This is a genomic window from Pseudomonas sp. 29 (genome assembly GCF_002754355.1).
Lineage (GTDB): Bacteria > Pseudomonadota > Gammaproteobacteria > Pseudomonadales > Pseudomonadaceae > Aquipseudomonas > Aquipseudomonas neuropathica.
This window is the reverse complement of the sequence record NZ_PEEY01000001.1, coordinates 2,315,344-2,373,014: the sequence shown is the minus strand read 5'-3', so window position 1 is coordinate 2,373,014 and position 57,671 is coordinate 2,315,344. Positions and strand designations below refer to the sequence as shown.

At 60.0% G+C, this 57,671-nt stretch carries 50 protein-coding genes and 1 pseudogene (2 of these 51 only partly in view); 27 read left to right on the top strand and 24 right to left on the bottom strand.

What is annotated here, in order from left to right; genetic code table 11:
• From choV to CLU80_RS11080, 3 genes are all read right to left on the bottom strand, one after another.
• Positions 1–11, bottom strand: partial view of a choline ABC transporter ATP-binding protein gene (gene choV, locus CLU80_RS11090; protein ID WP_034153601.1) — the beginning only. It extends 1,168 nt beyond the left edge of the window; only the first 11 of its 1,179 coding nucleotides appear in the window; it begins with the start codon at positions 9–11; the stop codon falls past the left edge of the window.
• Entirely contained in the window at positions 8–853 is an 846-nt protein-coding gene (gene choW / locus CLU80_RS11085) for a choline ABC transporter permease subunit (protein WP_093429887.1), read from the bottom strand. The genes choV and choW overlap by 4 nt, the downstream gene beginning before the upstream one ends.
• A gap of 66 nt (positions 854–919) precedes the next feature.
• A complete protein-coding gene (locus CLU80_RS11080; RefSeq protein ID WP_007918300.1) occupies positions 920–1,864 on the bottom strand; it encodes a choline ABC transporter substrate-binding protein in 945 nt (314 codons plus the stop codon).
• Positions 1,865–2,300: 436 nt separating this feature from the next.
• Between CLU80_RS11080 and CLU80_RS11075 the strand changes: the two genes are divergently transcribed.
• Positions 2,301–3,677: an L-serine ammonia-lyase gene (locus tag CLU80_RS11075; protein ID WP_034153599.1), complete on the top strand. Its 1,377-nt coding sequence runs from the start codon at positions 2,301–2,303 to the stop codon at positions 3,675–3,677.
• A gap of 542 nt (positions 3,678–4,219) precedes the next feature.
• The gene (gene gbdR, locus CLU80_RS11070) at positions 4,220–5,323 is read left to right on the top strand and encodes a choline metabolism transcriptional regulator GbdR (RefSeq protein WP_007949927.1); all 1,104 of its coding nucleotides are present in this window, start codon (positions 4,220–4,222) and stop codon (positions 5,321–5,323) included.
• Positions 5,324–5,411: 88 nt separating this feature from the next.
• Here gbdR and CLU80_RS11065 read toward each other — a convergent pair whose 3' ends face one another.
• The 6 genes from CLU80_RS11065 to CLU80_RS11040 all read right to left on the bottom strand — a co-directional run bounded on the left by CLU80_RS11065 (position 5,412) and on the right by CLU80_RS11040 (position 11,122).
• Positions 5,412–5,675 (bottom strand): hypothetical protein, encoded by a 264-nt coding sequence (locus tag CLU80_RS11065; RefSeq protein ID WP_093429889.1) that lies wholly within the window; start codon positions 5,673–5,675, stop codon positions 5,412–5,414.
• 387 nt (positions 5,676–6,062) lie between these two features.
• Positions 6,063–7,226, bottom strand: coding sequence for a gamma-butyrobetaine dioxygenase (locus tag CLU80_RS11060; RefSeq protein WP_099757384.1), 1,164 nt, complete (start codon positions 7,224–7,226; stop codon positions 6,063–6,065).
• A gap of 23 nt (positions 7,227–7,249) precedes the next feature.
• Positions 7,250–7,726: a thioesterase family protein gene (locus CLU80_RS11055; RefSeq protein WP_099757383.1), complete on the bottom strand. Its 477-nt coding sequence runs from the start codon at positions 7,724–7,726 to the stop codon at positions 7,250–7,252.
• A gap of 337 nt (positions 7,727–8,063) precedes the next feature.
• Positions 8,064–9,029 (bottom strand): L-carnitine dehydrogenase, encoded by a 966-nt coding sequence (locus CLU80_RS11050; protein WP_099757382.1) that lies wholly within the window; start codon positions 9,027–9,029, stop codon positions 8,064–8,066.
• Positions 9,030–9,170: 141 nt separating this feature from the next.
• Entirely contained in the window at positions 9,171–10,058 is an 888-nt protein-coding gene (gene cdhC / locus CLU80_RS11045; RefSeq protein ID WP_099757381.1) for a 3-dehydrocarnitine:acetyl-CoA trimethylamine transferase CdhC, read from the bottom strand.
• Between the two features lie 119 nt (positions 10,059–10,177).
• A complete protein-coding gene (locus CLU80_RS11040; RefSeq protein ID WP_093429894.1) occupies positions 10,178–11,122 on the bottom strand; it encodes a choline ABC transporter substrate-binding protein in 945 nt (314 codons plus the stop codon).
• A gap of 207 nt (positions 11,123–11,329) precedes the next feature.
• On the opposite strand from CLU80_RS11040, the gene CLU80_RS11035 reads away from it, so the two are divergent.
• Complete coding sequence (locus CLU80_RS11035) at positions 11,330–12,274, top strand: GlxA family transcriptional regulator (protein ID WP_099757380.1); 945 nt, start codon at positions 11,330–11,332, stop codon at positions 12,272–12,274.
• A 121-nt stretch (positions 12,275–12,395) separates the two neighbouring features.
• Here the strand turns inward: CLU80_RS11035 and CLU80_RS11025 are convergent, their stop codons facing one another.
• From CLU80_RS11025 to CLU80_RS11015, 3 genes are all read right to left on the bottom strand, one after another.
• Positions 12,396–12,812, bottom strand: a complete 417-nt coding sequence (locus CLU80_RS11025; RefSeq protein ID WP_099757379.1) for a DUF3010 family protein — start codon at positions 12,810–12,812, stop codon at positions 12,396–12,398.
• 29 nt (positions 12,813–12,841) lie between these two features.
• Positions 12,842–13,165 (bottom strand): helix-turn-helix domain-containing protein, encoded by a 324-nt coding sequence (locus tag CLU80_RS11020; protein ID WP_099757378.1) that lies wholly within the window; start codon positions 13,163–13,165, stop codon positions 12,842–12,844.
• A 102-nt stretch (positions 13,166–13,267) separates the two neighbouring features.
• Positions 13,268–13,669, bottom strand: coding sequence for a lysozyme inhibitor LprI family protein (locus tag CLU80_RS11015; RefSeq protein ID WP_077574880.1), 402 nt, complete (start codon positions 13,667–13,669; stop codon positions 13,268–13,270).
• Positions 13,670–13,903: 234 nt separating this feature from the next.
• On the opposite strand from CLU80_RS11015, the gene CLU80_RS11010 reads away from it, so the two are divergent.
• The 9 genes from CLU80_RS11010 to CLU80_RS10970 all read left to right on the top strand — a co-directional run bounded on the left by CLU80_RS11010 (position 13,904) and on the right by CLU80_RS10970 (position 29,579).
• Positions 13,904–14,881: a dipeptidase gene (locus tag CLU80_RS11010; protein WP_093429898.1), complete on the top strand. Its 978-nt coding sequence runs from the start codon at positions 13,904–13,906 to the stop codon at positions 14,879–14,881.
• Between the two features lie 106 nt (positions 14,882–14,987).
• Positions 14,988–15,518, top strand: a complete 531-nt coding sequence (locus tag CLU80_RS11005; protein WP_005792152.1) for a DUF5943 domain-containing protein — start codon at positions 14,988–14,990, stop codon at positions 15,516–15,518.
• 15 nt (positions 15,519–15,533) lie between these two features.
• Positions 15,534–17,594, top strand: a complete 2,061-nt coding sequence (gene dgcA / locus CLU80_RS11000; RefSeq protein ID WP_099757377.1) for a dimethylglycine demethylation protein DgcA — start codon at positions 15,534–15,536, stop codon at positions 17,592–17,594.
• Between the two features lie 164 nt (positions 17,595–17,758).
• Entirely contained in the window at positions 17,759–19,708 is a 1,950-nt protein-coding gene (gene dgcB / locus CLU80_RS10995; protein WP_099757376.1) for a dimethylglycine demethylation protein DgcB, read from the top strand.
• Complete coding sequence (etfA, locus tag CLU80_RS10990) at positions 19,708–20,928, top strand: electron transfer flavoprotein subunit alpha (protein ID WP_099757375.1); 1,221 nt, start codon at positions 19,708–19,710, stop codon at positions 20,926–20,928. The genes dgcB and etfA overlap by 1 nt, the downstream gene beginning before the upstream one ends.
• 9 nt (positions 20,929–20,937) lie before the next feature.
• A complete protein-coding gene (etfB, locus tag CLU80_RS10985; RefSeq protein WP_093429902.1) occupies positions 20,938–21,708 on the top strand; it encodes an electron transfer flavoprotein subunit beta in 771 nt (256 codons plus the stop codon).
• Between the two features lie 1,144 nt (positions 21,709–22,852).
• Positions 22,853–26,305, top strand: coding sequence for an alpha/beta fold hydrolase (locus CLU80_RS10980; protein ID WP_099757374.1), 3,453 nt, complete (start codon positions 22,853–22,855; stop codon positions 26,303–26,305).
• 136 nt (positions 26,306–26,441) lie between these two features.
• Positions 26,442–28,310 (top strand): c-type cytochrome, encoded by a 1,869-nt coding sequence (locus CLU80_RS10975; RefSeq protein WP_099757373.1) that lies wholly within the window; start codon positions 26,442–26,444, stop codon positions 28,308–28,310.
• Positions 28,311–28,334: 24 nt separating this feature from the next.
• A complete protein-coding gene (locus tag CLU80_RS10970; RefSeq protein WP_099757372.1) occupies positions 28,335–29,579 on the top strand; it encodes a metallophosphoesterase family protein in 1,245 nt (414 codons plus the stop codon).
• A gap of 95 nt (positions 29,580–29,674) precedes the next feature.
• Here the strand turns inward: CLU80_RS10970 and gbca are convergent, their stop codons facing one another.
• Positions 29,675–30,970, bottom strand: a complete 1,296-nt coding sequence (gbca, locus tag CLU80_RS10965) for a glycine betaine monooxygenase oxygenase subunit (RefSeq protein WP_099757371.1) — start codon at positions 30,968–30,970, stop codon at positions 29,675–29,677.
• Positions 30,971–31,267: 297 nt separating this feature from the next.
• Between gbca and gbcB the strand changes: the two genes are divergently transcribed.
• A complete protein-coding gene (gbcB, locus tag CLU80_RS10955; RefSeq protein WP_093429907.1) occupies positions 31,268–32,368 on the top strand; it encodes a glycine betaine monooxygenase reductase subunit in 1,101 nt (366 codons plus the stop codon).
• A gap of 180 nt (positions 32,369–32,548) precedes the next feature.
• Here gbcB and CLU80_RS10950 read toward each other — a convergent pair whose 3' ends face one another.
• Positions 32,549–33,373, bottom strand: coding sequence for an SDR family oxidoreductase (locus tag CLU80_RS10950; RefSeq protein ID WP_099757370.1), 825 nt, complete (start codon positions 33,371–33,373; stop codon positions 32,549–32,551).
• A 203-nt stretch (positions 33,374–33,576) separates the two neighbouring features.
• Entirely contained in the window at positions 33,577–34,617 is a 1,041-nt protein-coding gene (locus CLU80_RS10945; protein ID WP_093429910.1) for a threonine aldolase family protein, read from the bottom strand.
• Between the two features lie 126 nt (positions 34,618–34,743).
• Between CLU80_RS10945 and CLU80_RS10940 the strand changes: the two genes are divergently transcribed.
• From CLU80_RS10940 to fdhA, 8 genes are all read left to right on the top strand, one after another.
• A complete protein-coding gene (locus CLU80_RS10940) occupies positions 34,744–35,454 on the top strand; it encodes a TraX family protein (protein ID WP_099757369.1) in 711 nt (236 codons plus the stop codon).
• 284 nt (positions 35,455–35,738) lie between these two features.
• Positions 35,739–36,992, top strand: a complete 1,254-nt coding sequence (locus CLU80_RS10930; protein WP_008086924.1) for a serine hydroxymethyltransferase — start codon at positions 35,739–35,741, stop codon at positions 36,990–36,992.
• A gap of 20 nt (positions 36,993–37,012) precedes the next feature.
• Positions 37,013–38,263 carry a sarcosine oxidase subunit beta gene (locus CLU80_RS10925; protein ID WP_034155011.1) on the top strand — a complete coding sequence of 417 codons (1,251 nt, stop codon included), beginning with the start codon at positions 37,013–37,015 and terminating at the stop codon, positions 38,261–38,263.
• Positions 38,264–38,277: 14 nt separating this feature from the next.
• Positions 38,278–38,607 (top strand): sarcosine oxidase subunit delta, encoded by a 330-nt coding sequence (locus CLU80_RS10920; RefSeq protein ID WP_007913119.1) that lies wholly within the window; start codon positions 38,278–38,280, stop codon positions 38,605–38,607.
• Complete coding sequence (locus CLU80_RS10915) at positions 38,604–41,621, top strand: sarcosine oxidase subunit alpha (protein ID WP_099757368.1); 3,018 nt, start codon at positions 38,604–38,606, stop codon at positions 41,619–41,621. Before CLU80_RS10920 ends, CLU80_RS10915 begins: the two co-directional genes overlap by 4 nt.
• A 181-nt stretch (positions 41,622–41,802) precedes the next feature.
• Complete coding sequence (locus CLU80_RS10910) at positions 41,803–42,435, top strand: sarcosine oxidase subunit gamma (protein ID WP_008086919.1); 633 nt, start codon at positions 41,803–41,805, stop codon at positions 42,433–42,435.
• 214 nt (positions 42,436–42,649) lie between these two features.
• Complete coding sequence (gene purU / locus CLU80_RS10905; RefSeq protein ID WP_064589552.1) at positions 42,650–43,507, top strand: formyltetrahydrofolate deformylase; 858 nt, start codon at positions 42,650–42,652, stop codon at positions 43,505–43,507.
• 173 nt (positions 43,508–43,680) lie between these two features.
• Positions 43,681–44,880: a formaldehyde dehydrogenase, glutathione-independent gene (fdhA, locus tag CLU80_RS10900; RefSeq protein ID WP_093429915.1), complete on the top strand. Its 1,200-nt coding sequence runs from the start codon at positions 43,681–43,683 to the stop codon at positions 44,878–44,880.
• Positions 44,881–44,937: 57 nt separating this feature from the next.
• Here fdhA and CLU80_RS10895 read toward each other — a convergent pair whose 3' ends face one another.
• Together CLU80_RS10895 and CLU80_RS10890 are read right to left on the bottom strand one after the other, a co-directional pair.
• Entirely contained in the window at positions 44,938–45,168 is a 231-nt protein-coding gene (locus CLU80_RS10895; RefSeq protein ID WP_099757367.1) for a cold-shock protein, read from the bottom strand.
• 69 nt (positions 45,169–45,237) lie between these two features.
• The gene (locus tag CLU80_RS10890; protein WP_099757366.1) at positions 45,238–45,423 is read right to left on the bottom strand and encodes a hypothetical protein; all 186 of its coding nucleotides are present in this window, start codon (positions 45,421–45,423) and stop codon (positions 45,238–45,240) included.
• A 241-nt stretch (positions 45,424–45,664) separates the two neighbouring features.
• On the opposite strand from CLU80_RS10890, the pseudogene CLU80_RS30645 reads away from it, so the two are divergent.
• Positions 45,665–45,737: pseudogene (locus CLU80_RS30645) on the top strand (hypothetical protein); the annotation flags it as partial.
• 242 nt (positions 45,738–45,979) lie between these two features.
• Here CLU80_RS30645 and CLU80_RS10885 read toward each other — a convergent pair.
• Entirely contained in the window at positions 45,980–46,654 is a 675-nt protein-coding gene (locus tag CLU80_RS10885; RefSeq protein WP_099757365.1) for an anti-sigma factor, read from the bottom strand.
• Positions 46,651–47,286, bottom strand: coding sequence for an RNA polymerase sigma factor (locus CLU80_RS10880; protein ID WP_093429918.1), 636 nt, complete (start codon positions 47,284–47,286; stop codon positions 46,651–46,653). The genes CLU80_RS10885 and CLU80_RS10880 overlap by 4 nt, the downstream gene beginning before the upstream one ends.
• 150 nt (positions 47,287–47,436) lie before the next feature.
• On the opposite strand from CLU80_RS10880, the gene CLU80_RS10875 reads away from it, so the two are divergent.
• Positions 47,437–47,994: a DUF2780 domain-containing protein gene (locus tag CLU80_RS10875; RefSeq protein ID WP_099757364.1), complete on the top strand. Its 558-nt coding sequence runs from the start codon at positions 47,437–47,439 to the stop codon at positions 47,992–47,994.
• Position 47,995: 1 nt separating this feature from the next.
• Here CLU80_RS10875 and yihG read toward each other — a convergent pair whose 3' ends face one another.
• Entirely contained in the window at positions 47,996–48,883 is an 888-nt protein-coding gene (gene yihG, locus CLU80_RS10870; protein WP_099757363.1) for a 1-acylglycerol-3-phosphate O-acyltransferase, YihG family, read from the bottom strand.
• Between the two features lie 257 nt (positions 48,884–49,140).
• On the opposite strand from yihG, the gene rloA2 reads away from it, so the two are divergent.
• The 4 genes from rloA2 (at position 49,141) to creD (ending at position 53,372) form a co-directional block, all read left to right on the top strand.
• Positions 49,141–49,644, top strand: a complete 504-nt coding sequence (rloA2, locus tag CLU80_RS10865) for a retropepsin-like aspartic peptidase RloA2 (RefSeq protein WP_007909997.1) — start codon at positions 49,141–49,143, stop codon at positions 49,642–49,644.
• A gap of 73 nt (positions 49,645–49,717) precedes the next feature.
• Positions 49,718–50,398: a two-component system response regulator CreB gene (gene creB / locus CLU80_RS10860; RefSeq protein WP_099757362.1), complete on the top strand. Its 681-nt coding sequence runs from the start codon at positions 49,718–49,720 to the stop codon at positions 50,396–50,398.
• The gene (creC, locus tag CLU80_RS10855) at positions 50,398–51,816 is read left to right on the top strand and encodes a two-component system sensor histidine kinase CreC (RefSeq protein WP_099757361.1); all 1,419 of its coding nucleotides are present in this window, start codon (positions 50,398–50,400) and stop codon (positions 51,814–51,816) included. The genes creB and creC overlap by 1 nt, the downstream gene beginning before the upstream one ends.
• A gap of 185 nt (positions 51,817–52,001) precedes the next feature.
• On the top strand, positions 52,002–53,372 hold the full coding sequence (gene creD, locus CLU80_RS10850) for a cell envelope integrity protein CreD (RefSeq protein ID WP_099757360.1): 1,371 nt from the start codon (positions 52,002–52,004) through the stop codon (positions 53,370–53,372).
• A gap of 208 nt (positions 53,373–53,580) precedes the next feature.
• Here creD and CLU80_RS10840 read toward each other — a convergent pair whose 3' ends face one another.
• From CLU80_RS10840 to CLU80_RS10825, 4 genes are all read right to left on the bottom strand, one after another.
• Positions 53,581–54,210: a glutathione S-transferase gene (locus tag CLU80_RS10840; RefSeq protein ID WP_099757359.1), complete on the bottom strand. Its 630-nt coding sequence runs from the start codon at positions 54,208–54,210 to the stop codon at positions 53,581–53,583.
• Positions 54,211–54,392: 182 nt separating this feature from the next.
• Positions 54,393–54,572 (bottom strand): hypothetical protein, encoded by a 180-nt coding sequence (locus tag CLU80_RS10835; RefSeq protein WP_093429926.1) that lies wholly within the window; start codon positions 54,570–54,572, stop codon positions 54,393–54,395.
• Positions 54,569–55,699, bottom strand: coding sequence for a PepSY-associated TM helix domain-containing protein (locus tag CLU80_RS10830; protein WP_095050334.1), 1,131 nt, complete (start codon positions 55,697–55,699; stop codon positions 54,569–54,571). Before CLU80_RS10830 ends, CLU80_RS10835 begins: the two co-directional genes overlap by 4 nt.
• 74 nt (positions 55,700–55,773) lie before the next feature.
• Positions 55,774–57,671, bottom strand: the 3' portion of a protein-coding gene (locus tag CLU80_RS10825) for a TonB-dependent siderophore receptor (protein WP_099757358.1). It continues 529 nt past the right edge of the window; only the last 1,898 of its 2,427 coding nucleotides appear in the window; its start codon lies off the right edge, out of view; it ends in the stop codon at positions 55,774–55,776.

Here is a 57,671-nt window from a genome sequence, read left to right as displayed (position 1 = left end):
ATTATGCTCATGCGTCACCCCCTGCTTTAGCGTCGGGTTGTTTGCAGATACGGTCGAGCATGATCGCCAGCAGTACGATCGCCAAGCCCGCTTCGAAGCCCAAGGCGATATCAGCAGTGTTCAGTGCGTTGACCACCGGTTTGCCGAGTCCATCGGCGCCTACCAGTGCAGCGATCACCACCATCGACAACGACAGCATGATGCACTGGGTGATGCCGGCCGCGATGCTCGGCATGGCGTGAGGCAGTTCGATCCGTGAGAGCAATTGGCGACGCGAGCAGCCGAAGGCCTTGCCGGCGTCCATCAGTTCTTGCGGGACATCGCGGATGCCCAGGTAGGTCAGGCGGATCGGCGCAGCGATGGCGAACACCACTGTGGAGATCAGGCCTGGCACCACACCCAGCCCGAAGAGGGTCAGGGTAGGAATGAGGTAAACGAAGGTCGGTACGGTCTGCATCAGATCGAGTACCGGACGCATGACCGTGTAGAACATCGGTTTGTGCGCGGCGACGATGCCCAACGGCACGCCGATGACCACGCAGACCAGGGTTGCGAACATGACCTGGGCGAGGGTTTCCATGGTCTCCTGCCAGTACCCCAGATTGAGGATCAGCAGGAAGGAGGCAATGACGAACGCAGTCAGGCCCCATTTACGCTGAATGAAGTGAGCGAGTAGTGCGATCAGGCCAATCAAGACCAGTGGGTTGAACCAGGTCAGCGCAAACGTCACGCCGTGGATCATCGTTTCCAGTGTCACGGCGATTGCGTCGAAGGTGTTGGCGCCGTGTTGCGTCAACCATTCAACGAAGCCCGCGATGTACTGGCCTAAAGGTATTTTCTGATCAATCAGCATGGTAGTGAACGTCCGCATGCAAGGAAATAAACAGCCCGGGCGGGCGAACCCACCCGGCATAAGCGATTACTGAAGCTTGGCTTTCACGGCCTCCAGGCCAGGTTTACCGTCAATGGTGGTCACGCCAGCGAGCCAGGTATCGAGCACTTGTGGATTCTTTTTCAGCCAGGCCTTCGCGGCCGCGTCAGGCTTCATCTTGTCGTCGAGGATGTTGCCCATCAGTTCGCTTTCCATGTCGACGGTGAACTCCAGGTTCTTCAGCAACTGACCGACGTTGCTGCATTCCTCGGCGTAACCCTTGCGGGTGTTGGTCGCTACGGTCGCAGCACCGAAATCGGGGCCGAAGAAATCATCGCCACCGGTCAGGTATTGAATCTTGAAGCGCTTGTTCATCGGGTGTGGCGCCCAGCCGAGGAAGACCACGGCGGTGTCGCGTTTTTGCGCGCGATCCACCTGCGAGAGCATACCCGCTTCCGACGATTCGACGACTTTGAAACCGGCGGTTTTCAGGCCGAAAGCGTCCTTGTCGATCATGCTCTGGATCAGACGGTTGCCGTCATTGCCAGGCTCGATGCCGTAGATCTTGCCGTCGAGTTCTTTCTTGAATTTGGCGATGTCGGCGAAGTCATGCAGACCTTTGTCATACAGGGCTTGCGGCACGGCGAGGGTGTACTTGGCGCCCTTGAGGTTGGTGCGCACGGTTTCCACGGTGCCGGCGTCGCGGTAAGCCTTGATGTCGTTTTCCATGGTCGGCATCCAGTTGCCGAGGAACACGTCCATGTTCTTGCCGTCGGCCAGCGACTTGTAGGTCACGGGCACGGAGATCATGGTGGTCTTGGTCTTGTAGCCGAGGGCGTTGAGGACAACGGAGGTGGTAGCGGTGGTAGCGGTGATGTCGGTCCAGCCGACATCGGAGAAGTTAACGGTACTGCACTGTGCCGGTTCTGCAGCTTGCGCCAGTAACGGCAGACTCAGCATGGCGGCCAACAACAACGACGGGGAACCTTTCATGGATGGACTCCTTGGTGTTTTTTTTGGCAGTGTTCCGACTGTGGACCACCGCACTTATAGGTTGCGGTTGGATGGCGTTCTGGAGACAGCTCTACCACGGCGCCTTGCAATCGAGTCATAACGATCATGTACCAGTGAAAATCTGACGCCTACAGGGGGGGTCGTATCCAGTACAGGGATGGTCGCATCCAGTGTCAGTGACGTCGCTTACAGCTTTTTTCAGCCCCGAATGGCCATCTGAACCGCATAAAAACGGCGAAAAACCGGGGCGAAAACGGCGCGGCGCTGGTGGACATGAGTGCGTCGGTGTCAGACGCCGTGCGCTCCGACAAAAGCCTGATGATGCGGGCATTCCGGCGGATCGCAGCTTGAGCGTAGCAGCTCCGTCAGCGGGCGCTTCACGCCCCGGACCGGCATCCTCAGGAGCTCTGCAGCAATGGCTATCAGCGTTTTCGACCTGTTCAAAATCGGCATCGGCCCTTCCAGTTCCCACACCGTCGGGCCCATGCGCGCCGCGGCGTTGTTCGTCGAGTCGCTACGGGACAAGCACCAGTTGGAACAGGTGCGTCGTATAGAAGTGCAATTGTTCGGATCGCTGTCGGCCACGGGCATTGGCCACGGCAGCGACAACGCGGTGATCATGGGTTTGATGGGCGAGTGGCCGGACGCAATCGACCCGTCGCAGATCGGCCCACGTATCCAGGCGCTGCGCGAAACGCACACCCTGCTATTGGATGGTCGCTTGTCGGTGCCGTTTGTCTGGGCACGGGACATGCGCCTGATCGACGAGAACCTGCCATTCCACCCCAATGCCATGACTATCGTTGCCGAGGGTGATCACGGCGAACTGCATCGCGACACCTACTATTCGGTGGGCGGCGGTTTTGTCGTGGATCAAGCGCAGGCGTCCAGCGGCGTGGTCGATCTGGATCGCACTGAGTTGCCCTACGACTTTTCCAGCGCGGTTGAGCTGTTGGAGTTGTGCAAGAAAAACAACCTGCGCGTTGCCGAATTGATGATGGCCAACGAAAAGGTCTGGCGCAGTGAAGAAGAGATCCGCGCCGGGCTGATGAAACTGTGGCGGGCGATGCAGGATTGCGTCGAGCAGGGCCTGAAACACGAAGGCATTCTGCCCGGCGGACTGAATGTGCGTCGGCGCGCGGCGAAGTTGCATCGCAGCCTGCAGGAACTGGGTAAGCCCAATGTGATCGGCTCGACGCTGAGCGCGATGGAGTGGGTCAACCTGTTCGCTCTGGCGGTTAATGAAGAAAACGCGGCGGGCGGGCGCATGGTCACGGCGCCGACCAATGGCGCGGCGGGGATCATTCCGGCGGTGTTGCACTACTTTATGAAGTTCAGTGAAGCGGTGACTGACGCCAACGTGGTCGATTACTTCCTCGGTGCAGCGGCGGTGGGGATTCTGTGCAAGAAGAATGCTTCGATCTCGGGCGCCGAAGTGGGTTGCCAGGGCGAAGTCGGTTCGGCGTGTGCGATGGCGGCGGCGGGGCTGGCGGAGATTCTTGGTGCCACGCCGGAGCAGTTGTGCAACGCGGCGGAGATTGGCCTGGAACATAACCTTGGGCTGACCTGCGATCCGGTCGGTGGCCTGGTGCAAGTGCCGTGCATCGAGCGTAATGCGATTGCCGCAGTTAAGGCGATCAACGCGGCGCAGATGGCATTGCGTGGCGATGGTCAGCACTTTATCTCGCTGGATCGGGTGATCCGCACCATGCGTGATACCGGCGCTGATATGCATGACAAATATAAAGAGACATCGCGTGGTGGATTGGCGGTCAGTGCGGTTGAGTGCTGAGACCGAGTCGCCTCCATCGCGAGCAGGCTCGCTCCCACAGTAGATCTCCAGTGAACACAAAATGTGTGAACGCCAGGGTCCAATGTGGGAGCGAGCCTGCTCGCGAAGGGGCCAGACCAGTCAAAATTGCTCATCAAGTGAACACAGACAATAAATCACGCCACCTTTTAGCGCGTCGCAAACAGATAAGAGTCTTTCCCAGCTGTTACATGCATTCAGCACCCCCTACCGTCCGTCACCCGTGCTTGCGGTGACACTCCCCACAAACTGCGCGCAGGCCAGTTCCCACAAGTGCTACCGATTTGCTCACACCCTTGGGGGCAGGGCGCTCAGCAACGCTGATGGCACTTCGAAACACCTTTCGTCGGACGGCTCGTATAGACACGTCGCGACGTCGTTTTCAGGAGTTATTGAACAGCCATTCAATTTTAGGCATGGCAATTGCTCTGTCATAACAAAGCCCGTCTCCCACGCGAGAACGCTGGCAATAACAAGAGCCTCCGCCTGAGGCCATCACCCGCTTTGTGTGAGGAGATACCGCGATGACGTCGTTCAACTCCGGGGCCCAACCCCAGAACCGTGCGCCTCAATCCATCGGCTTTCTGCTGCTGGACAATTTCACGCTGATTTCCCTGGCCTCTGCAGTAGAACCTCTACGCATGGCCAACCAATTGTCCGGTCGCGAGCTGTATCGCTGGAGTACCCTCACCGTCGATGGCGGCCAGGTGTGGGCCAGTGACGGTCTGCAAATCACGCCAGACGCCTCCATGCACAAAGCCCCGCCACTGGACACTGTGATTGTCTGCGGCGGCATCGGCATTCAACGCACCGTTACCCGTGAACACGTTTCCTGGCTGCAAAGCCAGGCGCGTCAGTCCAAGCGCCTCGGCGCGGTGTGCACCGGCAGTTGGGCTTTGGCCTGCGCCGGGTTGCTCGATGGTTTCGATTGCAGCGTGCACTGGGAATGTCTGGCGGCGATGCAGGAAGCTTTCCCGCGCGTGGCCATGAGCACCCGTTTGTTCACCCTCGACCGTAACCGTTTCACCAGCTCCGGCGGTACCGCGCCGCTGGACATGATGCTGCACCTGATCAGTCGCGATCACGGCCGTGAACTGTCCGCCGCGATCTCGGAGATGTTCGTCTACGAACGTATCCGCAACGAACAGGATCACCAGCGCGTGCCGCTCAAGCACATGCTCGGCACCAACCAGCCGAAGCTGCAGGAAATCGTCGCGCTGATGGAAGCCAATCTGGAAGAGCCTATCGACCTCGATGAACTGGCGGTGTACGTCGCCGTGTCGCGTCGACAGTTGGAGCGCCTGTTCCAGAAATACCTGCACTGCTCGCCGTCGCGTTACTACTTGAAGCTGCGCCTGATCCGCGCCCGGCAGTTGCTCAAGCAAACGCCGATGTCGATCATCGAAGTGGCGTCCGTGTGTGGTTTCGTCTCGACGCCGCACTTCTCCAAGTGCTATCGCGAATACTTCGGCATTCCGCCGCGTGACGAGCGTGTGGGTTCCAACACCACTCAACAAGTGGCGATGTTGCCACTGCCGCAGGCCATCGTGATGTCGCCGCTGTCGGGGCCGATGTCGGCGTTGAGTCAGGCTCGGAATGAGTCGACGTTTGCCAGCGTAAGGCTGTAGACCGAGTCATCGTTCTTCGCGAGCAGGCTCGCTCCCACAGTAGGAATGCATTCCAATGTGGGAGCGAGCCTGCTCGCGAATGGATTTATCAGGCGCTATGGCTTTGCTGATAGTCCGCCAATGCCGGCAACAACTGCTTGTCGATCGCCTGACGTACGCACGGCAGAATCGTCGCGCTGCTGGTGTACATCTCCTTGACCATCCTGCGCAGTTCATTTGCCCGAGCCTTATCCAAGCCACGCACCGCGCATTCGCAAGCCTGCTCGGCCGTTGAACCGCTCGGCACCTGGAAACCCAACGCCTTGAGCTGGCCCAGCAAATCTTCCTGATCGATCAAATCGGCATACATCATGACGCGCATCCTTCTTCGGTAACGGAGGTCGTGGCTCGATTCTGGTAGCCATGCGGGAGCACGGCAAGGGCGATTTGTCGCAGTGGCTGCGACGGCTATGAACAGGTCGTTTTCGGCTAACTCGCCGCTCAAGGGAGTGGGCACACTGAACTCAGCTTGCAACACGAAGGTTTGGTCACCCTCGCTTGGCAGCTCCTCAACAGTAGCTTGAGCCCCGATCCAGTCACGGCTGGTATCGGGGTTTTTTTTGTCTGTGATTCAGTTAGTGACGCGTTGTCTGGACTGACGCTTTCGCGAGCAAGCTCGCTCCCACAGGTGACCGCGTTCATTCAGGGGAATGCGATTAAATGTGGGAGCGAGCTTGCTCGCGAAGAACGATGACGCGGTCTACCGCTGCAACACCAGAATCCGCGACAACAACTCATCCCGGTCGACGTAGCAGCCCTGAAAATGCCGCGCCCCGGTCGCCGGATCGAAGGCATTACGCGCGTGCAACGTACGGCGATTATCGAAGCACCACAGTTCACCGGAATTAAGCCGCTGCATCAGCCGAAACCGTGGCTCACGGGTCATCGCAATAAACCGCCGATAAGCCCGATACAACCGTGGCATCTGCTCTACCGAGGTATCGAACGCTCCGCGCAGAAAGTTTGCCATGCGGATTTCCGCCACGCGTCCCAAGGCGTCCAAAGCGATGATCGGCGCCAGGCAGCGATAGTCGCTATGGCGATCCTTGTTGCGAAACTCCACCGGTATTTCACACAGTGCCTGAAACGATGCAGGGTCTTCACTGCGCAACGCATCGGCAATCGCAAAACCGTCGACAAAAATACTTTCGCCACCCTCGGCGTCATTCACCAGGCAATGCAGAAATTGCAGCCCCGGTTGCAGCTCGCGTGTCGGTAGATCGGTGTGCAACGGTAGGTTGAAAGCGGTGTACGCATTGCTGTCAGCATCGGCTTTGGATTGCACGTTAAACAGTACACCGAAGTTGCTCTCGCGAATGAAGGAAATGCGTTGCGCGATGAGCTTCAGTGAACCGGACTCGGTGGGCACGCCGCGTACTTGCGTCAGGCCGATGTCGCGTACGGCGAGCAGCCATTGCAGCAGGGCGGCGTTGTCGTTCATCAATGCCGCGTATTCGAACACTGGCAACTGCAGATCGCTGCGCCACAGATGAGACTTAGGTTTGCCGGCCAAGCGTTCGGCGCGGGATTCATCGTCATAGGCATGAGCGCGCAGCCAGCCGGGATCAAAACGGCTGAGGTGACCGTCCCGCCAGTCGATGCGCAGGCAGCCGCCGGTATCGATATCGGCGGCGGCAGGCCTGAGGTCTTCAACGGCATCGACAATCTCGAACACCTGCTCGCGGGTGACGTTGTAGACGCACTGCGGGCACGGGCAGTTATCCCGCAACCAGACGTGGTGAAACGGGCTGATACGACCGTCAGCCCATGCGATGGCAACGCGATCCGCCAGGGTCTGCACGCCACCGAGCGCGCTGATCAACGGATAAGTACGGAAATCGGCAACAGCGGCAGCGGTGTGCATGGCGGCTCCTTGTGATCGATGGATTACCTGGCGGGTGGCAGTGCGATAACGCGGCCGATGTAAGCGGGAGCGGGCAAGTCTTGCTGATCGGCGACGATGCTTTGCAGGCGGCTCAGGGTGTCCGCGCTGAACGGTGCCGAACGCGGGCCGGCGAGATCGACGTGCAACAGCATCTGTTCGTTGCCGGCCAGATCCTGTTCCTCACCGACCTTGTACAGGCTGTGATAGAGGTGCAGGCGTTTGCTGTCGTGGCCGATGATTTGCGTACGCACTTCGACTTCGCTGTCGAGCTTCACTTCGTGCAGATAGTTGAGGTGCAGTTCAAGGGTGAACAGCGAGTGGCCGTTGGCTTCGCGGTTGTTGCTGTCCATGCCGAGGCGATCCATCAGGGCGTCGGTGGCGTAGCTGAAAATCAGCAGGTAGAAGGCATCGCGCAGGTGGCCGTTGTAGTCGACCCAGTCGGGGATGATTCGGGTTTGGTACGTGGTGAGCTGGGGCATGGTTTGGGTTCCGGCAGTTAGGTGGTCTTCAAGATCAAAAGCTACCCCCTCACCCCAGCCCTCTCCCCCAAGGGGAGAGGGGGAAAGGGAGTAGATCGGGGGCCTTTCAAAACTTGAGTTCGGCTCGATAGATCAAGTCGGCGTAGCTCGGGAAAAACACCGCGGTCAGTCCCCTTTCCCAATGGAGGAGAGGAGAAAGGGGGCTGATCTTCAAGCTTTTCAAGTCTTGAATTCGGCTCGATGGTGCAAGTCGGCGTAACTTGCACACTCAACGCGGTCAGTCCCCTCTACCTCTGGGAGAGGGCTAGGGTGAGGGCAGCGGTCTGACGCGAACGCATTACTCGCTGAACGCCATCCCATGCTTTTCCTTTGTGGTCTTCACCGCCTCAAGCACCGCCAGCAAACAATCATCACGATAGCGCTCCAGTGCCGAAATGCTGTGACGACCAAGCTGATCACTGGTGCCATCAACCACATCATCAATCAACTTGTCAGTCAGTTCCGGCGCCGGCAGATAGGTCCACGGCAACTGCAACGCCGGGCCGAATTGCGACATGAAGTGGCGCATCCCCGCATCACCCCCGGCCAAGGTATAAGTCAGGAACGTACCCATGAACGACCAGCGCAGGCCGGCGCCAAAGCGGATCGCATCATCGATCTCGCCAGTGGTCGCGACACCATCGTTGACCAGGTGCAGCGCCTCACGCCACAGCGCTTCAAGCAAGCGGTCGGCGATGAAACCGGGCACTTCTTTGCGCACGTGCAGCGGACGCATGCCGAGGGATTCGTAGACTTTCATCGCCGCCTGAACGGCCTCGGGCGCGGTGTTCTTGCCACCCACGACTTCGACCAACGGCAGCAGATAAACCGGGTTGAACGGGTGGCCGACCACGCAACGCTCCGGGTGCGTCGAACTCTCGTAAAACTCGCTCGGCAACAGGCCCGAGGTACTCGAACCGATCAACGCATTGGGCTTGGCCGCGGCGCTGATTTTGCTGTGCAGATCGAGTTTCAGTTCCAGGCGTTCCGGGGCGCTTTCCTGAATGAAGTCGGCATCGCGTACGCACTCCTCGATGGTCGCGACAAAGCGCAGACGATCCTGCGAAGCGCCCGGCGCCAGACCGCTTTTCTCCAGTGCGCCCCAGGCGTTGGCCACGCGTTTACGCAGCGCCGCTTCAGCGCCGGGCGCCGGGTCCCAGGCGATCACATCCAGGCCATGGGCGAGGGCGCGGGATACCCAGCCGCTGCCGATGACACCGCCGCCCAGCGCGGCGAAGGTTTTGATTTCGGTGATAAAGCTCATGGTGATTTCCTGAATAGTTCGGCGATCAACTGTGGGAGCGAGCTTGCTCGCGAAGGGGGCGGTACATCCGCAGTATCTTCATCAGCAGAGCCATCGCATTCGCGAGCAAGCTCGCTCCCACAGGGTTTAGAGGTGAGTTCGTTAGCCGCGCTGGGTCAGGCCCATTTTTTTGCGGCCTTCGGCAGGGGTCAGCACGCGGGCGCCGAGGCGGCTGAGGATCTCGGTGGCGCGTTCGACCAGTTGGCCGTTGGTCGCCAGCACGCCTTTGTCCAGCCACAGGTTGTCTTCCAGTCCGACCCGCACGTTGCCGCCGAGCAGCACCGCTTGTGCAGCCATTGGCATCTGCATGCGGCCAATGCCAAACCCGGCCCACACCGCATCGGCGGGCAGGTTGTCGACCATGGCTTTCATCGTGGTGGTATCCGCCGGCGCGCCCCACGGGATGCCCAGGCACAGCTGGAATAACGGGTTATCGAGCAGACCTTCCTTGATCATCTGCTTGGCGAACCACAGGTGACCGGTGTCGAAAATCTCCAGCTCGGCCTTCACGCCCAGCTCGGTAATGTGCTTGGCGCCGGCACGCAGTTGCGCCGGTGTGGAGACGTAAATGGTGTCGCCATCGCCGAAGTTCAGCGTGCCGCAATCGAGGGTGCAGATTTCCGGTAACAGCGCTTCAACGTGAGCCAGACGAGTCAACGGGCCGACCAGATCGGTATTCGGGCCAAACTCCATCGGGTTCTCGCCAGCGCCGATTTCCAGGTCGCCGCCCATGCCGGCGGTGAGGTTGACGATGATGTCGACGTCGGCCTCGCGGATGCGCTCCATCACTTCGCGGTACAGAGCCACGTCACGGCTGAACTTGCCGGTCTGCGGATCGCGCACATGGCAGTGCACAACCGTGGCGCCGGCCTTGGCCGCTTCCACCGCAGCAGCAGCAATTTGTTTCGGGGTGACCGGCACGTGCGGGCTCTTGGCGGTCGTGTCGCCAGCACCGGTGAGTGCGCAGGTGATGATGACGTCGTGATTCATGGTGCGGTTTCCTTCAGGCGTGATGGGTCTGTCCGCAGTCCTTTTCGGGGCTGCGAGCTTCGTCCGGTTCCCTCTCCCCTTGGGAGAGGGCTAGGGTGAGGGGCTTTTAAATGATAGGGTTATTTGCTGGTCAGTTGCAGGTTTTCAGCCGCTGGTTTGCCATCGAACGTCGTCACACCTTCCAGCCAGCGCTGCTTGTCTTCGGGGTGATCCTTGAGCCATTGCTTGGCCGATTCGAAAGCGTCCTTGTGGTCGAGCAGCGGCTGCATCATCCGGCTCTCGTCCTCGGCGGTGAACGTCAGATTGGTTAGCAGGCGACCAACGTTCGGGCACTGCTCGGCGTATTTCGGCGCGGTGACGGTCCAAACCGTGGCCATACCTTCGTTAGGGCCGAGGGCGTCGTCGCTGCCGGTCAGATAAGTCATCTTGACGTTGACGTTCATCGGGTGCGGCGCCCAGCCAAAGAAGACCACGGCCTCTTTGCGGCGCACAGCACGGTCGACGGCGGCGAGCATGCCGGCCTCGCTCGACTCGACCAACTGGAACTTGCCGAGGCCGAACTGGTTCTTGGCGATCATCGCCTTGATCTGCGTGTTGGCGCCCGAGCCTGGCTCGATGCCGTAGATCTTGCCGCCCAGTTCTTTTTCAAACTTGGCGATGTCGGCGAAGGTTTTCAGGCCCTTGTCGGCCAGATAGGTCGGTACGGCGAGGGTCGCGCGAGCGTCTTTCAGGCTTGGTGCTTCAAGAACTTTGACCTGATTGGCATCGACGAACGGGGTGATGGTCTGGGTCATCAGCGGGTTCCAGTAACCGAGGAACAGGTCCAGGCGCTGATCGCGGATCCCAGCGAAGATGATTTGCTGGGACGCGCTGGTTTGTTTGGTGTTGTAGCCGAGGCCGTCGAGCAGGACCTGGGTCATGGCACTGGTGGCGATCACGTCGGTCCAGTTGACCACGCCCATGCGTACGTTCTGGCATGACGCAGGTTCGGCCGCCATGACGCTGGCGCTCAAGAAAGCGGTACCGCTGAGTGCAAGAACACAGCTGCTGATCAGTCGTTTCATGTCGGGTTCCTCGGCAGGTGGTTTATTGTGGTTTCCGGCGTCTGATGCGCCGGTGATGCCAAGTTACGCAGCTATACGCCCATGAAAGCGCACTGCGGCGACTGGCATTTGCACTGTAGCGACCTGTGCGCTTGAACGCTGACGACAATCGGCGTATCAACGAGCCACGCTCCCCTCCCTCTCGTTACCCGCGAATCGAGTGCGCCCATGTCCCAGGATTTCTACTTTCTGCTGATGCCGGGGTTCTCCGCCATCGGCTTTATTTCGGCGATCGAACCGCTGCGCGTGGCCAACCGCTTTCGTGGCGAGCTGTACCGCTGGCATGTGCTCAGCGCCGACGGCGGAGCGGTGCTGGCGAGCAATGGCATGTCGGTCAACGCCGATGCGGCGCTGGAGCCGCTGAAGAAAGGTGCGACGTTGTTGGTGGTGGCCGGGTTTGAACCGCTGAAGTTCGCCACGCCAACCCTTGAACACTGGTTGCGGCGGCTGGATAACGAAGGCGTGACCCTCGGTGCTATCGACACCGGCAGCTTTGTCCTCGCTGAAGCAGGTCTGCTCGACGGTCATCGCCTGACCCTGCACTGGGAAGCCATCGACGCGTTCAAGGAATCTTATCCAACGCTCAGCGTGACCCAGGAACTGTTCGAGATCGACCGCCGGCGCATCACCTCGGCGGGTGGCACGGCTTCCATCGATTTAATGCTCGATCTGATCGCCCAGGCTCATGGGCCGCAACTGGCGATTCAGGTCAGCGAGCAGTTTGTGCTGGGGCGCATCCGTCCGCGCAAAGATCACCAGCGCATGGAAGTCGCCACGCGTTATGGCATCAATAACAAGAAGCTGGTTCAGGTGATCGGCGAGATGGAGCAGCACAGCGAACCGCCGCTGACCACGCTGCAACTGGCGGAATCGATCAAGGTGACGCGGAGGCAACTGGAGCGTTTGTTTCGGCTGCATCTGAACGATACACCGAGCAACTTCTACCTGCGTCTGCGCCTGGAAAAAGCCCGGCAGCTACTGCGCCAGACCGACATGAGCGTGCTTGAAGTCAGCATCGCCTGCGGCTTCGAATCACCGTCGTACTTCACCCGCAGCTACCGCGCAAAATTCGCCCGCTGCCCCCGCGAGGACCGCCGTACCGCCCAGGCCTGAATGGATGTACCCAAAACCCCTGTAGGAGTGAGCCTGCTCGCGATAGCGGTAAGTCAGACAACACTGATGTCGACTGACACTTCGTCATCGCGAGCAGGCTCACTCCTACAGTTTGATCGCGTTACTTCTTCACCAACGCCGAACACGCAGCCTTATAAGCCTCATGCTGATACTTGTTCAGCGTCCCCGGCAGTTCGAAATTATGCTTCTTCGCCTGCGCATTGATCGTCTGCGGCGACAACAACGTCACTTCACAGCCATCCAGCAGCTGCAAAATCCCCTCAATCTTGAAAGTGGTCGGCCCGCCGGCAAACTCACCCTTCTTGCTGCGCTTCTTGATCGCAATCCGGTCAACCGAATTCTCCCGCACAAACGACGCCACCTGCGCCGCAAACATCTTCACGTTCGCCGCCTCGTCATCGTCTTCGAGGGCAATCTTCTTGGTGGCGAGGGGAACGTGGCTCAGGTTCGAACCGTCGAGAGCGGCCACGGCGATGATCGCTTCGCTGCCTTTGATTTCGATGCCGCAGATGTTCATGGGGAATTCCTTGAAGTGAAGAGGGCAGCTTACAGCTCTAGCTGATTGGCGGTGATGCCGAACGCCGACGCAATTTTCTCACGCGTAACCTTGCGAGGCTTGGCGACTGTTTCCTGCTGGGCAAACGCCGGTTGCGAAATACCCATGCGTTTGGCGACTTCTTCTTGAGTCAGGTTGAGGTGTTCGCGCCAGGCACGGATCGGTGTTGCCCCATCGACCATCCGACTGACGACCTCATGGGGAATCAGATCGGGCTGCATTTTCTGCGCGACGTACTGGGCGTAAGGGATGACGACGAAGGCTGGCTTGCCCTCGGCATCGTTGATGATTTGGATATCTGTGGATAACTTCATATACGAAGAAATATAAGTCTTTTATAAGATTTCAGAATCTTTTCTTATATTTCTCCCAAATACCAATCCGCAAGTTTGACGGCATGTTGCGAGAAGTCAGGATCACTCCTGCCCAATCGACTCCAAAAACTCCGACCGTTCATCACTCATCCGCGCCACGCAATCATTCTGCGCAATCGTGAACGCCTTACTCCCCGCCGTAGCCGGAAACGCTTCCACCGCACAATCCGCGTCCCGCGTCTTCAACCACTGCTGCTGAGCCGTCTTGATCTTGGCGGTAATGTCCGCCAATTGCGTCGGGTTCTTGCCATACGCGGTCTGCATGCGCTCGTTGAGGCTGGCGTAGTTGTCCTTGAGCAGGTCTTCGGCGGTGGTGCGGCTATAGGTCGAGCATTCCAGGGTCTGGACGTCGTTTTCGACGGCGTCGCACGGGTTGTTGTCGGACTCTTCAGCGGCGTGCACGCCGGTCGCAAGCAAAGCCAAAGCCAGGAAGATCGATTTCATTGTTGTCGCCGCTCTAATCCAGTGGTGTTTCCAAGATGGTCCAGATTCTGGCTCAAGCTGGCGGGCTTGAACAGGTAGCTGATCGGAGCGTCTGGCGACCCTTTGTCGCGGATTGACGCTTTCGGCAATTCCCCTGTCGTTTTTGCACCCGGTCGCCCCGGCACCGAGGCATATGCTGGCCCCAAAGCGCCGGCAGACGATTCGGCGCATGAATCGCCAATAAGGGGACGCCTGATGAGCCCAGCCGAATTACACGCCGACAGCATCGTTATCGACGGTCTGATCATTGCCAAATGGAACCGCGAGCTGTTCGAAGACATGCGCAAGGGCGGTTTGACGGCAGCCAACTGCACTGTGTCGGTGTGGGAAGGCTTTCAGGCGACCGTGAACAATATTGCCGCCAGCCAGAAGCTGATCCGCGAAAACGGCGACCTGGTGATGCCGGTGCGCACCACCGCCGACATCCGTCGCGCCAAGGAGCAAGGCAAGACCGGCATCCTCTTCGGCTTCCAGAATGCTCACGCGTTTGAAGACCAGATCGGCTATGTCGAAGTGTTCAAGCAGCTCGGCGTCGGCATCGTGCAGATGTGCTACAACACCCAGAACCTGGTCGGCACCGGTTGCTATGAGCGTGACGGCGGCCTGTCGGGTTTCGGTCGCGAGATCGTCGCCGAGATGAACCGCGTCGGCGTCATGTGCGACCTGTCCCACGTCGGCTCGAAGACTTCCGAAGAAGTCATCCTCGAATCGAAAAAACCGGTCTGCTATTCCCACTGCCTGCCGTCGGGTCTCAAAGAGCACCCGCGCAACAAGTCCGATGCAGAACTGAAGTTCATTGCCGACCACGGCGGTTTTGTCGGCGTGACCATGTTCGCGCCGTTCCTCGCCAAGGGCATCGACTCGACCATCGATGACTACGCCGAAGCGATCGAATACACCATGAACATCGTCGGCGAAGACGCCATCGGCATCGGCACCGACTTCACCCAGGGTCACGGCCAGGACTTCTTCGAATACCTGACCCACGACAAGGGCTACGCCCGCCGTCTGACCAGCTTCGGCAAGATCATCAACCCGCTGGGCATCCGCACCGTCGGCGAGTTCCCGAACCTGACCGAAACCCTGCTCAAGCGCGGCCATTCCGAGCGCGTCGTGCGCAAGATCATGGGCGAAAACTGGGTCAACGTCCTGAAAGACGTCTGGGGCGAGTAACGCTGACTCAAGACCGCCGCCGATCTGCCCCCTCTCCTGTGGGAGAGGGCTGGGGTGAGGGCAGCGGTCACCACTGAATCCACTATTTTTCTGGAGTTAAGTTTCCATGGCCAAGATCGCCCCGCAATTGCCAATCGAAGTCGACAGCGAAACCGGTGTCTGGACCTCCGACGCCCTGCCGATGCTCTACGTACCGCGTCACTTCTTCGTCAATAACCACATGGGCATCGAAGAAGTTTTGGGCGCCGACGCCTACGCCGAAATCCTCTATAAGGCCGGCTACAAATCCGCCTGGCACTGGTGCGAGAAAGAAGCTGAATGCCACGGCCTGGAAGGCGTCGCGGTGTTCGAGCACTACATGAAGCGCTTGTCGCAACGCGGCTGGGGTCTGTTCAAGATCCAAGACATCGACCTCGACAAAGGCACTGCCAGCGTCAAGCTCGAACACTCGGCATTCGTCTACGTGTACGGCAAGGTCGGGCGCAAAGTCGATTACATGTTCACCGGTTGGTTTGCCGGGGCCATGGATCAGATTCTTGAGGCTCGCGGCAGCAAGATTCGCACCGTCGCCGAGCAAGTCTACGGTGGCTCCGAAGAAGGCCACGACGACGGCCTGTTCACCGTCAAGCCGTTGTAAGTCGAGGAACCCGCCATGGCTTTCGAAGCAATGTTTCAGCCGATCCAGATCGGCAAACTGACCATCCGCAACCGCGTGCTCAGCACCGCGCACGCGGAGGTCTACGCAACGGACGGCGGCATGACCACCGACCGCTACGTCAAATACTACGAAGAGAAAGCCAAGGGCGGCATCGGCCTGGCGATTTGCGGCGGCTCCTCTGTGGTCGCCATCGACAGCCCGCAGGAATGGTGGAGCTCGGTGAATTTGTCCACCGACCGCATCATTCCGCATTTCCAGAACCTGGCCGACGCCATGCACAAGCATGGCGCCAAGATCATGATTCAGATTACCCACATGGGCCGGCGCTCGCGCTGGGACGGCTTCAACTGGCCGACGCTGATGTCGCCCTCGGGCATCCGTGAACCGGTGCACCGCGCCACCTGCAAAACCATCGAGCCGGAAGAAATCTGGCGGGTGATTGGTAACTATGCTCAGGCGGCGCGCCGGGCCAAGGCCGGTGGTCTCGACGGCGTCGAGCTGTCAGCGGTGCACCAGCACATGATCGACCAGTTCTGGAGCCCGCGCGTCAACAAGCGTACCGACGAATGGGGCGGCACCTTCGAAGGCCGGATGAAGTTCGGTCTGGAAGTGCTGAAGGCTGTGCGCGCCGAGGTCGGTGACGACTTCTGCGTGGGCATGCGTCTGTGCGGTGACGAGTTCCACCCGGACGGCTTGTCCCACGAGGACATGAAGCAGATCGCCAAGTATTACGACGACACCGGCATGCTCGATTTCATCGGCGTCGTCGGCTCGGGTTGTGACACCCACAACACCCTGGCCAACGTGATTCCGAACATGAGTTATCCACCGGAGCCGTTCCTGCATCTGGCCGCCGGAATCAAGGAAGTGGTCAAGGTGCCGGTGCTGCACGCACAGAACATCAAGGACCCGAACCAGGCCACACGGATTCTTGAGGGCGGTTACGTCGACATGGTCGGCATGACCCGTGCGCACATCGCTGATCCGCACCTGATCGCCAAGATCAAGATGGGCCAGATCGATCAGATCAAACAGTGCGTCGGCGCCAACTACTGCATCGACCGTCAGTATCAAGGCCTCGACGTGTTGTGCATCCAGAATGCCGCGACGTCCCGCGAATACATGGGCGTGCCGCACATCATCGAGAAATCCACCGGGCCGAAACGCAAAGTGGTGATCGTCGGTGCCGGCCCTGCCGGGATGGAAGCGGCACGTGTTGCTGCCGAGCGAGGCCACGACGTGACCCTGTTCGAGAAGAAGGAATTCATCGGCGGGCAGATCACTACCGCATCGAAAGCGCCGCAGCGTGACCAGATCGCCGGTATTACCCGCTGGTTCCAGCTGGAACTGGCGCGGCTGAAAGTCGATCTGCGTCTGGGCACGGCGGCTGATGCCGAGACCATCATGGACTTGCGTCCGGACGTGGTGGTGCTGGCGGTCGGCGGGCATCCGTACCTGGAACAGAACGAACACTGGGGCGCCGCCGAAGGGCTGGTGGTCAGCAGTTGGGACGTGCTCGACGGCAAGGTCGCGCCGGGCAAGAACGTGCTGGTCTACGACACCATTTGCGAGTTCACCGGGATGTCGGTTGCCGACTTCCTCGCCGACAAGGGCAGCCAGGTCGAGATCGTCACCGACGACATCAAACCGGGCGTGGCCATCGGCGGTACGTCGTTCCCGACCTACTACCGCAGCATGTACCCGAAAGAAGTGATCATGACCGGTGACATGATGCTGGAGAAGGTCTACCGCGAAGGCGACAAACTGGTCGCGGTGCTGGAAAACGAATACACCGGCGCCAAAGAGGAGCGGGTGGTCGATCAGGTGGTGGTGGAGAACGGCGTGCGTCCGGATGAAGAAATCTACTACGCGCTCAAAGAGGGTTCGCGCAACAAGGGCCAGATCGACGTTGAAGCGTTGTTCGCGATCCAGCCGCAACCTTCGCTGAGCGAGGCGGGCGAAGGCTACTTGCTGTTCCGCATCGGCGACTGCGTGGCGCAGCGCAACACGCACGCCGCGATCTATGACGCGCTCAGACTGTGTAAAGACTTCTAAAGGCTTGCACACAACCCTGTGGGAGCGAGCTTGCTCGCGAAAGCGGTGGATCAGTCGACATCGATGTTGAATGTCAGTCCGCCTTCGCGAGCAAGCTCGCTCCCACAGTGACCGAGTAAGGCAACTCGACCTGCAAGACCCTGCGGTCTTTGGGAGCTTCACCTATGTTGAACACCCTTCTTCCAATCCTGTTGTTCGCCGCCCTGGGCCTTGGTGTCCTTGGTGCGTTGCGACGGGTAGCGATGTGGCGTCGGGGCCGGGCCTCGAAGGTCGATCTGATCGGCGGCCTGTTCGCCATGCCCAAGCGCTACATGGTCGATTTGCACCATGTCGTGGCGCGGGACAAATACATCGCCAACACCCACGTGGCCACGGCCGGCGGTGCGGTGGCGTCGATTGTGCTGGCGCTGCTGGTGCACGGTTTCGGCCTGCATAACCGCATACTCGGTTACGCCTTGCTGCTGATGACGGCGGTGATGTTCGTCGGTGCGATCTTCGTTTATCTGCGTCGGCGCACCCCGCCGGCGCGGCTGTCGAAAGGCCCGTGGATGCGCCTGCCGAAAAGCCTGCTGGCGTTCTCGGCGTCGTTCTTTCTGCTGACCTTGCCGGTGGCCGGGATTCTTCCGGAGAACTTTGGCGGCTGGATACTCGCGGTCATCCTCGGGATCGGCGTGTTGTGGGGCGTGTCGGAACTGTTCTTCGGCATGACCTGGGGCGGGCCGATGAAACACGCCTTTGCCGGTGCCTTGCACTTGGCGTGGCACCGTCGCGCCGAACGTTTTGGCGGCGGCCGTTCCACGGGTTTGAAGCCGTTGGATCTCAGTGATCCGTCAGCGCCGTTGGGTGTTGAGAAACCCAAGGATTTCACTTGGAACCAGTTGCTCGGTTTCGACGCCTGTGTGCAGTGCGGCAAGTGCGAAGCGGCGTGCCCGGCCTTCGCCGCCGGCCAGCCGTTGAACCCGAAAAAACTGATTCAGGACATGGTCGTCGGCCTCGCTGGCGGCACCGATGCCAAGTTCGCCGGCAGTCCGTATCCCGGCAAACCAATTGGCGAGCACAGCGGCGATCCCCATCAACCCATCGTCAACGGTCTGGTTGACGCCGAAACCCTGTGGTCATGCACAACCTGCCGTGCCTGCGTCGAGGAGTGCCCGATGATGATCGAGCACGTCGATGCCATCGTCGACATGCGTCGCCATTTGACCCTGGAAAAAGGCGCAACCCCGAACAAGGGCGCAGAAGTCCTCGAAAACCTCATTGCCACCGACAACCCCGGCGGTTTTGCCCCGGGCGGACGGATGAACTGGGCAGCGGACTTGAACCTCAATCTGCTCAGCGAGAAGAAATCCACTGACGTGCTGTTCTGGGTCGGCGACGGTGCCTTCGACATGCGCAACCAGCGCACTTTGCGCGCGTTCGTCAAAGTACTGAAAGCGGCAAAAATCGACTTCGCCGTATTGGGGCTGGAAGAACGTGACAGCGGTGACGTGGCCCGTCGTCTGGGCGATGAAGCGACCTTCCAGTTGCTCGCCAAACGCAATATCCAGACCTTGGCCAAATACAGCTTCAACCGCATCGTCACCTGCGATCCGCACAGTTTCCATGTGCTGAAAAACGAATATGGCGCCTTCGACGGCAACTACCTGGTGCAGCACCACAGTACCTACATGGCGGAAATCATTCAGGCCGGTGCGCTGAACCTCGGTCAGCACAAAGGCAACAGCGTGACCTATCACGATCCGTGTTACCTCGGTCGTTACAACGGCGAGTACGAAGCGCCGCGCGAAGTGCTGCGTGCCCTCGGCATCGAGGTCAAAGAGATGCAACGTTCCGGCTTCCGCTCGCGTTGCTGCGGCGGCGGTGGCGGGGCGCCGATCACCGACATTCCGGGTAAGCAACGGATTCCTGATATGCGCATGGAAGACATCCGCGAGACCGGCGCCGAACTGGTGGCGGTGGGTTGTCCACAGTGCACGGCGATGCTCGAAGGCGTGGTCGAACCGCGGCCGCTGATCAAGGACATCGCCGAACTGGTCGCCGACGCGCTGCTCGAAGACGCCGCGCCAAGCAAGCCTGCCACTCCGGCCAAACGTGAACCTGCGGAGGCCCACTGATGAGCGACATTATCCGCCGCGACCCGCGCGCCGAATGGATTGCGCGTAACCGCCTGCACCCGCTGCACGCGGCGATGCAACCGGCGCAACACAGCTGGATGGGGCCCAACGGCGTCATTCGCAAGAATCTGCATGGCATCGGTTTTATCGGCCCCAACGGCATCAAGCGTATCGACCGCAGCGGCGCGCAACAGGGCGGGGCGGTCAAACGCTCGGCGGCTGTGGAAGTGCAATTGCCGCTGCATCAGGTGCCCGCGCCGGCGTTCTACATCAGCGTGGTACCGGACATGGTCGGTGGCCGCTTGAGCATTCACGACCGTGATTTGTTTGGCCTCGCCCATCAGCTCGCCGGTAATGACGGCGCAGTGTTGGCGGTGGTCTTTGGCGAGCATAAGGAAAACGCTTTCGCGACCGCTGGCGTCGATCGCTTGCTGGTACTCGAAGGCGAGGAATTCAGCGGTTATGCACCGGAGCAACGGGTGCAAGGTTTGCGCGCTGTGGATAACCAGTTCAACCCGCGTCATTGGTTGCTGCCGGACAGCCGCAGCGGTGGCGGTGAACTCGGTCGACGCTTTGCGGCGGCATTGGGCGAGCGCCCGGCGACACGGGTCTGGCAGGTCAAGGATCAGGAATGCATCGGCCGCGCTGGCGCGGGGCTGCAAGACCTTGCCCGTCCCGTCGCACGGTTGATTCTGGCGGCGGCCGAATGCGCGGAGCCGGTCAGTGAAACCCGTCACGAAGCGTTGCCGGTGGAGTTATCCACAAGTGTCGCTCGTAGCCTGTCGCGGATTGAAGATCTCGGCGCCGTTGCGGTCGACCCGGCAGCGATTCCGATGGCCGAAGCGGAGTTCATTTTCTCCGGCGGCAACGGCGTCAAGGACTGGGCACTGTTCCACGAAACGGCGGCGGCACTCGGCGCTACCGAAGGTGCGTCGCGGGTGGCGGTGGACGATGGCTTCATGGCCCGTGATCGCCAGGTCGGCGCGTCCGGCACCTGGGTTACCGCGCGGGTGTATGTTGCGGTGGGGATTTCCGGGGCGATCCAGCACCTGCAAGGCATTGGTGCCTGTGACAAGGTGGTGGCGATCAACCTCGATCCGGGTTGCGACATGATCAAGCGTGCAGACCTCTCTGTGATCGGCGAGAGCGCAGAGATTCTTCAGGCGTTGATCGAGGCGGTGGCGGCTTACCGCAACGAAGCCAAGCGCGATGCGGCTTAAGGAAACGCTATGAACACGAAAGTAATCAGTCTGGTTTCAATCGGCGCTCACCCTACTTCCGGGCGGCCACGCCGCGCTGATCAGGACGCGCGCGCCGTGGAACTGGGTTTGCAGCTGGCTGGGGATAACTTGCAAGTGCTGCATGCCGGCGACGTTGCGGAGCCGGCGTTGCGCGCCTATCTGGGCATGGGTCTTGAGCAGATGCATGTGCTGGAGCAACCGGCTGGTGCCGATGCGCTGCCGGCGCTGACCGCGTATCTGCGTGATGCCGGTGCGCAGGTGGTGCTGACCGGCAGCCAGGCGGAAACCGGCGAAGGTTCGGGGATGTTGCCGTTCTTGCTGGCGGAAGGTCTGGGCTGGCCGCTGGTGGTGGGCCTAGCGCAGGTCGAGTCGATCAACGACGGCTCGGCGCTGGTGCTGCAAGCGTTGCCGCGCGGGCAGCGGCGTCGGTTGAAAGTGAAACTGCCGTTTCTGGCGACTGTGGATAACGCCGCGCCGAAACCTCGGCAGAGTGCTTATGGACCGGCGCGACGCGGGGTTTTGCAGGCTGAAGATGTGGAAGTTGTGGACGATGAGTTGTTGTCGGTTGCCACCCTGCAACCCGCCAAGCCACGGCCGAAACGCTTGAAGGTGATCAAGGCCAAGAGCGGGGCGGACCGGATGAAAGCCGCGACGGCCAAGGCCAGTGGGGGCGGGGGGCAAGTGCTCAAGGGTGTTACCCCTCAGGCCGGTGCTGAAGCGATCCTCAAGTTGCTGATTGAAGAAGGCGTTGTCCGCTGAAAAGCCCCTCACCCTAGCCCTCTCCCAGAGGGAGAGGGGACCGACCGAGTGGTATTGGCTAATTACATCGACCTGCGATTGCGCGGTGACCTTGGCTTGGCCAAGCCTGAGATCGCAATGTTCGTTCAGGTCGATGGAGTTCAAATAGGCGATTCGGTCGGCTCCCTCCCCCTCCGGGAGAGGGCTGGGCGGGCGGCGTTCCGATGAGGGTAGGCGGTTTACCCACAATCCCTGTTGGCGGATCTGTGGATAACGTGTTCGCCCATCCCTGTACCCCGTGCCAATCAAGCCCTACAGCCCTCCGATCAAAAAACAACCAGCCTAAGTCACGGATTTTCAGGGCTTTTTCGGCAGGATAACTCAGCAAGTTGCCCCCAATCTCTGTTGGCGCTTCTGTGGATAAGATGTTCGCTATCCGCTGCGAACCATACAGACCGTGGCTTTCAAAGATTTGATCAAAAAATAGTCAATTCATCTGTTTCCAAGGAAAACTCCCGCGCAAACCTCGATTTCACACAGCCTTCGGCGCTTTTCCACAGCACAGGCAAAGTTACCCCCGATCTCTGTTGGTGCTTCTGTGGATAACGTGTTTGCCATCCTCTGAAAGCCATGAAAGGCGTGGCTTTCAAGCTTGTGATCAAAAAACAACCAATGCGTCTCTCAAACCGTGCTTCTGGATAAGTCACGATTTTTCTTCACAAATCAGTGAGTTATTTTCCCGTTCATCCACAGTTACCCCCATTTGCTGTGGGTGGCTATGTGGATAACTTGTTTGCCAAACCTTGCAAGCCCCGTCCGGCATAGTCCAAACGGCAATTGATCACATTTCATACAGTTCTAAGACGTTGCCTTGACTTCGATTCCTGCGCTGTCTTCACTGCAATGGCACAAGGACAGCCGTCACTTATCCACATCAGGTTCTGGGAGAACGCATGATGGATAGTCAGCCGCACCGCCCCCCGCCCTCGCCACGCAAGCGCACGCTACGACGCGCCGCCAATCAGCACGCTCGCCTGTAGCGCGGCCCACCTGCCAGACCGCTGTGCTGTCGCCGGACTTGATCCGGTGGCCAGGTGCCCGTCCGCCCATCGATTGCAGGCAACCGCAGAGTTGCCCCCATCTGCCTGATTAGAGGAACCACCTCATGACACGGATCGCAACGCCCATCAGCGAGATCAAGGAACACTACGATGTGATTGTCATTGGTTCAGGCTACGGCGGCGGCATTGCTGCCTCGCGCCTGTCCCGTGCCGGCAAACGTGTGTGCCTGCTCGAACGCGGTCGGGAAATCCAGCCCGGCGAATACCCCAACACCATGATCGCCGCCACCGAGGAACTGCAGGTGCATGACCCGGATGGCCATATCGGCTCGCGCACCGGGCTGTTCGATTTACATGTGAATGCCCAGCAGAACGTCGTGGTCGGTTGCGGCCTCGGCGGCACGTCGCTGATCAATGCCAACGTGGCCCTCGAACCGGAGCCGGGCGTATTCGATGATCCGCGCTGGCCGCAAGCAGTGCGTGAACACCGCGATACGCTGCTCAAGGACGGTTATGCCCGCGCCCGGGAAATGCTCAAACCCAATCCTTACCCGAACACTGCGCCGAACCTGCCCAAACTCGACGCCAACAAGAAATCCGCGGATTACCTCAAGCAAGGCGCGCATTTCTACAAGCCGCCGATCAACGTGACCTTCGACAAGCTGCCGAACAACCTCAACCATGTCGGCGTCGAGCAACTGCCGTGCAACCAGTGCGGCGACTGCGTTTCGGGCTGTAACAACAAGGCCAAGAACACCACGCTGATGAACTATCTGCCGGACGCCTGGAATCACGGCGCGGAGATTTTCTGTCAGGCCGAAGTGCGGCACCTGGAGCGTGATGGTGAAGGCTGGATCGTGCACTTCCAGTACCTCGACAGCGGGCGGGAGATGTTCAGCGCGCCGACGTTGTTCGTGAAGGCCGACATCGTCGTGGTCTCCGCCGGCACCCTCGGCTCCACGGAAATTCTTCTGCGCACGCGCGACAAAGGCGTGGTGATGTCCGCCCAGCTCGGCGAGAACATGAGCGGCAACGGCGACATCCTCGGCTTCGGCCACAACTGCGAGCAGACCATCAACGGCATCGGTTTCGGTGCGCACCCGGCCAAGGAACTGCACCCGGTCGGCCCGTGCATCACCTCGGTGATCGACATGCGCACGGAAGGCGACTGGCGCAGCCGCATGGTCATCGAGGAGGGCTCGATCCCCGGCGCGCTCGGCCGGCCGATGGTGCCGGCCATGGCCGGGTTTGCCGAGATGATCGGCGTGGCCACGGATGACAGCTTCAGCGGCAAGGTGAAATACAAGGCGCGTGAAGCGGAAAGCTTTCTGCGCGGCCCGTATTACGGTGCACTGCACAACATGCAGACTTACCTGATCATGAGCCATGACAGCGGCCAGGGGCGGATGGTCCTCGACAACAAGGATCAACTGCGTATCGACTGGCCGGGCGTTGGCGAGCAGGAGAATTTCAAGCTCGGCAACGAGCGTTTGCAGCAGAGCACCAAGGCACTGGGTGGCGTGTGGGTGGAGAATCCGATCTGGACCAAACTGCTCAAGCACAGCATCGTCTCGGTGCACCCGTTGGGCGGTTGCGTAATGGGCGAAGACGCGGCGCAAGGCGTGGTCAATCACAAGGGGCAGGTGTTCAGCGGTGCCAGCGGCACGGATGTTTACGCTAATTTGTACGTGACTGACGGCGCGGTGATTCCGACGTCGCTGGCGGTCAATCCGCTGCTGACCATCTCCGCGGTGAGTGAGCGCAACATGGGCTTGCTCGCCGCCGACCGTGGCTGGCAGATCGACTACACGCTGCCATCCGCACCGCGTAAACCAGTGGCACCGCCAACCCTCGGCGTGCAGTTCACTGAAACCATGAAGGGCTATTTCTCCCGGGCTTTCACTGCGGCGCAAAGCACCGACCTGAAAGTCTACGAAGCAGCGGCCAAACGCGGCGAGGCGGACAATTCGCCGATCGACTTCACCCTGACCATCACCGCCAACGACCTCAACCGCATGATCAAGGAACCCGAGCACGCGGCAACCATTGTCGGCACGGTGATTGCTCCGGCACTGTCGCCACAACCGCTGACCGCCAGCAATGGCGTGTTCAACCTGTTCGAGCAATTCGAGCAACAGGTCGATACGCGCCACATGAAGTACGACATGAAACTGACCGCCGAGGACGGCAGCGACTATTTCTTCAGCGCCTTCAAAACCGTGCCGGAAGACAACGGCGTGCTGAATATCTGGCATGACACCAGCACGCTGTACGTGACGCTGTATCGCGGGCCGGACAAGACCGGTGAGGTGATCGGTTCCGGGGTGATGCACATACATCCGACCGATTTCGCCAAACAGATGACCACCATGAAAGTGCTCAATGCGCGTAACGAACGTGAGCGCATTGAAGGCTTGGCGCGGTTCGGCAAGTTCTTCGCCGGGATCCTCTGGGAGAGTTACGGCGGGGTGTTTGCCGGGGATATCTACTTCAATCCCGACGCGCCGCCACGGTTGAAACGGCCGCTGGATGCGCCGACGCCAGCGGTGCATTTCTTCCCCACCGAGGACGGTGTCGAGTTGCGCCTGACCCGGTATCAGGCCGGGAGCAAAGGCCCGGTGATGCTGGTGCATGGTTTGGGCGTCGGCTCGAATATCTTTTCCACCGACACCATCCAGACCAACCTGCTGGAATATCTGTGCAAACACGATTACGACGTGTGGTTGCTTGATTTCCGCGTGAGCATTTTGCTGCCGGCGAGCAAGAAGGAATGGAACGGCGACCAGATTGCCCAATACGATTTCAAGGCTGCCATCGCGCAGATTCAGCAGCAGACCCAGGCCAAGGACGTGCAGTGCGTGGTGCATTGCTACGGCGCAACGACCTTCTTCATGTCGTTGCTCGCCGGTTTGCAGGGTGTGCGTTCGGTGGTCTGCTCGCAGATTGCCGCTGACACCGTAGTTGCCACTGCCACAGGGCTGAAGGCCGGATTGCACCTGCCGGGGATGCTCGATGCGATCGGCATCAAGTCGATGACCGCTTACGCCGACAGCAAGGAAAACTGGTTCAACAGACTCTACGACAAGGCCCTCAACGGCTACGCGCGGATCGAGGCGCAGGGCTATTGCACCAATCCGGTGTGCCACCGGATCACCTTCATGTACGCGTCGCTGTATCGCCACGACACCCTCAACGAAACCCTGCACGACAACCTGCACGAGTTGTTCGGTGAGTCGAACATCGAAACCTTCGAGCACCTGGCGCTGATCGTGCGCAAAGGGCACCTGGTGGATTTCAAAGGCAACGATGTGTACATGCCGCACTTTGATCGCCTGACCATGCCGATCTGTTTTATCAGCGGTGCCGACAACCAGTGCTACCTGCCGGAAAGCACCCTGAAGACCTACCAGCGTTTGTGCGACATGCACGGGCCCGAGCGCTACAGCCGGCAAGTGGTGCCGGGCTATGGCCACATCGACTGCATGTTCGGCAAGAACGCGGTGGTCGATGTCTATCCGATCATCCTTGAACACCTGGAGAAAACGGCCCTCGGTTGACTATTGACCGAGTCGAATGCTTCGCGAGCAAGCTCGCTCCCACAGGGGCACGCATTCCAATGTGGGAGCGAGCTTGCTCGCGAAAGCGGTAGGTCAGGCGCTACACCTCTTGGGTCTGCACAAGGAAATGGATGACATGGACAGCTACATCCGCTGGTTTCAACGCTTCATCTGGATCGGCATTGCGATGAACATGGTGTTCGCCCTCCCTGCGCTGTTCGCGCCGGGGTTGCTGACATCGGTGGTCGGGCTGCCGCCGCAACTCTCTGACCCATGGCTGGAGAACGCCGGGATGCTGCTGGTCGGCATCAGCGTGTTTTACATGCCGTCGGGTTTCAACGCGCCGCGTTACGTGGTGCATTCCTGGTTGTGTGTGCTGACGCGATTGATCGCGGTGATTTTCTGGATTTACCTGATCAACACCAGCTCTCAAGGCTCGGTATTCGTGCCGATGTTGATGGGCGATCTGAGCTTCTTTCTGATCCTCGGCATTCTGCTCTACCTCGGCACCGCGCCGGAGAATCGCCCTTGGGCATTGCTTTGCGATGGCTGGCGCGAGTGGCGCGCGGCGTGGCAGCGGCAATGGCAGAGTCACGCCTTCAAGGTAGGCACGCTGTTTGTCGTCGCGGTGCTCGGTTTCATCGGTTACGAGACTTGGTATCAGATGCTGCGAGTGGTGCCGGAGCAGGAATACGCCTCCGACGAAGACCACTACAAGTACGCTGCCATCGGCCTCGGCATCGAAGCGCGCATCCCGTATTACCTGTTCGCCGTGCTGCCGCAGATGTGCCCGGAGAAAATGCCCAAACCCGGTGGCTGGGAGGTTTTCGGCTTCCTCTTTGAAAACGGCAAGGACCTGCCGATCGGCATGGCCAAGCGGCAGATCGGTTACCCGACGGTAGAGCCGAACTGCGCGCTGTGCCACACCGGCTCCTACCGCGCCAATGCCAGCGACGTCGCCGTCAATGTGCCCAGCGCGCCGGCCAACACCCTGCAACTGCAAGCCTTCCAGTGGTTCGCTTACGATTGCGCCAGCGATCCGAAATTCACCACCGACGCGGTGATGGCGGCGATCAACAGCAAGTTTCAGTTGGGCTTCTTCGAGAAGCTCTACAACCGCTACCTGATCATGCCGATGGCCAAAAGCGCACTGCTCAAGCAGAAGCAGGCCTACGCCTGGCAGAAGCTGCGTCCGCAACAAGGCCCGGGGCGCACCGACACCTTCAATCCGACGAAAATGGTCGTGTTCGGCTTCCCGGATGACTCGACGATCGGCACCGTCGACCTGCCGCAAGTATGGAACCAGAAACCCCGCGAATCGATGTACCTGCACTGGGACGGCAATAACAACAAGATCCACGAACGCAACTACGCCGCCGCGATGGCGGTGGGCGCGACGCCGGAATCGGTGTTGCCGCCGAGCTTCAACCGCGTGACCAACTGGCTGCTCGGGCACAAGGCGCCGGCGTGGCCGTGGGCGCTGGATCAGGCCAAGGTCGCCCAGGGCAAACCGATCTGGGAGGCCAACTGCGCGGCTTGTCATGACTTCGGGCGCGCCGATACCGGGCAGGTCACGACCAACATCGATCAGCTCGGCACTGATCCGCACCGGCTCGACTCGTTCACCACGGGGCTGGTCGCCGCGTTCCACACCTTCAAAAAACCGCCGTTCGATTTCGGCGCCTACCGCAAGACCCAGAGCTACAGCAATACGCCCACCGACGGCGTCTGGTTGCGCGCACCGTACCTGCACAACGGCTCGGTGCCGACCCTGTGGGACTTGCTGCAACCGCCGGAAAAACGTCCGCAGGTGTTCATCACCGGCTCGGATATTTACGACCCGGTCAACGTCGGTTTCGTCACCAGCGGCGCTCAGGCCAAAGCCTCGGCGGACTTCAAATACGACACGCGCCAGGAGGGCAATCACAACAGCGGCCACCTGTACGGCACGACGCTGTCGGACGACGACAAACGCGCGCTGATCGAATTCATGAAAACCCTGTGAACCTTACGGAAAGAGGATTACGCCATGTCACTGGTCAGTCATTGGGAACACGAGTACGACAAGGTCAAAGTGCGCATTCACGGCTTGTTCACGCGCATGGAAATGGCCTGGATGAAACTCATCAGCGAGCTGGAGCCGCAGGAGTTTCAGGCGATCATCAAGCTGCTGCAACGCGGACATGATCAGGCGCAGTACGTGCTGAAGAACGGCGAGTTGCCGGACGACGAACCGAGCGTACCCTGGGAGCTGTCCCACGGTCTGTCGATCCTGCGCATCGGCAACGCCGCACCGTTGCCGCAATCGCCCGATCAACTGGCGACCCGGGTGCTCAAGGACGGCAGCCTGCTCGGCTGTCGCAAGTGGGAACTGCTGGATCTGCTGTGGAGCGAGGCGCTGCTGAAGTGGATTGAAAACCTGCGCCATCACGCGACGTTCGGCACAGATCCTGCGGTGGTGCAAATGGATCGCGACGTGACCCTGGCGATTGCCGGCGACTGGGGCACCGGGCCGTTCGACAGCCATGCGCCGGCGGTGTCGGTGGCCAATCAGATGCAACTGGCCCAGGCCGATTTCACCATTCACCTGGGCGATGTGTATTACGCCGGCAGTCATTCCCAGGAAGACGTCGACATGGCCGGTTGGCCGATGGGTACGCATGGCTCGTTTACCCTCAATTCCAACCACGAGATGTACAGCGGCGCCCACGGCTACTTCAAGGAACTGGCCAAGCGTTTTCCGGGGCAGCAGGGCACCAGTTACTTCGCCTTGATCAACGATGACTGGCTGGTGGTAGGGCTGGATTCTGCGTACGCGTCTGATGCGATGAATTTGTACATGGACGGCACTTTGAACGAACCGCAGATCGCGTGGATGAAAGGCCTGCCAAAACGCAAAAAGCTCATGGTGCTCAGCCATCATCAGGGCTTCGATATTTCCGGGCACAACAAGACCGCGCTGTATCAACCGGTGTGCGATGCGCTGGGGCGTGAGCCGGATTACTGGTATTGGGGGCATCTGCACAACGGCATCGTGTATGCGCAGCAGGGCGGTTTGCATGCGCGTTGTGCCGGGCACGGGGCGATTCCCTATGGCAATGCCAGCGAGCTGGACGGGCATTCGCGGGTGTTGTGGTCGGAGACGCAGGATGCCAAGGACCCGGCATATCCGCTGCGGGTGTTGAACGGGTACGCAAAAATCAGGTTGGTGGGGGAGGAGATATTTGAGGAGTTTATTGGTGAGGATGGATCGGTGAGGTGGTCATCGAAGTGATGCAGCGATTGTAATGACGCCATCGCGAGCAGGCTCACTCCTACAATTGGAATGCGTTCCCCTGTAGGAGTGAGCCTGCTCGCGAAGCTTTTGCTTTAGCCCTGAACCGGGACGCCTTTGAGGTAAGGCGCAGGCTCGGCGCCAAGGTTGTTCAGCAGACGCTCGCTGTACCAATCAACGAAGTTGACCACGCCGAACTCATAAGTCTTGGAGTAAGGCCCTGGCTGATAGGCGGTGGAGTTGATCCCGCGCTGGTTCTCTTCCGCCAGACGACGATCCTGATCGTTGGTTGCGTCCCACACCTGGCGCATGCGCTCGACGTCGTAATCCACGCCTTCAACGGCGTCCTTGTGCACGATCCACTTGGTGGTGACCATGGTTTCCTGCGCGCTGATCGGCCACACGGTGAAAACGATGATGTGGTCGCCCATGCAGTGGTTCCACGAGTGCGGCAGGTGCAGGATGCGCATCGAACCCAGATCCGGGTTCTTGATGCGGCCCATCAGTTTCGCGCAGCCCTGCTTGCCGTCGAGGGTCATCGACACGGTGCCTTTGAGCAGCGGCATGCGCACGATGCGGTTGCGCAGGCCGAAGCTGGCGTGGGCGTAAGGGATCTTCTCGGCTTCCCAGGCAGCAGCGGACGCAGCAACGTGATCCTTGAACGCCTGATCGGCGCGCGGGTCGGTGACATCGTCCCATTCCAGCAAGGTTTTCAGCAGTTCCGGGTGCGACGCGTTGCAGTGGTAGCACTCGCGGTTGTTTTCCAGCACCAGTTTCCAGTTGGCCTTTTCCATCAAGGTGGTGGTGATCGCCACCTTGGTGTTCTCCATGTCGTACGGTTCCATGTAATGGTTCAGCGTCGACAGGAAGTCATCAATGGCCGGCGGGTTCTCGGCCAGGCTGATGAAGATGTAGCCGCCAGCAGTCTTCACGTTCACCGGTTTCAGGCCGTACTGCTTCATGTCGAAGTCGGCGCCCATTTCGGTACCGGCGAACAGCAGGCGACCGTCCAGCTCGTACGTCCACTGGTGGTAGTGGCAGACCAGTTTGGCGACCTTGCCTTTTTCGCTGGTGCACAGGCGCGAACCACGGTGGCGGCAGACGTTATGGAACGCGTGCAAAACGCCTTCGGCGCCACGGATGACGATGATCGGGTTCTTGCCGATCTGCAGCGTCAGGTAATTGCCCTTGGCCGGGATCTCGCAGGTCATGCCGGCGATCAACCACTCTTTCTGGAAGATCTCCTGCATGTCGATATCGAACAGCCGCTCATCGCTATAGAACGGTTGTGGCAGCGAGAACGTGCGCTCGCGCTCCTGGAGCATTTGTGCGGTGGCCTTGCGTGCGGGTTCCAGCGGATCGCCCAGGCTGATTTTTGCGGTGACGTCCATCGATGTGATCCTCATGGCCATCTGCGTGGCCGGCGAAAAGTGGCTGATCAGGTGTGCTGCTAACGGTTGCTACGCAAGGTGTAAAGAAGCTGTCTTGGTGTTGGGGCGAGTGTGGGCCCGGCGCAGGGCGCAACCTTATCCATGGGCGACATGGTGCAATCTGTTCCCGACGCGCAACCCCCGGTGGTTGGGGGCTGGTCGCGATAAGTATGCCGATGTCGCGGATAGGTAAACGGGCGGTTCGCGCTATACGCAGAATCGCCGACATGAGGCCGACAGTCGGCCGTGGAGAACAGCATGTCCAACAGCTTCCTGAATCCGGTCACCACCCAGACCTGGGCCAATGGCCGACACATCGTCCGTTGCGTCAAAGTCATCCAGGAAACCTGGGACGTGCGCACCTTCTGTTTTATGGCCGATCAGCCGATCCTGTTCTTCTTCAAGCCCGGGCAGTTCGTGACCCTGGAGCTGGAAATCGAAGGCCAGCCGATCATGCGCTCGTACACGATCTCCAGTTCGCCGTCGGTGCCGTACAGCTTTTCGGTAACGATCAAACGGGTGCCGGGTGGCAAGGTCTCCAACTGGTTGCACGACACGCTTCATGAGGGGCAAGAGCTGGCGGTGCACGGGCCGGTCGGGCTGTTCAATGCCATCGACTTCCCGAGCCCGAAAGTGCTGTACCTCAGCGGCGGCGTCGGGATCACGCCGTGCATGTCGATGGCGCGCTGGTTCTACGACACCAACGCCAACGTCGACATGACCTTTATCCACAGCGCGCGCTCGCCGAAAGACATCATTTACCACCGCGAGCTGGAACACATGGCGTCGCGGATCGACAACTTCAGCCTGCACCTGATTTGCGAGAAGCATGGCTTGGGTGAGCCGTGGGCCGGGTATCGCGGCTACCTCAATCACAAGATGCTCGAGCTGATGGTTCCCGACTTCCTTGAGCGCGAAGTATTCTGCTGCGGCCCGACGCCGTACATGAACGCGGTCAAGCGCCTGCTGGAAGTGGCCGGTTACGACATGTCGCGTTATCACGAGGAATCCTTCGGTGCTACGCCACCGGAAGCGCGTGCCGATGCGGTGGAGCAGGCGGAGCAGGCAGCGGATGCACCGGAAATCGATGCAGCGGATCTGCATCAGGTCGAATTCACTTCGTCGGGCAAGAGCATTCGTGTTGCACCGGGCGAGACGGTGCATGCGGCGGCGGCCAAGCTGGGGCTGATGATTCCGAAGGCGTGCGGGATGGGGATTTGCGGCACGTGCAAGGTGATGAAGCTGGGCGGCGAGGTGGAGATGGAGCACAACGGCGGGATTACCGAGGATGACGAGGCTGAAGGGTTTATCTTGTCGTGCTGCAGTGTGCCTAAAGGGGATGTGCGAATCGATTTTTGAGTGGTTCGAATTTTTGCGCACGGCTTGCCCCTCACCCCAGCCCTCTCCCGAGGGAGAGGGAGCCGATTTTTGGGCTTTTCAAAATGTGAGTTCGGCTCGGTATTTCACGTCGGCGTAACTCTGATAAACACCACGGTCAGTCCCCTCTCCCTCTGGGAGAGGGCTAGGGTGAGGGGCTTTTCAGTCGATAAACAAATCCGTCATCAACGCCGCATTACTCCCCGGTTCAAACCGGTAATGCTCAAATTCGCCAACGCCGCTCTCCCGCAAAATCTCCTCATCAATCAACAACCGCCCGGTAATCTGCCGCCCGCTGCTATCCAGAATCACATGCGCCGCATCCGCCATGATCGCTGGCGTTCGCGCCTGCTTGAACGACTCCCGATTACCCAACTGAAATTCAATCGCCGCCGTCGCAATCATCGTCTGCGGCCACAACGAATTGACACTGATCCCGTAACTGGCAAATTCCTCGCTCATCCCGATCGTCAGCATGCTCATGCCGTATTTGGTCACGGTGTAAGGGCTGAACTGGGCAAACCATTTGCTCGCCAGATTCAGCGGCGGCGACAGGTTGAGAATGTGTCCGGCGGATTTCTTCAAATAGGGCAGGGCGGCCTGGCTGCACAGCAACACCGCGCGGGTGTTGATCTGATGCATCAGGTCGAAGCGTTTGAGCTCGATGTGTTGCACACCGGTGAGTTTGATCGCCCCGGCGTTGTTCACCAGTGCATCGATGCCGCCGAAATGATCGTTGGCCTGAGCCAGTGCCTGGCGTACGGCGTCTTCATCACGCACATCGACTTGCAGGGCTAAAGCCTTGCCACCCGCCGCTTCGACTTCGGCGGCGACGCTGTGGATGGTGCCGGGCAGTTTGGCGTGGGGTTCGGCGCTCTTCGCCGCAATCACGATATTGGCCCCGTCCCTCGCGGCCCGTAGCGCAATCTCACGGCCAATGCCACGGCTGGCGCCGGTGATGAACAGGGTTTTGCCTTGTAACGACATGCCGATGCTCCTGCTTATTGTTATGTGAGCGGAGGGCTCGACAGACAATGTAGACCAAGTCTTCAGGTGCGAACGAGGAGGGCTGAGTGGGCGAGTTTTTGTGGGAGCGAGCCTGCTCGCGAAAGCGGTGTGTCATTCAACATCTGTGTTGTTTGACACGGCCTCTTCGCGAGCAGGCTCGCTCCCACAGGGGAGGGGGTCTATCAGGCGGACATGACTTCGCGGATGTCGCGAGCCAGTTCGCGGACGCGTTCTTCTTCGGTGTCCCAGGAGCACATGAAGCGCGCGCCGCCCTTGCCGATGAAGGTGTAGAAGCGCCAGTTTTTTGCGGTCAGCGCGGCAATCGCCGGTTCCGACAGTTGCAGGAACACGCCGTTGGCCTGCACCGGGAACATCAGTTCCACGCCTGGAATGTCGCTGACCAGCTCGGCCAGCAATTGCGCGCAGTGGTTGGCGTGGCGGGCGTATTTCAGCCAGGCGCCGTTTTCGAGAATGCCGACCCAGGGTGCCGAGAGGAAACGCATTTTCGACGCCAGTTGCCCGGCTTGTTTGCAGCGGTAATCGAAATCTTCGGCGAGTTTGTGGTTGAAGAACAGGATCGCTTCACCCACGGCCATGCCGTTCTTGGTGCCGCCGAAGCACAGCACATCGACACCGGCCTTCCAGGTCAGATCCGCCGGCGAGCAGCCGAGGAACGCGCAGGCGTTGGAGAACCGCGCGCCGTCCATGTGCAGGTGCAGACCCAGCTCTTTGCAGGTGGCGCTGATGGCGCGGACTTCTTCCGGGGTGTAGACGCTGCCGACTTCGGTGGCTTGGGTCAGAGTCACGACGCGCGGTTTCGGGTAGTGAATGTCCTGGCGCTTGAGCGCGACTTCGCGGATCGATTGCGGGGTGATCTTGCCGTTTTCGGTGCCAGCGATCAGCAGTTTCGAGCCGTTGGAGAAGAATTCCGGGGCGCCGCATTCGTCGGTTTCGACGTGGGCGGTTTCCGAGCAGATCACGCTGTGGTAACTCTGGCACAGCGACGACAGGGCCAGCGAGTTGGCGGCGGTGCCGTTGAAGGCGAAGAACACTTCGCAGTCGGTTTCAAACAATTGGCGGAAATGGTCGGCCGCGCGTGCGGTCCATTCATCGTCGCCATACGCGCGCTGGTGGCCGTGGTTGGCCTGTTCCATCGCAGCCCAGGCTTCAGGGCAGATTCCGGAATAGTTGTCGCTGGCGAATTGTTGGCTCTTGTCGGTCATGGCCGGCTTCCGTGGTCGAGACTCTTGTGAAGGCTCGTGGTCAATGAGGGTGCGCACTTTACCGAAGATCTTCCGGGGAGCACACGGGATGTCACGTTCAGGAAATTACCAGTTTGTAGGACGATTATGCACCTGAGCAAACGCGACGGCGCACTGGATCTGCTCAAGTGGCTGGCGCTGCTGTGCATGTTGCTCGATCACCTGCGATATGCCGGGTTCTCCGCCGATTGGCTGTATGTGCCTGGGCGGCTGGCGTTTCCGTGGTTTTGCCTGGCGATGGCGGCGAATCTGGCGCGCGACGGGTCGCGGAGGATGGAATGGCGCTATCTGGGCTGGTTGATGCTGTTCAGTGCAGTCAGTGAGATTCCCTATCGGCTGTACATTCCTGAGCCCGATACGTTGAACGTGATGCCGACGCTGGCGTTGGGCTTGCTGGTGGCGCGGGGGTGGCAGGATCCCTCGAGCATGTCGCGATTGCTGGGTGTTGCTGCGCTGGTGTTGGCCGCCATGTTTCCGGAACGACTGATGTTTGGTTTGTTCGGGATTCTGTTGCCGCTGGCGTTGCTGCTGGTGTTTCGCCGGCCGTGGTATTTCAGCCTGCTGCCGGGGTTGGTGTGTCTGGCGGCCAACCAATGGCAAGTCCTGTACGACTCGGCGAGGTTCGGCAGTAGCGTCGCCATCCTCGGGATTGCCATTTGTCTGTTTGCGCCAGTGCTCGGGCTGTTCCTGTTGCGACATGTGCGACATCTCCAGCCACCGCCGATGCGGCGCTGGGCGTACGCCCTGTATCCCGCGCATTTCCTCCTGCTGCTCGCCATCCGCCAACTCTTTACATAACCCTGTGGGAGCGAGCTTGCTCGCGAAAGCGGTGTGTCAGCCAGCATTGATGTTGACTGACACGGCCTCTTCGCGAGCAAGCTCGCTCCCACAGGGTTCTTCGTCATATTGAGGACTGTGTCTGTCAGGGCATTTCCAGCCATGTCGTAAACGCACCTTTGCGTGGCGCGCGCAGGCATTTGAGCTGTCTGCGCCGGTCATACCATCGGCATCAAAGGGCACTGCCTTCAATGCCAGTGCCTTACCGAGACGAATGGCGCACAGATGCCGCTGGGAGAGACGCGATGTTCAGCAAGCAAGACCAGATCCAGGGTTACGACGATGCACTGCTGGCGGCGATGAATGCCGAGGAGCAACGTCAGGAAGATCACATCGAGCTGATCGCGTCGGAGAACTACACCAGCAAACGCGTGATGGAAGCGCAAGGCAGCGGCCTGACCAACAAATACGCCGAAGGTTATCCGGGCAAGCGCTACTACGGTGGCTGCGAGCATGTGGATAAAGTCGAAGCGCTGGCCATCGAACGCGCCAAGCAACTGTTCGGCGCCGATTACGCCAACGTCCAGCCGCACTCCGGTTCTTCGGCCAACAGCGCCGTGTACCTGGCGCTGATCCAGCCGGGCGACACCATCCTCGGCATGAGCCTGGCCCACGGCGGGCACCTGACCCACGGCGCCAAGGTGTCGTCTTCGGGCAAGCTCTACAACGCCGTGCAGTACGGTATCAACACCGACACCGGGCTGATCGATTACGACGAAGTCGAGCGTCTGGCCGTTGAGTCCAAGCCGAAAATGATCGTCGCCGGTTTCTCCGCTTACTCGAAGACGCTGGACTTCCCGCGCTTCCGTCAGATCGCTGACAAGGTCGGTGCGCTGCTGTTTGTCGACATGGCCCACGTTGCCGGTCTGGTCGCCGCCGGTCTATACCCGAACCCGCTGCCGTACGCCGACGTGGTCACCACCACCACGCACAAAACCCTGCGCGGTCCACGTGGCGGCTTGATCCTGGCCAAGTCCAACGAAGAGATCGAGAAGAAGCTCAACGCTGCCGTGTTCCCTGGCGCCCAGGGCGGCCCGCTGATGCACGTCATCGCCGGTAAAGCCGTGTGCTTCAAGGAAGCGCTGGAGCCAGGCTTCAAGGCGTATCAGCAACAGGTGATCGACAACGCTCAGGCGATGGCCAGCGTGTTTATCAAGCGTGGCTACGATGTAGTGTCCGGCGGCACCGACAACCACTTGTTCCTGGTCAGCCTGATCCGTCAGGGCCTGACCGGCAAAGACGCCGACGCCGCCCTCGGCCGCGCGCACATCACCGTCAACAAGAACGCCGTGCCGAACGACCCGCAATCGCCGTTCGTGACCTCGGGCCTGCGCATCGGCACCCCGGCCGTCACAACTCGCGGCTTCAAGGTGACCCAGTGCGAAGTGTTGGCCGGCTGGATCTGCGACATCCTCGATAACCTCGGCGATGCCGATGTCGAGGCCAATGTTGCCCAGCAAGTGTCGGCCCTGTGCGCTGACTTCCCGGTTTACCGCTGAGCGTTCTGGAGTAAATGACTATGCAACGCTATTCGGGCTTCGGCCTCTTCAAACACTCCCTCAGCCACCACGAAAACTGGCAGCGCATGTGGCGCACGCCAACGCCGAAGAAGGTCTACGACGTGGTCATCGTCGGCGGCGGCGGGCACGGTCTGGCGACTGCCTACTATCTGGCCAAAGAGCACGGCATCACCAACGTCGCCGTGGTCGAAAAAGGCTGGCTGGGCGGCGGTAACACCGCGCGCAACACCACCATCGTTCGCTCCAACTACCTGTGGGACGAGTCGGCGCACCTCTACGAACACGCGATGAAATTGTGGGAAGGCCTGTCACAGGATCTCAACTACAACGTGATGTTCTCCCAGCGTGGCGTCTACAACCTGTGCCACACCCTGCAGGACATCCGTGATTCCGAGCGTCGGGTCAGCGCCAACCGCCTCAACGGCGTCGATGGCGAACTGCTCAACGCCAAGCAGGTCGCTGACGAGATTCCGTACCTCGACTGCTCGAAAAACACTCGCTACCCAGTGTTGGGCGCGACCGTTCAGCGTCGCGGCGGCGTTGCCCGTCACGATGCCGTGGCCTGGGGCTTTGCCCGTGCCGCTGACGCCCTCGGTGTCGACTTGATCCAGCAGACCGAAGTGATCGGCTTCCGCAAGGAAAACGGCGTGTGCATCGGTGTGGAAACCAACAAGGGCTTCATTGGCGCCAAGCGCGTCGGTGTGGTCACGGCCGGTAACTCCGGGCACATGGCCAAACTCGCCGGTTTCCGTCTGCCGATCGAATCCCACCCGCTGCAAGCGCTGGTGTCCGAGCCGATCAAGCCGATTATCGACAGCGTGATCATGTCCAACGCGGTGCACGGTTACATCAGCCAGTCTGACAAGGGCGATCTGGTGATCGGCGCCGGTATCGACGGCTACAACGGCTACGGCCAGCGCGGTTCGTATCCGGTGATCGAGCACACCATCCAGGCCATCGTCGAGATGTTCCCGGTGCTGTCGCGGGTACGCATGAACCGGCAGTGGGGCGGCATCGTCGACACCACGCCGGACGCTTGCCCGATCATTTCGAAAACCCCGGTCCCGAACATGTTCTTCAACTGCGGTTGGGGCACCGGCGGCTTCAAGGCCACACCTGGCTCGGGCAACGTGTTTGCCGCGAGTCTGGCCAAGGGTGAAATGCACCCGTTGGCCGCCCCGTTTTCCATCGACCGTTTCCACAACGGCGCACTCATCGACGAACACGGCGCTGCTGCCGTCGCCCACTAACAGGAGAAATCCCCATGTTGCATATCTTCTGTCCTCACTGCGGCGAACTGCGCTCCGAAGAGGAATTCCACGCATCCGGTCAGGCGCACATTCCGCGCCCGCTCGACCCTGGCGCCTGCACCGACGAGGAGTGGGGCGACTACATGTTCTTCCGCGATAACCCGCGCGGTCTGCACCACGAACTGTGGGATCACGTTGCCGGTTGCCGCCAGTACTTCAACGTCACCCGCGACACCGTGACCTACGAGATTCTCGAAACCTACAAGATCGGCACCAAGCCGCAATTCACCGACAAGGCTGATTCGGCGAAAACAGCCACGACGGCGCTGGGAGAGAAGGTATGAGCCAGACCAATCGCCTGTCCAACGGTGGACGGATCGACCGCAACAAAGTGCTGAGCTTCACCTTCAACGGTCAGAGCTACAAAGGCTTCGAGGGTGACTCGCTGGCCGCCGCACTGATCGCCAACGGCGTCGACATCATTGGCCGCAGCTTCAAGTATTCGCGTCCTCGCGGGATCTTCGCCGCCGGTGCCGAAGAGCCGAACGCGGTGCTGCAGATCGGTGCTACCGAAGCCACGCAGATTCCCAACGTGCGCGCCACGCAACAGGCGCTGTATCAAGGTCTGGTTGCGACCAGCACCAACGGCTGGCCGAGCGTCAACAACGACATGATGGGTATTCTCGGCAAGGTCGGCGGCAAGCTGATGCCGCCGGGTTTCTACTACAAAACCTTTATGTACCCGCAATCGTTCTGGATGACCTACGAGAAGTACATTCGTAAGGCTGCCGGTCTGGGCCGTTCGCCGACCGAGAACGATCCGGACACCTACGACTACATGAACCAGCACTGCGACGTGCTGATCGTCGGCGCTGGCCCGGCCGGTCTCGCCGCTGCCTTGGCCGCTGCGCGCAGCGGTGCCCGAGTGATTCTTGCCGATGAGCAGGAAGAGTTCGGCGGCAGCCTGCTCGACTCGCGCGAAAGCCTCGACGGCAAACCGGCGATGGACTGGGTCGCCAGCGTCATCACTGAACTGAAGAACACCCCGGACGTGCTGCTGTTGCCGCGCGCCACGGTCAACGGTTACCACGACCACAACTTTCTGACCATTCACGAACGCCTCACCGATCACCTCGGTGACCGTGCGCCAATCGGTCAGGTGCGTCAGCGTATTCACCGTGTCCGCGCCAAGCGTGTCGTGCTGGCGACCGGTGCTTGCGAACGTCCGCTGGTTTACGGCAACAACGACGTGCCGGGCAACATGCTTGCCGGTGCGGTGTCGACTTACGTGCGTCGCTACGGTGTGGCACCGGGCAAGAAGCTTGTCCTCAGCACCAACAACGATCACGCCTACCGCGTTGCTCTGGATTGGCTCGACGCCAGTCTGCAAGTGGTGGCCATCGCCGATGCGCGCAGCAATCCGCGTGGTGCGCTGGTAGAAGAAGCGCGCGCCAAAGGCATCCGCATCCTCACCGGCAGCGCCGTGATCGAAGCCCGTGGCAGCAAGCGCGTCACCGCTGCTCGTATTGCCGCGATCGATGTCAAAGCGCACGCCGTGACCAGCCCGGGCGAATGGCTCGACTGCGATGTGATCGCCAGTTCCGGCGGTTACAGCCCGGTCGTTCACTTGGCCTCGCACCTCGGTGGCAAGCCGACCTGGCGTGAAGACATCCTCGGTTTCGTACCGGGCGAAGCACCGCAGAAGCGCGTGTGCGTTGGTGGCATCAACGGCGTGTACGGTCTCGGCGATTCGCTGGCTGACGGTTTTGAAGGTGGCGTGCGCGCTGCCGCTGAAGCCGGTTTCCAGACCGTCGAAGGCGTGCTGCCAAAAGCCCTGAGTCGTCTCGAAGAGCCGACGCTGGCGCTGTTCCAGGTGCCGCATGAAAAGAACACCGCACGGGCGCCGAAGCAATTCGTCGACCTGCAAAACGACGTGACCGCCGCCGCCATCGAACTGGCAACCCGCGAAGGTTTCGAGTCGGTCGAGCACGTTAAACGCTACACCGCACTGGGCTTCGGCACTGATCAGGGCAAGCTCGGCAACGTCAACGGTCTGGCCATCGCGGCCCGCTCGCTGAACGTGACCATCCCGCAGATGGGCACCACCATGTTCCGTCCGAACTACACGCCGGTGACTTTCGGCGCCGTGGCCGGTCGTCATTGCGGGCACATCTTCGAACCGGTTCGTCACACCGCGCTGCATGCCTGGCATGTGAAGAACGGTGCCGAGTTTGAAGACGTCGGGCAGTGGAAGCGTCCATGGTACTTCCCGAAAAACGGTGAAGACCTGCATGCCGCCGTGAAGCGCGAATGCAAAGCCGTGCGCGACAGCGTCGGTCTGCTCGACGCCTCGACCCTCGGCAAGATCGACATTCAAGGCCCGGATGCCCGCGAGTTCCTCAACCGCGTGTACACCAACGCCTGGACCAAACTCGACGTGGGCAAGGCTCGCTACGGTTTGATGTGCAAAGAAGACGGCATGGTCTTCGACGACGGTGTGACGGCGTGCCTCGCCGACAACCATTTCGTCATGACCACCACCACCGGCGGCGCGGCGCGCGTGCTGCAGTGGCTGGAGCTGTACCACCAGACCGAATGGCCGGACATGAAGGTTTACTTCACCTCCGTCACCGACCACTGGGCGACCATGACCCTGTCCGGGCCGAACAGCAGCAAGCTGCTCAGCGCCGTGACCGACATTGATCTGAGCAACGAAGCCTTCCCGTTCATGACCTGGAAAGAAGGTCTGGTCGGCGGCGTGCCGGCGCGGGTGTTCCGCATCTCGTTCACCGGTGAGCTGTCGTACGAAGTCAACGTCCAGGCCGACTATGCGATGGGCGTGCTGGAGAAAATCGTCGAGGCCGGCAAGCAGTACAACCTGACTCCGTACGGCACTGAAACCATGCACGTCCTGCGTGCCGAGAAGGGCTTCATCATTGTCGGTCAGGACACGGACGGCTCGATGACCCCGGACGATTTGAATATGGGCTGGTGTGTCGGTCGCACCAAACCGTTCTCGTGGATCGGCCAGCGTGGGATGAACCGTGAAGACTGTGTGAAGGATCAGCGTAAGCAGTTGGTCGGTCTGAAGCCGATCGATCCGAACGTGTGGCTGCCGGAAGGTGCGCAACTGGTGTTCAACACCAAGCAGGCGATCCCGATGACCATGGTCGGTCACGTGACCTCCAGTTACGCGCACAACTCCCTCGGTTATTCGTTTGCCATGGGTGTGGTCAAGGGCGGTCTGAAGCGCATGGGTGAGCGGGTGTTTGCACCGCTGGCCGATGGCAGCGTGATTGAGGCGGAGATTGTTTCTTCGGTGTTCTTCGATCCGAAGGGTGATCGCCAGAACATCTGACAGCTTCGAGCTCTGTGGGGGGGCGGATATCGCCTTCGCGAGCAAGCTCGCTCCCACAGGTTCTGGGTTGTTAATGGGATTTGTGTCAGGCATCAGTCCCGTGTGGGAGCGAGCTTGCTCGCGAAGGCGGAGTCACAGCCACCACAAGGGCCGGAACCAACAGAATTGATAAAGGTGCTTTATGACCACAGCCAATGTTTACCAACAACGCCCGACCACCGGCGCCAAGGCCGAGTCGTCGCTGCACCATGCCGACCTCGCCAGCCTGGTCGGCAAGGGCCGCAAGAACGCCGGCGTGATCGTGCGGGAAAAGAAACTCCTCGGTCACCTGACCATTCGTGGCGATGGCCACGATGCCGCGTTCGCCGCCGGTGTGCACAAGGCCCTGGGTATCGAACTGCCCGGCGCTCTGAGCGTGATCGTCAAAGGTGAAACCAGCCTGCAATGGATGGGCCCGGACGAGTGGCTGCTGATCGTGCCAAGCGGTGAGGAATTCGCCGCCGAACAGAAACTGCGTGAAGCCCTGGGCGATCTGCACATCGCGATCGTCAATGTCAGCGGCGGCCAGCAAGTGCTCGAACTGAGCGGGCCGAACGTGCGTCAGGTGCTGATGAAGTCCACCAGCTACGACGTGCACCCGAACAATTTCCCGGTGGGTAAAGCGGTCGGCACGGTGTTTGCCAAGTCGCAGTTGATGATTCGCCACACGGCCGAAGACACCTGGGAATTGCTGATTCGTCGCAGTTTTTCGGATTACTGGTGGTTGTGGTTGCAGGATGCTTCGGCTGAGTACGGGTTGAGCGTTCAGGCCTGAAAGATCAAAAGCCACCCCCTCACCCCAGCCCTCTCCCCCAGGGGGGAGAGGGGGAAGGGAGCAGATTTGTAGAGTTTTCGAGCCTGAGTTCGCCGCGATATTTCAGGTCGGCGTGGCTCGAAACAACACCTCACCCTAGCCCTCTCCCTCTGGGAGAGGGCTAGGGTGAGGGAAAAACCTGACACCCCGCACAAAGAACAGGAGTCACCGCACCATGAGCCGCGCCCCAGACACATGGATTCTGACCGCCGACTGCCCCAGCGTCCTCGGCACGGTGGACGCGGTCACGCGTTTTCTGTTCGAGCAGGGCTGCTACGTCACCGAGCACCACTCGTTCGATGACCGCCTCTCCGGGCGTTTCTTCATTCGCGTGGAATTCCGTCAGCCTGACGGTTTCGACGAGCAATCCTTCCGCGCCGGTTTAGCCGAACGTGGTCAGGCCTTCGGCATGGTCTTCGAATTGACCGCGCCGAACTACCGGCCGAAAGTGGTGATCATGGTCTCCAAGGCCGATCACTGCCTCAACGACTTGCTCTACCGCCAGCGCATCGGCCAGTTGTCGATGGATGTGGCGGCGGTGGTGTCCAACCATCCGGATCTCAAGCCATTGGCCGACTGGCACCAGATTCCCTACTACCATTTCCCCCTCGACCCCAACGACAAACCGTCGCAGGAACGTCAGGTGTGGCAGGTGATCGAAGAGTCCGGCGCTGAACTGGTGATCCTCGCCCGCTACATGCAGGTGCTGTCGCCGGAGCTGTGCCGCAAGCTCGATGGCAAGGCGATCAACATTCACCACTCGCTGCTGCCGGGTTTCAAGGGCGCCAAGCCGTATCACCAGGCGTACAACAAGGGCGTGAAACTGGTGGGCGCGACGGCGCATTACATCAATAACGACCTCGATGAAGGGCCGATCATTGCTCAAGGCGTCGAGGCGGTGGATCACAGTCATTACCCTGAGGATCTGATTGCCAAGGGGCGGGATATTGAAGGCCTGACACTGGCCCGTGCTGTTGGATATCACATCGAAAGAAGGGTTTTCCTCAACGCCAATCGCACGGTCGTTCTTTAGATCGCTTTCGCGAGCAAGCTCGCTCCCACATTGGAACGCATACCCCTGTGAGAGCGAGCTTGCTCGCGAAGAGGCCATAACAGGCAACACATAAACAGCATCTGTACCCGAGCACTTAACGCGCTGCCTGCCTGGGCAACGCGGTTCCATAAAAACAACAGCGAGGTGAAAGCATGTCTGGCAATCGTGGTGTGGTGTATCTCGGCGCTGGCAAGGTCGAAGTACAGAAAATCGACTATCCGAAAATGCAGGACCCGCGCGGTCGCAAGATCGAGCACGGGGTCATTCTCAAAGTGGTTTCCACCAACATCTGCGGCTCCGACCAACACATGGTGCGCGGCCGTACCACGGCGCAAACCGGTCTGGTGCTGGGGCACGAGATCACCGGCGAGGTGATCGAAAAAGGCTCCGACGTCGAAAACCTGAAAATCGGTGACCTGGTCTCCGTACCGTTCAACGTCGCTTGCGGGCGCTGCCGTTCCTGCAAAGAGCAACACACAGGCGTCTGCCTGACCGTCAACCCCGCCCGTGCTGGCGGTGCTTACGGTTATGTCGACATGGGCGACTGGACCGGTGGCCAGGCCGAATACGTGCTGGTGCCATACGCCGACTTCAACCTGCTGAAATTGCCGGACCGCGACAAGGCCATGGAGAAAATCCGCGACCTGACCTGCCTCTCCGACATCCTCCCTACCGGTTACCACGGCGCCGTCACTGCCGGCGTTGGCCCAGGCAGCACCGTTTACATTGCCGGCGCCGGCCCGGTCGGTCTGGCCGCAGCCGCTTCCGCGCGTCTGCTCGGTGCGGCGGTGGTGATCGTCGGCGACGTCAACACCATCCGCCTGGCCCACGCCAAGGCGCAGGGTTTTGAAATCGTCGACCTGTCCAAGGACACGCCGCTGCACGAACAGATCGCCGCACTGCTGGGCGAACCGGAAGTGGATTGTGCAGTGGACTGCGTTGGTTTCGAAGCTCGCGGCCATGGCCACGACGGGGTCAAAGCCGAAGCGCCGGCCACCGTGCTCAACTCGCTGATGGGTGTGGTGCGCGTGGCCGGCAAGATCGGTATCCCGGGTCTGTACGTGACCGAAGATCCGGGTGCTGTCGATGCCGCTGCGAAAATGGGCAGCCTGAGCATTCGCTTCGGCCTGGGCTGGGCCAAGTCGCACAGCTTCCACACCGGCCAGACCCCAGTGATGAAGTACAACCGCCAACTGATGCAGGCGATCATGTGGGATCGCATCAACATTGCTGAAGTGGTAGGCGTGCAGGTGATCAGCCTCGATCAGGCGCCGGAAGGGTATGGCGAGTTCGATGCGGGCGTGCCGAAGAAGTTTGTGATTGATCCGCATAAGTTGTTTAGTGCGGCGTAAGGCTTAAGCGCAATACAAAACGGCGACCTCAGAGTCGCCGTTTTTTTTGTTTATGGTTCATTCAGGGCGGACTTGCTCGGCTTGCAGTCCTTTTTGCCCCTTTCCTTCAACAAAGGAAACTTTTTGTCCTTCTTTTAAGGATTTGAATCCATCGGATTCGATCGCCTTGAAATGAACGAAGAGGTCATCACCGCCACCGTCCGGTGTAATAAAACCAAAGCCTTTATCGTCGTTAAACCATTTAACCGATCCGTTTTTTCTTGGTTTTCCGCCTGATTCTTGTGTCATGTCCTTGCTTCCTGTCTATTTATGAAGAACTTCATTTCACACATGTTGCCGTATTGATTTTCCAGCCTGTCAGTCGTCTTCGATTTGAATGTTTACCGCGTAGTTTTTTCCGTTATCACCGCGCTTAAGGTCATAAGTAACCTTCTGCCCCGCTTTGATGTATTTGATGATCGGATCGTCCGGGCTGATGCAAAAGATGATCGGCGGGACATCTGATTCGAGCAGTTGATCGCGCGGACTGAGTTGCTTCTCCATCACCGTATCTCCCGTTGAATGACCGTTAATTGCACCTCGCTTTCTTCGAACAATTGACACACCAGCAGCCTATTCCAGCCCGGATCGCTAGACACCTGTCAGATCTGACAGGTGTCTAGTTCTTTTTGAAATATTGATTTTCACGACAAGCAATTAACGACCTAAAAAGATCTCAGCCCTCGGGTTGTTTCGCGGATTTGAAGTCTTGCGGGGAGGTCAGCCTCGATCAGGCGTTGGAAGGTATGGCGAGTTCGATACGGGTGTGCCGAAGAAGTTTGTGATTTGATCCGCATAAGTTGTTTAGTGCGGCGTAATGCTTGAGCGCAATACAAAACGGCGGCCTCAGGTTCGTCGTTTTTTGTTGAAATCCAAGGTAAAAAGCTACCCTCATCGGAACGCCGCCCGCCCAGCCCTCTCCCTAAGGGAGAGGGGGAAAGGGAGCAGATTTGCGTTGTTATCGGGCCCGAGTTCGGCTCGGTAATTCAGGTCGATGAAACTCGAGAGAACACCACGGTCAGTCCCCTCTCCCTCTGGGAGAGGGCTAGGGTGAGGGGCTTTACAAGGCCGCCAACGTCCCTTGATACAGCACCGGCCCTGTCGGCTGCCCGGTCGGCGAACCACCTTTCGGCTCCAGACTCACTGCCAGCGCAATCGGTTTACCGATCAACGCTTTCTGCACCTCGCTCAGCTCAACCTTGCCTTTGCCTCCCGCCGGAATGACCCCGAGGGAAATCGGTTTGCCATCCGCCGGAATCGCCCACAGTTCCAGACTACGATCCGCATCAACCGCCGCCAGCGTCAGCGGCTCAACTTGCAGATAATCCGCATGCGCTTCGACCTTCAGCGCCGGTTGCGCATCGGCGGTCAGCAGGGTGGCGCGGTAGCGGGCGTCGTCGCGGTTGTACAGCGAGCCGAGGAACACCAGCACGGCAATGGAGCAGATCGCAGCGGTGAGTCGCAGCCAGTTCCAGAATGGCCGTTTTTCAGGCACATGCAGAACCTGTGGTTCGATGCGCGAGGTGATGCCGTGCCACACTCGGTCGGGCACCGGATGTTCCGGCAGCGCTTCGGTGAGAGTGGCGAGGCTTTCCTGCCATTGCGCCAGTTCAGCCCTTAATGCCGCGTCATCCAGTAGCAACTGTTCAAAGCGCCGCCGCGCAGGTGCAGACATCAGGCCGATGGCGTAATCGGCAGCGAGGGCGCGGCGCAGGGCAGGGGTCTGGTAGTTCATGATTCAAGGCACCGGCGCAGGCGTTCCATGCCACGGCGAATCCACGATTTGACTGTCCCCAGTGGCGTGGCGAGATGTTCGGCGAGTTCCGTGCACGACAGTCCTTGAAAGTAGGCCACGGTGATTGACTGGCGCTGCATGCTTTCGAGGGTTTCGAGGCATCGGTTCAGCGCGTTGGCCTCGCGGGCGCTGTTCAGTTGCTCGTGAGCCGAGGGGCTTTCGTCCGGCAGTGTGTCCTGTTCCAGATCAGTCAGTGGCCTTTCGCGATGTTTGCGCAACTGATCGATGGCCTGATTACGGGTGATGTTGATCATCCAGGTCAGCGGCGCCGACAGATGCGCTTCGTAGCGCGAGGCGTTGTTCCAGATGCGCACGAAGCTTTCCTGCAGCACTTCCTCGGCCAGATCGGTGCGGCGCATAAACCGCAGGGCGACACCATGCAGACGCGGGCCGACGCTGCGGTACAGCGTTTCGAAGGCGCGACGATCGCCCAGTGCACACTGGGCCAACAGCTGGCGCAACTGATCGGTGTCGGCGATGGAAATGACGACTCTCCAGGCAAAGGTAGAGCGACGAGGGCTGGGCTCGGACTGTTCACAGGCTAGTTCAGTGATAGCGGTTGTGCCATTCATCGCGAAGGTGTCCGGGATTTCACGTTTTATATACGCAGGCCGGACGAAAATGGATGCGCCGCGCCGGAACATGCCGGCGGATACCCGGTCAAACCGGCAGTTTCACAGCCCGTGCAACGGGTGGTTTTCACAGCGCAAGAGGATGTCTGAATGAAGATTTCACGCGGTATTGCCTTGGCTTCACTGATGACCCTTGCGGCCAGCCCGGTGTTCGCCGGTTTCAGTCTGGACGACGTGACCAAGGCGGCTTCGAGCATGCAGGGCGGCAATGCTGCCACCGCCGCGGCGCCGACCTCGGAAACCGCCGGTCTGCTGCAAGCCGTCACCGGTCTGGGGGTTACCCCTCAACAAGCCGTCGGCGGCACCAGCGCCATGCTTGGCCTGGCCAAGAACCAGTTGAGCAGCACTGATTATTCACAGTTGGCCAAAGAAGTACCGGGCATCGACAAGCTGTCGGGCGGTGGCGGTAACCTGGCGGCGCTGAGCGGCTTGTTGGGCTCGTCGGGCAAGTCAGCCGGGCTCGAAAACGCGCTGGGCAACGTCAAGGACACCAATGACCTGAACAATGCCTTCGGCGCGCTGGGCATGGACAGTGGCATGGTCGGCCAGTTTGCCCCGGTGCTGCTCAAGTACTTGGGTGATCAGGGCGTCGGCGGCCCGCTGCTGCAAAGCCTCGGCAGCATCTGGGGCGCCGGCACCGGTAGCTGATTCAGCCGCGTTCGCCGCGCAGTTCGGCGATGCGCTGATCCTTCTCGTTCCAGAGCTGGTTGACCCAGCTCTGGACCGTTTGACGAAACGCCGGATTATTCTCGTAATCACCCTGCCACAGCGCCGGGTCGAGTTCGCGGGTCTTGATATCGATGATCACGCGCGGCACGTTGCCGCTGATCAAATCCCAGAAACCCGGGATGTTCGCCTGTGGATAAACCACGGTGACGTCGAGAATCGCATCCAGTTGTTCACCCATCGCCGCCAACACAAATGCCACGCCGCCAGCCTTGGGCTTGAGCAAGTGCTTGAACGGTGATTGCTGCTGTGCGCTTTTCGCGGCGGTGTAGCGGGTGCCTTCCAGATAATTCACCACGGTCACTGGCTGACGCTTGAACAGCTCGCAGGCCTGTTTGGTGATTTCCAGATCCTTGCCGGCCAGCTCCGGATGTTTTGCCAGAAATGCCTTGGTGTAGCGTTTCATGAAGGGGTAATCCAGCGCCCACCACGCCAGTCCGAGAAACGGCACCCAGATCAGTTCTTTCTTGAGGAAGAATTTGAAGAACGGCGTGCGGCGGTTGAGGGTCTGGATCAGCGCCGGAATGTCGACCCACGACTGGTGGTTACTGACCACCAGATACGAAGTGTCACTGCGCAAGTCTTCGCCACCGCGAATGTCCCACTGAGTGGGGATGCACAGGCGGAAAATCAGCTTGTCGATCTCGGCCCAGGTCTCAGCGATCCACATCACCGCCCACGAGGCGTAATCGCGCCAGCGGCCTGGTGCGATCAGTTTGAGCAGAGCAAATACCAGCAACGGCCCGATCAGGATCAGGGTGTTGAGCAACAGCAGCAGGGTGACGAAACAGCCGGTGAGCAGGCGGCGCATAAGCAACTCTTTGCAAACGGATGGGCGCGCCATGATAAGCAGCTTCGCGCGGCAGGCCAAATCGGTGGTGACGAATGTTTCACTTTAGTCGCGTTAACCTGATCGTTCCCACGCTCTGCGTGGTAACGCCGCCCGGGACGCTCCGCGTCCCTGTGACGCAGAGCGTCACTGGATGCATGCCCACGCAGAGCGTGGGAACGATCAAGCGCGCAACGGTCTAAAATCCCGTTGCCCAACCTCTCAAGGAAGCCCCTTACGTGAAATCCCTCCTTGCACTGTTTGCCCTCGTCGCCCTGCCGGTCATGGCCGCCGAGCCGACCCTGTACGGGCGCTATGAATACATCGCGCTGCCGGAAATCGGCGGTGAAGTGCTCAAGGCCAAGATGGACACCGGCGCACTGACCGCCTCGCTGTCGGCCAAGGACATCGAAACCTTTACCCGCGATGGCGATGAATGGGTGCGTTTCCGCCTCGGCACCAAGGACGCCAGCAACAAGGTCTACGAACACAAGGTCGCGCGGATCAGCAAGATCAAGAGCCGCTCGGATGAAGAGGATGAGGGCGAAAGCACCGAAGTCGCCAAACGTCCGGTGGTCGATCTGGAGCTGTGCCTGGGCAACGTCAAGCGTACCGTCGAGGTCAACCTGACCGATCGCAGCAACTTCAATTATCCGCTGCTGATCGGTGCCAAGGCCTTGCGCGAGTTCGGCGCGGCGGTGAACCCGGCGCGGCGCTTCACCGCCGACAAGCCGGACTGCTGAACCAAGTGGTCTCATTGACGTAACGTCAGGCTTGGGGCACCGTTCGCGCACCTAACCCACGGGCTCGGACGCCATGCCTCATATCCTGATTGTCGAAGACGAAGCGGCGATTGCCGACACGCTGATTTTTGCCTTGCAGGGCGAGGGCTTCACCACCACGTGGCTGAGCCTCGGCGCGGCGGCGCTGGAGCATCAGCGGCAGACGCCTGCCGATCTGATCATCCTCGACATCGGCCTGCCGGACATCAGCGGTTTCGAGACCTGCAAGCAGTTGCGGCGCTTCAGCGACGTGCCGGTGCTGTTCCTCAGCGCCCGCGATGCCGAGATTGATCGCGTGGTCGGGCTGGAGATCGGCGCCGACGACTACGTGGTCAAGCCGTTCAGCCCGCGTGAAGTCGCGGCGCGAGTGAAGGCCATCCTTAAACGCATGGCGCCGCGTGCAGTCATTGAAGCCTCGTCGACACTGTTTCGTATCGATCTGGAACGGATTCAGATCATTTATCGCGGCCAGACGTTAAGCCTGACCCGCCACGAATTCCGCCTGCTGCAATGCCTGCTCGAACAACCCGAGCGGGTGTTCAGTCGTGAGCAATTGCTTGATGCGCTGGGCGTCGCTGCCGACGCCGGCTACGAGCGCAGCATCGACAGTCATATCAAAAGCGTGCGCGCCAAACTGCGTCTGGTGCGGGCCGACGCCGAGCCGATCCAGACCCATCGCGGCCTCGGTTACAGCTACAGCCCGGGGCACAGCTGATGTCGCTGGGGCTGCGGATCTTTCTGGTGTATGTGCTGTTTGTCGGCCTCACCGGGTACTTTGTGCTCAACACGGTGATGGAAGAAATCCGCCCCGGCGTGCGCCAGTCCACCGAAGAAACCCTGGTCGATACCGCCAACCTGATGGCGGAAATCCTCCGTGATGATTTCAAGGCCGGCACCCTTAGCGAGAACCGCTGGCCCGAGTTGCTGCGCGCCTATGGCGAGCGCCAGCCGCAAGCAACGATCTGGGGCTTGCCGAAAAACCAGGTCAACCACCGTATCTACGTCACCGACGCGAAAGGCATCGTCGTGCTCGATTCCAGTGGTGTCGCGGTCGGTCAGGATTACTCGCGCTGGAACGATGTCTACCTGACCCTGCGTGGCGAGTACGGTGCGCGTTCGAGCCGCAGTGATCCGGATGACGCCAGCTCGTCGGTGATGCACGTCGGCGCGCCAATTCGCGATAACGGCAAGATCATCGGCGTAGTCACCGTGGCCAAGCCCAACAGCTCATTGCAGCCCTATGTTGATCGCACCGAGCGGCGCTTGCTGTTTTACGGCGCCGGGTTGATCGGCCTCGGTCTGCTGTTTGGTGCTTTGTTGTCGTGGTGGCTGAGCCGTGCGCTGCACCGTCTGACCGGTTATGCCCAGGCGGTGAGCGAAGGCCGGCGGGTGGAAGTGCCGCATTACCGTGGCGGTGAACTGGAACAACTGGCTACCGCCGTGGAACAGATGCGCACGCAACTGGAAGGCAAGGCCTACGTCGAGCGTTATGTGCACACGCTGACCCATGAACTGAAAAGTCCGCTGGCGGCGATTCGCGGTGCGGCGGAGTTGCTGCAAGGCGACATGGCGCCGGTTCAGCGTTTGCGGTTTGTCGGCAACATCGACAGCGAAAGTGCGCGGATGCAGCAGTTGATCGAACGGTTGCTCAATCTGGCGCAGGTGGAACAACGTCAGGGCCTTGAAGAGCGGGTCGCCGTGCCGTTGGCCGTGTTGGTCGATGAGTTGCTGCAAGGGCAGGCGGCGCGGATTGAAGGTAAGCAGTTGCGCATCCAACAGACGATTGCCGCGGATCTGCTGTTGATTGGCGAGCCGTTTCTGTTGCGTCAGGCGTTGGGCAATCTGCTGGAAAACGCACTGGATTTCACCCCGGTTGAGGGGCTGCTGCGGTTCAGTGCCGAGCGGGTTGGCGAGCAAATCGAATGTCGATTGTTCAATGAGACGGCGCCGATTCCCGATTACGCTTTGCCGCGGTTGACCGAGCGTTTTTACTCATTGCCGCGCCCGGACAGTGGGCGCAAAAGCACGGGGTTGGGGCTTAACTTCGTTGAAGAAGTGATCAAGTTGCATGGTGGGGCGATGCAGATTCGCAATGTCGAAAACGGGGTTGAAGTGACATTGCGCTTGCCTTGATACCGAGTCGTTGCCTTCGCGAGCAGGCTCGCTCCCACAGGGGATTTGTGAACGACACAGAACCAATGTGGGAGCGAGCCTGCTCGCGAAGGGGCCGGTGAAGTCTCCACACAATCTCCACATTCCCCCCACAAAACCCCCACACCCACTCAGCAGACTCTCCCCATCCAAACAGGGAGAGTCCCATGAACAAGAATCTGACGATAAAGCTCGGCGCCATCGCTCTGCTGATCCTGCTGTTATTGATCCCGCTGCTGATGATCGACGGCGTCATCGACGAGCGCCAACAGCTGCGTGACGGTGTGCTCGAAGACATTGCCCGCAGCTCCAGCTACAGCCAGCAACTGAGCGGCCCGGTGATGGTGGTGCCGTATCGCAAAGTGATTCACAACTGGAAAACCAACGATAAAACCAACCAGCGTTACGACGAACCGAGCGAAGAACGCGGTCGTTTGTACTTCCTGCCGGAGCGTTTCGAACTCGACGGCCAGGTGCAAACCGAACTGCGTGCACGAGGCATTTATGAAGCGCGGTTGTTCCACGCCGATAACCGTATCAACGGCCATTTCTCATTGCCGGCGCAATTGGGCATCAAGGAAGACTTCAGCGACTACCAGTTCGATGCACCGTTTCTCGCGGTCGGTATCAGCGATATTCGCGGTATCGAAAATGCGCTGAAACTCGAGCTCGATGGACAGCGCCTCAATTTCGTTCCAGGTACGCAAGTCGGTTGGCTCGGTGAAGGTGTGCGGGTCACGCTGCCGTTGCTCGACACCAGTAAAACCACGGAACTGAGCTTCGGCTTCGACCTGCGTCTGCAAGGCACCGGTTCATTGCAGGTGCTGCCGGTGGGCAAGAGCAGCAGCGTCAGCCTCACCGCCAACTGGCCGCATCCAAGCTTTGTCGGCAACTTCCTGCCGGGCAAACGTGAAATCAATGATCAAGGTTTCAGCGCCGATTGGCAGACCACGTTTTTCTCCACCAACCTGCAAGACGCCATGAGCCGTTGCGTGAGCAGCAATGATTGCGAGGCGTTCAACGGTCGCAGCTTCGGTGTGAGCTTTATCGATCCGGTGGATCAATATCTGAAGAGTGACCGGGCGATCAAATATGCGCTGCTGTTCATTGTCCTGACGTTCGCTGGTTTCTTCCTGTTCGAAGTGCTCAAGAGTCTGGCCGTGCACCCGGTGCAATACGCGTTGGTCGGTGTGGCGCTGGCGTTCTTTTATCTGTTGTTGCTGTCGTTGTCGGAACACATCGGCTTCGCCCTGGCGTATCTGTTGTCGGCCAGTGCTTGTGTGGTGTTGATCGGGTTTTATGTCTGCCATGTGCTACGCAGTGTGCGTCACGGTTTGAGCTTTTCGGCGGGGCTGGCGGCGTTGTATGGCCTGCTTTATGGCTTGCTGAGTGCCGAGGATTACGCGTTGTTGATGGGCTCGTTGTTGCTGTTCGGTCTGCTCGGTGTGTTCATGGTGCTAACGCGCAAACTGGATTGGTACGGGATTGGGCAGAAGCCGGGCAAGCCGTTGGAGTTTGATGTGGGGGCGATGCAATGAGCCGGGTGGGATTACGTGAAGATCAGCGAGAGGCGGAGGTTTTGGTGACGCTGATTTTTGCAGCGCTACCATCGGAACCGAGGTGGTTCATTCGCGAGCAAGCTCGCTCCCACATTGGATTTATGTCGTTGCATCCATGGCATGAACAACACAATACAACTGTGGGAGCGAGCTTGCTCGCGAAGAGGCCGGAACAAGCGCCGCCGATTTAAGGCTTGGGCATCGTGGCGATCATGGAAGGTCGCTGACTCACTTCAAAGAACCAGTTGGCCAATTGCGGGTTGGCATCACGCCAGCCCAGGTCCGGGAAGCGCAGGTCGAGGTAACCCAGCGCACAGGCGACGCTGATCGCCGCCACATCAAAGTGGCTGGTCAGCTCGGCAATCGCGTCGCGCTCCAACACTGCGAGGGCGCGGCGGATCTTGTCGCGCTGAGCCTCGAGCCATTCGTCCCAATGCTTTTCCGGCGCGCGCAGGACCATTTCATAACGCACCATCACCGACGCATCCATGATCCCGTCGGCCATCGAGGCCAGGGTCAGACGCCGCCAGCGGGCCGCGCCTTCGCGCGGGATCAGCGGATTGCCGACGTGTTGTTGATCGAGGTATTCGAGGATCACACGGCTGTCATGGATGACGTTGCCATCGGCCAGGCGCAGGGCGGGGATCTTGCCCAGCGGGTTGTCGACATTGAGCTCAGCGCTCGGGCTGACCGGGCTGAGCACGCAGTCTTGCAGCGCGACGCGATCCTGCTGGCCGGTTTCGTGCAGCAACACCATCACTTTGCGCACGAACGGGGAGAGCGTGTTGTGGTACAGGGTCATGCTGGGGGCGGACATTGGTAAACCTCGGTGATCGTCGAAGAGCAGGAGGTTAGCCTAGCCAGATGCGGCGAGGCTGGCGAGGAATTGATGGTGTAATTACTGCCGCCTTCGCGAGCAAGCTCGCTCCCACAGGGGAACGCATTTCAAATGTGGGAGCGAGCTTGCTCGCGAAGGGGCCATCCCAGGCAACACAGATTTCACCCGCGCAGCAACAATCCCCTGATCGCCAGAAATGCCGGCACACCCAGCCCAACCCAGCTCAACGCATCCCAAATCCCATCCCCAAGCAGCGCCGCAAACAACCCCGCCGCACTGAGCAACGCAATCACGATCGGCGTGCTGAACACCTTCCAGAAACTCGACTGACGCGGCTTCATGCGGAGGCCTCCGCCGTTTCCAGCACAGGCCTGGCCGCTCTGCGCCGAACCACCCACAAATACACGCCACTGCCGAGCACAATGATCGTCAGCACATCCAGAGTGGCCCAGAGGATTTTCATCGGCATGCCGCCATAGTCACCAAAGTGCAGCGGCTGCGACATGCCCATGGCGTCCATGTACCACGGCCGTTCGGCCACGGCGGTGACCTGCAGCGTGGTCGCATCGATCAGCACCGGCGTCAGCAGATGCGAGGTCAGGTGCGTGCCACCCTTCATGAACACCGAGTAATGGTGTTCGCTGGAAAAGCGTGTGCCGGGGAAGGCAATGAAATCCGGTTTCATCTCCGGCGCAACTTCAGCAGCGATATCGAGCAAACGCGTGGCCGGCGCCAGGTGGGTCAGCGGTGGCGCACCGCGGTACGGTTCGATCAGCGCAGTCAGTGCGTCATTGCGCCAGGCAGCGATCAGCAGGTCGGCGCAGGCGCTGATCACACCGGTCACGCCGACAACCAGCGCCCAGGTCAGGGTGACAACACCGATCAGGTTATGCAGGTCGAGCCAGCGCAGCCGTGTCGACTTGTCCTGACGCACCGTGCCGAACTTCAAACGGCGCATGAACGGCAGGTACAGCACCGTCCCGGATACGATGGCCACGACAAACAGCAGCCCCATGAACGCCAGCAGCAACTTGCCCGGCAGCCCGGCGAACATGTCGACATGCAGTCGCAGGATGAACAGCATCAAGCCGCCATTGGCCGAAGGCGTTTCCAGCGCTTCCCCGGTACGTGCGTCGAGCATGAAGGTGTGCGAGGAGTTCGGCTCGGTGCCGGCGGTTTTCGCCATGATCGTCAGTACGGCATTCGGCTCATCGTCATCGAAGCCGAAATACTGCACGACGTCATCGGGGCGATGCTTTTCGGCGGCCTCGACCAGTTGCGCCAGATTCAATCGAGGCGTATCGGCTGGCAGCTCGCGCACTTCGGGTGCGTCGCCGAGCAGGTGCTCGATCTCGTGATGAAAGATCAGCGGCAAACCGGTCAGTGCCAGCATCAGCAAAAACACGGTGCAGACCAGGCTGGTCCAGGTGTGGATGAACGACCAGCGACGAATTGTTTTACTTTTCATTTCATGACCTTCAAAAACACCAAAGCCGTCCACGAAGGACGGCCTGGTCACAGGGCCTGTTTCAGCTCAGACGCTTACCACTTGTAAGTGGCGCTGGCGACGACACTGCGTGTGTCGCCGTAGTAGCAGTAGAAGCTGTCGCAGGTGGAAATGTATTCCTTGTCGAACAGGTTGGTCGCGTTGACGGCCAGCGACGCGCCTTTGAGGCTGTTGTCCAGACGGCCGAGGTCGTAATGCACCGAAGCGTCGAACACGGTGTAGGCGTCAGCCTTGCCCAGCCAGGTGTTGGCCTTGTCGCCGTAGGTGTTGCCGGTGTAACGCACGCCACCGCCAATGCCGAAGCCGTCGAGCACGCCGGCGTGCCAGGTGTAGTCAGTCCACAGCGACGCTTGCTGGTTCGGCATCAGTTGCAGGCGATTGCCCTTGTCGACGCCATTTTGTACTTCCGATTTGGCCAGGGTGTAGGCAGCGATGACTTTCAGGTTGTCGGTGACGTCGGAAACCGCTTCCAGCTCCAGGCCTTTGACTTTCACTTCGCCGGTCTGGCTGGTGATCGACACGTTGTTGACGAAGGTGTTGACCGAAACGTTCTTCTGAGTGAGGTCGTATACGGCAGCGGTCAGCAGGGTTTTGCTGCCCGGTGGCTGGTACTTGATGCCCAGTTCCCACTGCTTGCCTTCGGTCGGTTTGAGCGAACCGGTCGAGGTGGCGTCGGCGCCCGTGGTCGGCTGGAAGGATTCGGCGTACGACAGGTACGGCACGAAACCGTTGTCGAAGACGTAGCTGAGCGCGGCGTTGCCGCTGAAGGCCTTGTCACGCTGGGTGTTGGTGGCATCGCCCTTGTTGATGAACTGGGTGCTGGTGTGCACCCAGTCTTCACGGCCACCGAGGGTCAGGCGCCACTGGTCGAGGGCCATCTGATCCTGGATGTACAGGCCGGTCTGGTAGGTCTTCTGGTCGTAATCGTAAAACGCGGTGGAGCGCGCTGGACGCACGATCGGCTGACCATAGATCGGCGTGATCACGTTGGTGGTCAGGCCGTCACCGAAGATCGAGGTGTAGTTGGTGTTGCTGCGCTGATGGTCCAGACCCAACAACAGAGTGTGGCGGATATCGCCAGTGGCGAAGTCGGCCTGGAAGTTGTTGTCCACGGCGAACTGGCTGATGTCTTCTTCGACGCTGGTGCTGGTGCGCCCGACGTTGCCTTGATCATCCACTTCGGTGAAAGGGTAGGAACCCGGCGTCAGCGACTGGAACGACAGGTCCGACTTGGTGTAGCGCAGGTTCTGCTTGAACTGCCAGACATCGTTCAGACGATGTTCGAAGGCGTAGCCCAGCGCGTAGTAGGTGCGATCGTAATATTCCCAGTCCGGATCACCCAGATTCTTGTGGTGGGAAATATCACCGAACGGTGACTTGATCTTGGTGCCCTGAATCGGCAGGAACTGACTGGTGATGCCGGTATCGTCGCGGGTGAACTGGCTCAGCAGGGTGAGCTTGGTGTCGTCGTCGATGTTCCAGGTCAGGCTCGGCGCGATGTTGTAGCGCTTGTTGTCGACGTGATCGACTTGCGTGCCGCTGTCGCGCACCACACCGCTGAGACCGTAGAGGAACTGGCCGGCGTCATCGATCTTGCCGGTGCTGGCGAAGTTGATCTGACGGTGATTGTCGCTGCCGTACTGCAGCTGGATTTCGTTGCTGGCTTCGGCGCTTGGGCGACGGCTGACCATGTCCAGCAAACCGCCCGGTGGGGTCTGACCGTACACCGACGACGCCGGGCCACGCAGCAGGGCGAGGCGGTCGAGGTTCCAGGTTTCCTGTTTCGGGTTGGCGTACACGCCTTTTGGCAGCGGCAGGCCGTCGAGGAACTGGGTCGGTTCGAAACCGCGCACACGCAACCAGTCGGCACGGGTGTCGCTGCCGTAGCTGCTGGCGGTGATACCCGGCATGTAGCGCACGGCGTCATCGAGGC

Excerpts from the sequence above, each read along its gene's own strand:
- choW (WP_093429887.1), bottom strand. The coding sequence starts at position 853 with ATGCTGATTGATCAGAAAATACCTTTAGGCCAGTACATCGCGGGCTTC.
- CLU80_RS11080 (WP_007918300.1), bottom strand. The coding sequence starts at position 1,864 with ATGAAAGGTTCCCCGTCGTTGTTGTTGGCCGCCATGCTGAGTCTGCCG.
- CLU80_RS11075 (WP_034153599.1), top strand. The coding sequence starts at position 2,301 with ATGGCTATCAGCGTTTTCGACCTGTTCAAAATCGGCATCGGCCCTTCC.
- gbdR (WP_007949927.1), top strand. The coding sequence starts at position 4,220 with ATGACGTCGTTCAACTCCGGGGCCCAACCCCAGAACCGTGCGCCTCAA.
- CLU80_RS11065 (WP_093429889.1), bottom strand. The coding sequence starts at position 5,675 with ATGATGTATGCCGATTTGATCGATCAGGAAGATTTGCTGGGCCAGCTC.
- CLU80_RS11060 (WP_099757384.1), bottom strand. The coding sequence starts at position 7,226 with ATGCACACCGCTGCCGCTGTTGCCGATTTCCGTACTTATCCGTTGATC.
- CLU80_RS11055 (WP_099757383.1), bottom strand. The coding sequence starts at position 7,726 with ATGCCCCAGCTCACCACGTACCAAACCCGAATCATCCCCGACTGGGTC.
- CLU80_RS11050 (WP_099757382.1), bottom strand. The coding sequence starts at position 9,029 with ATGAGCTTTATCACCGAAATCAAAACCTTCGCCGCGCTGGGCGGCGGT.
- cdhC (WP_099757381.1), bottom strand. The coding sequence starts at position 10,058 with ATGAATCACGACGTCATCATCACCTGCGCACTCACCGGTGCTGGCGAC.
- CLU80_RS11040 (WP_093429894.1), bottom strand. The coding sequence starts at position 11,122 with ATGAAACGACTGATCAGCAGCTGTGTTCTTGCACTCAGCGGTACCGCT.
- CLU80_RS11035 (WP_099757380.1), top strand. The coding sequence starts at position 11,330 with ATGTCCCAGGATTTCTACTTTCTGCTGATGCCGGGGTTCTCCGCCATC.
- CLU80_RS11025 (WP_099757379.1), bottom strand. The coding sequence starts at position 12,812 with ATGAACATCTGCGGCATCGAAATCAAAGGCAGCGAAGCGATCATCGCC.
- CLU80_RS11020 (WP_099757378.1), bottom strand. The coding sequence starts at position 13,165 with ATGAAGTTATCCACAGATATCCAAATCATCAACGATGCCGAGGGCAAG.
- CLU80_RS11015 (WP_077574880.1), bottom strand. The coding sequence starts at position 13,669 with ATGAAATCGATCTTCCTGGCTTTGGCTTTGCTTGCGACCGGCGTGCAC.
- CLU80_RS11010 (WP_093429898.1), top strand. The coding sequence starts at position 13,904 with ATGAGCCCAGCCGAATTACACGCCGACAGCATCGTTATCGACGGTCTG.
- CLU80_RS11005 (WP_005792152.1), top strand. The coding sequence starts at position 14,988 with ATGGCCAAGATCGCCCCGCAATTGCCAATCGAAGTCGACAGCGAAACC.
- dgcA (WP_099757377.1), top strand. The coding sequence starts at position 15,534 with ATGGCTTTCGAAGCAATGTTTCAGCCGATCCAGATCGGCAAACTGACC.
- dgcB (WP_099757376.1), top strand. The coding sequence starts at position 17,759 with ATGTTGAACACCCTTCTTCCAATCCTGTTGTTCGCCGCCCTGGGCCTT.
- etfA (WP_099757375.1), top strand. The coding sequence starts at position 19,708 with ATGAGCGACATTATCCGCCGCGACCCGCGCGCCGAATGGATTGCGCGT.
- etfB (WP_093429902.1), top strand. The coding sequence starts at position 20,938 with ATGAACACGAAAGTAATCAGTCTGGTTTCAATCGGCGCTCACCCTACT.
- CLU80_RS10980 (WP_099757374.1), top strand. The coding sequence starts at position 22,853 with ATGACACGGATCGCAACGCCCATCAGCGAGATCAAGGAACACTACGAT.
- CLU80_RS10975 (WP_099757373.1), top strand. The coding sequence starts at position 26,442 with ATGGACAGCTACATCCGCTGGTTTCAACGCTTCATCTGGATCGGCATT.
- CLU80_RS10970 (WP_099757372.1), top strand. The coding sequence starts at position 28,335 with ATGTCACTGGTCAGTCATTGGGAACACGAGTACGACAAGGTCAAAGTG.
- gbca (WP_099757371.1), bottom strand. The coding sequence starts at position 30,970 with ATGGACGTCACCGCAAAAATCAGCCTGGGCGATCCGCTGGAACCCGCA.
- gbcB (WP_093429907.1), top strand. The coding sequence starts at position 31,268 with ATGTCCAACAGCTTCCTGAATCCGGTCACCACCCAGACCTGGGCCAAT.
- CLU80_RS10950 (WP_099757370.1), bottom strand. The coding sequence starts at position 33,373 with ATGTCGTTACAAGGCAAAACCCTGTTCATCACCGGCGCCAGCCGTGGC.
- CLU80_RS10945 (WP_093429910.1), bottom strand. The coding sequence starts at position 34,617 with ATGACCGACAAGAGCCAACAATTCGCCAGCGACAACTATTCCGGAATC.
- CLU80_RS10940 (WP_099757369.1), top strand. The coding sequence starts at position 34,744 with ATGCACCTGAGCAAACGCGACGGCGCACTGGATCTGCTCAAGTGGCTG.
- CLU80_RS10930 (WP_008086924.1), top strand. The coding sequence starts at position 35,739 with ATGTTCAGCAAGCAAGACCAGATCCAGGGTTACGACGATGCACTGCTG.
- CLU80_RS10925 (WP_034155011.1), top strand. The coding sequence starts at position 37,013 with ATGCAACGCTATTCGGGCTTCGGCCTCTTCAAACACTCCCTCAGCCAC.
- CLU80_RS10920 (WP_007913119.1), top strand. The coding sequence starts at position 38,278 with ATGTTGCATATCTTCTGTCCTCACTGCGGCGAACTGCGCTCCGAAGAG.
- CLU80_RS10915 (WP_099757368.1), top strand. The coding sequence starts at position 38,604 with ATGAGCCAGACCAATCGCCTGTCCAACGGTGGACGGATCGACCGCAAC.
- CLU80_RS10910 (WP_008086919.1), top strand. The coding sequence starts at position 41,803 with ATGACCACAGCCAATGTTTACCAACAACGCCCGACCACCGGCGCCAAG.
- purU (WP_064589552.1), top strand. The coding sequence starts at position 42,650 with ATGAGCCGCGCCCCAGACACATGGATTCTGACCGCCGACTGCCCCAGC.
- fdhA (WP_093429915.1), top strand. The coding sequence starts at position 43,681 with ATGTCTGGCAATCGTGGTGTGGTGTATCTCGGCGCTGGCAAGGTCGAA.
- CLU80_RS10895 (WP_099757367.1), bottom strand. The coding sequence starts at position 45,168 with ATGACACAAGAATCAGGCGGAAAACCAAGAAAAAACGGATCGGTTAAA.
- CLU80_RS10890 (WP_099757366.1), bottom strand. The coding sequence starts at position 45,423 with ATGGAGAAGCAACTCAGTCCGCGCGATCAACTGCTCGAATCAGATGTC.
- CLU80_RS10885 (WP_099757365.1), bottom strand. The coding sequence starts at position 46,654 with ATGAACTACCAGACCCCTGCCCTGCGCCGCGCCCTCGCTGCCGATTAC.
- CLU80_RS10880 (WP_093429918.1), bottom strand. The coding sequence starts at position 47,286 with ATGAATGGCACAACCGCTATCACTGAACTAGCCTGTGAACAGTCCGAG.
- CLU80_RS10875 (WP_099757364.1), top strand. The coding sequence starts at position 47,437 with ATGAAGATTTCACGCGGTATTGCCTTGGCTTCACTGATGACCCTTGCG.
- yihG (WP_099757363.1), bottom strand. The coding sequence starts at position 48,883 with ATGCGCCGCCTGCTCACCGGCTGTTTCGTCACCCTGCTGCTGTTGCTC.
- creB (WP_099757362.1), top strand. The coding sequence starts at position 49,718 with ATGCCTCATATCCTGATTGTCGAAGACGAAGCGGCGATTGCCGACACG.
- creC (WP_099757361.1), top strand. The coding sequence starts at position 50,398 with ATGTCGCTGGGGCTGCGGATCTTTCTGGTGTATGTGCTGTTTGTCGGC.
- creD (WP_099757360.1), top strand. The coding sequence starts at position 52,002 with ATGAACAAGAATCTGACGATAAAGCTCGGCGCCATCGCTCTGCTGATC.
- CLU80_RS10840 (WP_099757359.1), bottom strand. The coding sequence starts at position 54,210 with ATGTCCGCCCCCAGCATGACCCTGTACCACAACACGCTCTCCCCGTTC.
- CLU80_RS10835 (WP_093429926.1), bottom strand. The coding sequence starts at position 54,572 with ATGAAGCCGCGTCAGTCGAGTTTCTGGAAGGTGTTCAGCACGCCGATC.
- CLU80_RS10830 (WP_095050334.1), bottom strand. The coding sequence starts at position 55,699 with ATGAAAAGTAAAACAATTCGTCGCTGGTCGTTCATCCACACCTGGACC.